Origin of the sequence: Vibrio sp. OPT18, assembly GCF_015163615.1 — a bacterium.
In the GTDB taxonomy this organism is placed as follows: Bacteria; Pseudomonadota; Gammaproteobacteria; order Enterobacterales; family Vibrionaceae; genus Vibrio; species Vibrio coralliirubri.
In genome coordinates, this window is the sequence record NZ_JADDYK010000005.1 from 1 (window position 1) to 53,846 (window position 53,846).

General features: G+C 44.3%; 58 protein-coding genes. 37 read left to right on the forward strand and 21 right to left on the reverse strand.

Annotated elements, in window-relative coordinates; genetic code table 11:
- The first annotated feature begins 277 nt into the window (after positions 1 to 277).
- Positions 278 to 508: a DinI-like family protein gene (locus IQQ51_RS00205; protein ID WP_193840017.1), complete on the forward strand. Its 231-nt coding sequence runs from the start codon at positions 278 to 280 to the stop codon at positions 506 to 508.
- A complete protein-coding gene (locus tag IQQ51_RS00210; RefSeq protein WP_193840018.1) occupies positions 501 to 950 on the forward strand; it encodes a hypothetical protein in 450 nt (149 codons plus the stop codon). Before IQQ51_RS00205 ends, IQQ51_RS00210 begins: the two co-directional genes overlap by 8 nt.
- A gap of 45 nt (positions 951 to 995) precedes the next feature.
- Here IQQ51_RS00210 and IQQ51_RS00215 read toward each other — a convergent pair whose 3' ends face one another.
- Complete coding sequence (locus IQQ51_RS00215) at positions 996 to 1,271, reverse strand: HU family DNA-binding protein (protein ID WP_193840019.1); 276 nt, start codon at positions 1,269 to 1,271, stop codon at positions 996 to 998.
- 377 nt (positions 1,272 to 1,648) lie between these two features.
- Here IQQ51_RS00215 and IQQ51_RS00220 point away from each other — a divergent pair, with 377 nt between their 5' ends.
- Positions 1,649 to 2,599 (forward strand): Rpn family recombination-promoting nuclease/putative transposase, encoded by a 951-nt coding sequence (locus IQQ51_RS00220; protein WP_193840020.1) that lies wholly within the window; start codon positions 1,649 to 1,651, stop codon positions 2,597 to 2,599.
- 851 nt (positions 2,600 to 3,450) lie between these two features.
- Here IQQ51_RS00220 and IQQ51_RS00225 read toward each other — a convergent pair.
- Both IQQ51_RS00225 and IQQ51_RS00230 read right to left on the reverse strand, forming a co-directional pair.
- Complete coding sequence (locus IQQ51_RS00225; protein ID WP_193840021.1) at positions 3,451 to 4,278, reverse strand: hypothetical protein; 828 nt, start codon at positions 4,276 to 4,278, stop codon at positions 3,451 to 3,453.
- 441 nt (positions 4,279 to 4,719) lie between these two features.
- The gene (locus IQQ51_RS00230) at positions 4,720 to 5,337 is read right to left on the reverse strand and encodes a LexA family transcriptional regulator (protein ID WP_193840022.1); all 618 of its coding nucleotides are present in this window, start codon (positions 5,335 to 5,337) and stop codon (positions 4,720 to 4,722) included.
- 541 nt (positions 5,338 to 5,878) lie between these two features.
- Between IQQ51_RS00230 and IQQ51_RS00235 the strand changes: the two genes are divergently transcribed.
- The 7 genes from IQQ51_RS00235 (at position 5,879) to traV (ending at position 10,657) form a co-directional block, all read left to right on the forward strand.
- Entirely contained in the window at positions 5,879 to 6,463 is a 585-nt protein-coding gene (locus IQQ51_RS00235; protein WP_193840023.1) for a hypothetical protein, read from the forward strand.
- Positions 6,464 to 6,693: 230 nt separating this feature from the next.
- Positions 6,694 to 7,014, forward strand: coding sequence for a hypothetical protein (locus tag IQQ51_RS00240; RefSeq protein ID WP_193840024.1), 321 nt, complete (start codon positions 6,694 to 6,696; stop codon positions 7,012 to 7,014).
- Positions 7,014 to 7,322 (forward strand): type IV conjugative transfer system protein TraL, encoded by a 309-nt coding sequence (gene traL / locus IQQ51_RS00245; RefSeq protein WP_193840025.1) that lies wholly within the window; start codon positions 7,014 to 7,016, stop codon positions 7,320 to 7,322. Before IQQ51_RS00240 ends, traL begins: the two co-directional genes overlap by 1 nt.
- 19 nt (positions 7,323 to 7,341) lie before the next feature.
- Entirely contained in the window at positions 7,342 to 7,911 is a 570-nt protein-coding gene (gene traE, locus IQQ51_RS00250; RefSeq protein ID WP_193840026.1) for a type IV conjugative transfer system protein TraE, read from the forward strand.
- Positions 7,908 to 8,645, forward strand: coding sequence for a type-F conjugative transfer system secretin TraK (gene traK, locus IQQ51_RS00255; RefSeq protein ID WP_193840027.1), 738 nt, complete (start codon positions 7,908 to 7,910; stop codon positions 8,643 to 8,645). Before traE ends, traK begins: the two co-directional genes overlap by 4 nt.
- The gene (locus IQQ51_RS00260) at positions 8,642 to 10,198 is read left to right on the forward strand and encodes a TrbI/VirB10 family protein (RefSeq protein WP_193840028.1); all 1,557 of its coding nucleotides are present in this window, start codon (positions 8,642 to 8,644) and stop codon (positions 10,196 to 10,198) included. The genes traK and IQQ51_RS00260 overlap by 4 nt, the downstream gene beginning before the upstream one ends.
- A gap of 9 nt (positions 10,199 to 10,207) precedes the next feature.
- Positions 10,208 to 10,657, forward strand: a complete 450-nt coding sequence (traV, locus tag IQQ51_RS00265) for a type IV conjugative transfer system lipoprotein TraV (RefSeq protein ID WP_193840029.1) — start codon at positions 10,208 to 10,210, stop codon at positions 10,655 to 10,657.
- Positions 10,658 to 10,853: 196 nt separating this feature from the next.
- On the opposite strand, the gene IQQ51_RS00270 is transcribed toward traV, so the two are convergent.
- Positions 10,854 to 11,102, reverse strand: coding sequence for a hypothetical protein (locus IQQ51_RS00270; RefSeq protein WP_193840030.1), 249 nt, complete (start codon positions 11,100 to 11,102; stop codon positions 10,854 to 10,856).
- A gap of 22 nt (positions 11,103 to 11,124) precedes the next feature.
- Between IQQ51_RS00270 and IQQ51_RS00275 the strand changes: the two genes are divergently transcribed.
- The 15 genes from IQQ51_RS00275 to traG all read left to right on the forward strand — a co-directional run bounded on the left by IQQ51_RS00275 (position 11,125) and on the right by traG (position 27,629).
- Positions 11,125 to 11,475, forward strand: a complete 351-nt coding sequence (locus IQQ51_RS00275) for a hypothetical protein (protein WP_193840031.1) — start codon at positions 11,125 to 11,127, stop codon at positions 11,473 to 11,475.
- Between the two features lie 85 nt (positions 11,476 to 11,560).
- The gene (traC, locus tag IQQ51_RS00280) at positions 11,561 to 14,140 is read left to right on the forward strand and encodes a type IV secretion system protein TraC (RefSeq protein ID WP_193840032.1); all 2,580 of its coding nucleotides are present in this window, start codon (positions 11,561 to 11,563) and stop codon (positions 14,138 to 14,140) included.
- On the forward strand, positions 14,133 to 14,507 hold the full coding sequence (locus IQQ51_RS00285) for a TrbI F-type domain-containing protein (RefSeq protein WP_193840033.1): 375 nt from the start codon (positions 14,133 to 14,135) through the stop codon (positions 14,505 to 14,507). The genes traC and IQQ51_RS00285 overlap by 8 nt, the downstream gene beginning before the upstream one ends.
- Positions 14,508 to 14,513: 6 nt before the next feature.
- Positions 14,514 to 15,188 (forward strand): type-F conjugative transfer system protein TraW, encoded by a 675-nt coding sequence (traW, locus tag IQQ51_RS00290; RefSeq protein WP_193840034.1) that lies wholly within the window; start codon positions 14,514 to 14,516, stop codon positions 15,186 to 15,188.
- 18 nt (positions 15,189 to 15,206) lie between these two features.
- Positions 15,207 to 15,569, forward strand: coding sequence for a hypothetical protein (locus IQQ51_RS00295; protein WP_193840035.1), 363 nt, complete (start codon positions 15,207 to 15,209; stop codon positions 15,567 to 15,569).
- 366 nt (positions 15,570 to 15,935) lie between these two features.
- A complete protein-coding gene (locus IQQ51_RS00300; RefSeq protein WP_193840036.1) occupies positions 15,936 to 16,298 on the forward strand; it encodes a hypothetical protein in 363 nt (120 codons plus the stop codon).
- 142 nt (positions 16,299 to 16,440) lie between these two features.
- Positions 16,441 to 17,442, forward strand: coding sequence for a conjugal transfer pilus assembly protein TraU (gene traU, locus IQQ51_RS00305; RefSeq protein WP_228012625.1), 1,002 nt, complete (start codon positions 16,441 to 16,443; stop codon positions 17,440 to 17,442).
- 219 nt (positions 17,443 to 17,661) lie between these two features.
- Positions 17,662 to 17,940, forward strand: coding sequence for a hypothetical protein (locus tag IQQ51_RS00310; RefSeq protein WP_193840038.1), 279 nt, complete (start codon positions 17,662 to 17,664; stop codon positions 17,938 to 17,940).
- A gap of 42 nt (positions 17,941 to 17,982) precedes the next feature.
- A complete protein-coding gene (gene trbC, locus IQQ51_RS00315; RefSeq protein WP_193840039.1) occupies positions 17,983 to 18,609 on the forward strand; it encodes a type-F conjugative transfer system pilin assembly protein TrbC in 627 nt (208 codons plus the stop codon).
- Between the two features lie 197 nt (positions 18,610 to 18,806).
- Positions 18,807 to 20,591 carry a type-F conjugative transfer system mating-pair stabilization protein TraN gene (traN, locus tag IQQ51_RS00320; protein ID WP_193840040.1) on the forward strand — a complete coding sequence of 595 codons (1,785 nt, stop codon included), beginning with the start codon at positions 18,807 to 18,809 and terminating at the stop codon, positions 20,589 to 20,591.
- Positions 20,592 to 20,951: 360 nt separating this feature from the next.
- The gene (traF, locus tag IQQ51_RS00325; protein ID WP_193840041.1) at positions 20,952 to 21,764 is read left to right on the forward strand and encodes a type-F conjugative transfer system pilin assembly protein TraF; all 813 of its coding nucleotides are present in this window, start codon (positions 20,952 to 20,954) and stop codon (positions 21,762 to 21,764) included.
- Between the two features lie 151 nt (positions 21,765 to 21,915).
- On the forward strand, positions 21,916 to 22,464 hold the full coding sequence (locus IQQ51_RS00330; protein WP_193840042.1) for a helix-turn-helix domain-containing protein: 549 nt from the start codon (positions 21,916 to 21,918) through the stop codon (positions 22,462 to 22,464).
- 54 nt (positions 22,465 to 22,518) lie between these two features.
- Entirely contained in the window at positions 22,519 to 23,445 is a 927-nt protein-coding gene (gene traF, locus IQQ51_RS00335; RefSeq protein WP_193840043.1) for a conjugal transfer protein TraF, read from the forward strand.
- Positions 23,438 to 24,829 (forward strand): conjugal transfer protein TraH, encoded by a 1,392-nt coding sequence (locus IQQ51_RS00340; protein ID WP_193840044.1) that lies wholly within the window; start codon positions 23,438 to 23,440, stop codon positions 24,827 to 24,829. Before traF (IQQ51_RS00335) ends, IQQ51_RS00340 begins: the two co-directional genes overlap by 8 nt.
- 13 nt (positions 24,830 to 24,842) lie before the next feature.
- Positions 24,843 to 27,629 carry a conjugal transfer mating-pair stabilization protein TraG gene (traG, locus tag IQQ51_RS00345; RefSeq protein WP_193840045.1) on the forward strand — a complete coding sequence of 929 codons (2,787 nt, stop codon included), beginning with the start codon at positions 24,843 to 24,845 and terminating at the stop codon, positions 27,627 to 27,629.
- A gap of 36 nt (positions 27,630 to 27,665) precedes the next feature.
- Here traG and IQQ51_RS00350 read toward each other — a convergent pair whose 3' ends face one another.
- Positions 27,666 to 28,181 (reverse strand): hypothetical protein, encoded by a 516-nt coding sequence (locus tag IQQ51_RS00350; protein ID WP_193840046.1) that lies wholly within the window; start codon positions 28,179 to 28,181, stop codon positions 27,666 to 27,668.
- A 145-nt stretch (positions 28,182 to 28,326) separates the two neighbouring features.
- Between IQQ51_RS00350 and traD the strand changes: the two genes are divergently transcribed.
- The 11 genes from traD to traI all read left to right on the forward strand — a co-directional run bounded on the left by traD (position 28,327) and on the right by traI (position 41,474).
- Positions 28,327 to 30,399, forward strand: a complete 2,073-nt coding sequence (gene traD / locus IQQ51_RS00355; RefSeq protein WP_193840047.1) for a type IV conjugative transfer system coupling protein TraD — start codon at positions 28,327 to 28,329, stop codon at positions 30,397 to 30,399.
- A gap of 55 nt (positions 30,400 to 30,454) precedes the next feature.
- Positions 30,455 to 30,868 carry a hypothetical protein gene (locus tag IQQ51_RS00360; protein WP_193840048.1) on the forward strand — a complete coding sequence of 138 codons (414 nt, stop codon included), beginning with the start codon at positions 30,455 to 30,457 and terminating at the stop codon, positions 30,866 to 30,868.
- An 85-nt stretch (positions 30,869 to 30,953) separates the two neighbouring features.
- Positions 30,954 to 31,313, forward strand: coding sequence for a hypothetical protein (locus IQQ51_RS00365; protein WP_193840049.1), 360 nt, complete (start codon positions 30,954 to 30,956; stop codon positions 31,311 to 31,313).
- A gap of 264 nt (positions 31,314 to 31,577) precedes the next feature.
- Entirely contained in the window at positions 31,578 to 32,135 is a 558-nt protein-coding gene (locus IQQ51_RS00370) for an XRE family transcriptional regulator (protein WP_193840050.1), read from the forward strand.
- 16 nt (positions 32,136 to 32,151) lie between these two features.
- Positions 32,152 to 32,715 carry a hypothetical protein gene (locus IQQ51_RS00375; RefSeq protein ID WP_193840051.1) on the forward strand — a complete coding sequence of 188 codons (564 nt, stop codon included), beginning with the start codon at positions 32,152 to 32,154 and terminating at the stop codon, positions 32,713 to 32,715.
- Positions 32,716 to 32,726: 11 nt separating this feature from the next.
- Complete coding sequence (locus IQQ51_RS00380) at positions 32,727 to 32,966, forward strand: hypothetical protein (RefSeq protein WP_193840052.1); 240 nt, start codon at positions 32,727 to 32,729, stop codon at positions 32,964 to 32,966.
- A 350-nt stretch (positions 32,967 to 33,316) separates the two neighbouring features.
- Positions 33,317 to 33,469: a Hok/Gef family protein gene (locus IQQ51_RS00385; RefSeq protein ID WP_193840053.1), complete on the forward strand. Its 153-nt coding sequence runs from the start codon at positions 33,317 to 33,319 to the stop codon at positions 33,467 to 33,469.
- Positions 33,470 to 33,562: 93 nt separating this feature from the next.
- Positions 33,563 to 33,748, forward strand: a complete 186-nt coding sequence (locus IQQ51_RS00390) for a hypothetical protein (RefSeq protein ID WP_193840054.1) — start codon at positions 33,563 to 33,565, stop codon at positions 33,746 to 33,748.
- Between the two features lie 108 nt (positions 33,749 to 33,856).
- On the forward strand, positions 33,857 to 34,240 hold the full coding sequence (locus tag IQQ51_RS00395; protein WP_193840055.1) for a hypothetical protein: 384 nt from the start codon (positions 33,857 to 33,859) through the stop codon (positions 34,238 to 34,240).
- A 209-nt stretch (positions 34,241 to 34,449) separates the two neighbouring features.
- Positions 34,450 to 35,001, forward strand: coding sequence for a helix-turn-helix domain-containing protein (locus IQQ51_RS00400; RefSeq protein WP_228012624.1), 552 nt, complete (start codon positions 34,450 to 34,452; stop codon positions 34,999 to 35,001).
- 557 nt (positions 35,002 to 35,558) lie between these two features.
- Entirely contained in the window at positions 35,559 to 41,474 is a 5,916-nt protein-coding gene (gene traI / locus IQQ51_RS00405; RefSeq protein ID WP_193840056.1) for a conjugative transfer relaxase/helicase TraI, read from the forward strand.
- An 83-nt stretch (positions 41,475 to 41,557) separates the two neighbouring features.
- Here traI and IQQ51_RS00410 read toward each other — a convergent pair whose 3' ends face one another.
- From IQQ51_RS00410 to IQQ51_RS00420, 3 genes are all read right to left on the reverse strand, one after another.
- Entirely contained in the window at positions 41,558 to 41,932 is a 375-nt protein-coding gene (locus tag IQQ51_RS00410) for a hypothetical protein (protein ID WP_193840057.1), read from the reverse strand.
- Positions 41,933 to 42,601: 669 nt separating this feature from the next.
- The gene (locus IQQ51_RS00415) at positions 42,602 to 42,943 is read right to left on the reverse strand and encodes a type I restriction endonuclease subunit M (RefSeq protein ID WP_193840058.1); all 342 of its coding nucleotides are present in this window, start codon (positions 42,941 to 42,943) and stop codon (positions 42,602 to 42,604) included.
- A gap of 79 nt (positions 42,944 to 43,022) precedes the next feature.
- Positions 43,023 to 43,409: a hypothetical protein gene (locus IQQ51_RS00420; RefSeq protein ID WP_193840059.1), complete on the reverse strand. Its 387-nt coding sequence runs from the start codon at positions 43,407 to 43,409 to the stop codon at positions 43,023 to 43,025.
- A gap of 1,060 nt (positions 43,410 to 44,469) precedes the next feature.
- Here IQQ51_RS00420 and IQQ51_RS00425 point away from each other — a divergent pair.
- On the forward strand, positions 44,470 to 44,856 hold the full coding sequence (locus IQQ51_RS00425) for an H-NS family nucleoid-associated regulatory protein (RefSeq protein WP_193840060.1): 387 nt from the start codon (positions 44,470 to 44,472) through the stop codon (positions 44,854 to 44,856).
- A gap of 31 nt (positions 44,857 to 44,887) precedes the next feature.
- Here the strand turns inward: IQQ51_RS00425 and IQQ51_RS00430 are convergent, their stop codons facing one another.
- From IQQ51_RS00430 to parA, 13 genes are all read right to left on the reverse strand, one after another.
- Complete coding sequence (locus IQQ51_RS00430; RefSeq protein WP_193840061.1) at positions 44,888 to 45,316, reverse strand: hypothetical protein; 429 nt, start codon at positions 45,314 to 45,316, stop codon at positions 44,888 to 44,890.
- 59 nt (positions 45,317 to 45,375) lie between these two features.
- Complete coding sequence (locus tag IQQ51_RS00435) at positions 45,376 to 45,588, reverse strand: hypothetical protein (RefSeq protein ID WP_193840062.1); 213 nt, start codon at positions 45,586 to 45,588, stop codon at positions 45,376 to 45,378.
- A gap of 537 nt (positions 45,589 to 46,125) precedes the next feature.
- Entirely contained in the window at positions 46,126 to 47,127 is a 1,002-nt protein-coding gene (locus tag IQQ51_RS00440) for an ArdC family protein (protein WP_193840063.1), read from the reverse strand.
- 687 nt (positions 47,128 to 47,814) lie between these two features.
- Positions 47,815 to 48,543, reverse strand: a complete 729-nt coding sequence (locus tag IQQ51_RS00445; protein WP_322632730.1) for an endonuclease — start codon at positions 48,541 to 48,543, stop codon at positions 47,815 to 47,817.
- 227 nt (positions 48,544 to 48,770) lie between these two features.
- Positions 48,771 to 49,091 (reverse strand): hypothetical protein, encoded by a 321-nt coding sequence (locus tag IQQ51_RS00450; protein ID WP_102258074.1) that lies wholly within the window; start codon positions 49,089 to 49,091, stop codon positions 48,771 to 48,773.
- A 14-nt stretch (positions 49,092 to 49,105) separates the two neighbouring features.
- Complete coding sequence (locus tag IQQ51_RS00455) at positions 49,106 to 49,342, reverse strand: hypothetical protein (RefSeq protein ID WP_102258075.1); 237 nt, start codon at positions 49,340 to 49,342, stop codon at positions 49,106 to 49,108.
- A gap of 9 nt (positions 49,343 to 49,351) precedes the next feature.
- On the reverse strand, positions 49,352 to 49,537 hold the full coding sequence (locus tag IQQ51_RS00460; protein WP_017086662.1) for a hypothetical protein: 186 nt from the start codon (positions 49,535 to 49,537) through the stop codon (positions 49,352 to 49,354).
- A gap of 50 nt (positions 49,538 to 49,587) precedes the next feature.
- Positions 49,588 to 50,331: a hypothetical protein gene (locus tag IQQ51_RS00465; RefSeq protein ID WP_102258076.1), complete on the reverse strand. Its 744-nt coding sequence runs from the start codon at positions 50,329 to 50,331 to the stop codon at positions 49,588 to 49,590.
- Between the two features lie 203 nt (positions 50,332 to 50,534).
- Positions 50,535 to 51,164 (reverse strand): site-specific integrase, encoded by a 630-nt coding sequence (locus IQQ51_RS00470; RefSeq protein ID WP_017086664.1) that lies wholly within the window; start codon positions 51,162 to 51,164, stop codon positions 50,535 to 50,537.
- Positions 51,165 to 51,302: 138 nt separating this feature from the next.
- On the reverse strand, positions 51,303 to 51,560 hold the full coding sequence (locus tag IQQ51_RS00475; protein ID WP_122053617.1) for a hypothetical protein: 258 nt from the start codon (positions 51,558 to 51,560) through the stop codon (positions 51,303 to 51,305).
- A 2-nt stretch (positions 51,561 to 51,562) separates the two neighbouring features.
- Entirely contained in the window at positions 51,563 to 52,024 is a 462-nt protein-coding gene (locus IQQ51_RS00480; RefSeq protein WP_193840064.1) for a hypothetical protein, read from the reverse strand.
- Positions 52,025 to 52,896: 872 nt separating this feature from the next.
- Positions 52,897 to 53,106: a hypothetical protein gene (locus IQQ51_RS00485; RefSeq protein WP_193840065.1), complete on the reverse strand. Its 210-nt coding sequence runs from the start codon at positions 53,104 to 53,106 to the stop codon at positions 52,897 to 52,899.
- Between the two features lies 1 nt (position 53,107).
- Positions 53,108 to 53,743: a ParA family partition ATPase gene (gene parA, locus IQQ51_RS00490; protein WP_193840066.1), complete on the reverse strand. Its 636-nt coding sequence runs from the start codon at positions 53,741 to 53,743 to the stop codon at positions 53,108 to 53,110.
- Positions 53,744 to 53,846: the final 103 nt, after the last annotated feature.

A 53,846-nucleotide genomic window follows, 5' to 3' on the forward strand; every position in this document is an offset into this window, starting at 1 on the left:
CTCAATTACTCAATTACTCAATTACTCAATTACTCAATTACTCAATTACTCAATTACTCAATTACTCAATTACTCAATTACTATACTCACTCAAAAATCCAAGTCAAGAGTGAAATTCAGAAACAATAAAAACCACTTTGATTACAAACGCTTAGATAATGAAAAGGTTGATGTGAAACATTAAAAGTGTACTAATAATAGGTAATTAACTGTTTACAAAAGAGGGATATACAACCACAATAGCACTGTATATATAAACAGCTATAAAAGGTGATTTATGCGTATAGAAATGATGGTAACAACAGCTCAACTACCACGAAACGGGTTAACTCTTATCCAACAAGAGATGGAACGTCGAGTATTAAAGGTGTATCCAGATGCGAAGATAAGGATAAGAAAGGGAACAAATAATCAGCTAGAAATTTTTTGCCACAAAGACGATAAAAAACCCGCCAATAGATTAATTGGAGAAATGTTCAATGAAGCAGAGGAGTGGCTTCATGTTTAGTCGTCACTTAAACAATGAAAATGAACCGACTATTTACTACTCGCATGGTAAGCGATGGAATACCTACGAATATAACGGAGTGGTTGGAATACAAGCAATAAGCCACAAATTTAAAATACCAATACCACGCTTGATCGCAAGATTGAAAACAGGATTGTCAATACAACAGGCGATCGCCCATGAATTAGAGAATGAAAAAAAGAGGACTTACCAATATATCAACTTTAGTGAGATTGTCGCTAAGATGGCACCAATAGAATATAAAAAGAACGATGAAAAGGTAGAAAAAATTGATGTATGCACCGAGATAAACATACCAGAGTCGGAGATAGTCTACTCAATGAAGATATACGAAAAGGGGAGTACCATAACAGCGCCGGAAGAGCTAAGTCAGTTATGGCGATTAGCTCTTGGATTGCCATCCCAAGCAAACCAGGTATGATTAGAAAAGCCGTGACATATGAAACACGATCACGGCTTAATTACGTTAAAACTGTAAAGCATCTTTAAGGGCTTTGCCGGCTTTAAATGATGGAATACGGTTTGCAGCGATAGAAATAGGCTCACCCGTTTTTGGATTACGGCCAGTACGAGCAGCACGCTGAGAAACTTTAAAAGAACCAAAACCAATTAAAGTGACGTCATCACCAGATGCAAGCGTATTAGAAATCCCACACAAAATCGCATTAAGCGCCTCTTCTGATTGAGATTTTGAGAGTTCTGCTTGAGTGGAGATATGTTTGATTAAATCAGATTTATTCACATCAATTACCTATCTTATTGAAAGTAAATACATATTACTTAAAATCCTCAAAACAGCAATCAAAAAACACGCACACTAGTGACAGCGTAACAACATAAACAATAATCTATTCGGTTTTTTGCACGAGCAACCGTGTACAAATAAGCCCCCTTAAATGAAAATTAAACCGTACCAGTCTTATGAGACATAAAAACAGCAGCATAAGACAATTTAAACATGCTTGAGACTGTCCTTTTAACGGGCGTCTTACGGACACTTAAACAACGTTCTCAAAATTTTGGCGGCTTCCTGCTTACACCCCCCCGACTAGATGAAACAATAGTCTTGGGCTTAAGAGTTAATAACCTGTGGTATGATTAAGGAAACGCCATCAGATAATGCCAATGAAAACACCGACATCGATACACGATGGATTGTTTAAGTCGTTCTTGACCGTGCCAGACACCGCAAAGGATTTCTTAAATATCCATCTGCCAGCACATATCAAAGAAATCTGTGATCTCGAAACTCTCCAGCTTCAATCCGGTTCATTTTTGGAAGATGAGTTAGTTCCATATTACTCAGACGTACTTTACTCAATGGAGACAAAGAGTGGGGTGGGTTACGTATACGCTTTGATAGAACACCAAAGTAGCCCAGACAAACATATGGGCTTTCGCATGATGAAATATGCCATTGCCGCAATGAAGCAACACCTAGACGCGGGTAATGAAACATTGCCTTTGGTTGTGCCATTGCTGTTCTATCATGGCAAAACCAGTCCTTATCCATACAGTACAAATTGGCTGGATGAATTTGAAAATCCAGAGATAGCAAAATCACTCTATAGCCAGGATTTTCCCTTAGTGGATGTGACCGTGATGCCGGATGATGAAATCATTCAGCATAAACGAGTGGCGCTGTTAGAGCTGGTCCAAAAGCACGTTCGACAAAGAGACTTGTTGGATTTTGCAGACACACTGGTTACACTGTTATTAGAACGTTTAATAACGACGAATCAATTAGACAGTTTAGTAGAGTATTTGATAAGAGTAGGGGAGACATCAAATCTAGAAGATTTGATGCGAACATTAGCTCAGCAAATACCGGAGCATGAGGAGCGCTTCATGACAGTAGCAGAACAATTAGAAGCTCGCGGTCGCGAACAAGGCTTAAAACAAGGTCTAGAGCAAGGTCTAGAGCAAGGTCGCCAAGAAGGTGAAGCATTGGGTCAACAAGCAGCAAAACTAGCCATAGCTAAAAAAATGCTGGCAGCGGGTCTAGACAAATCGTTGATCTCCGAAAGCACAGGCTTGTCAGAGCAAGAATTATTAACCCTTATTAACTGATCGATCTTTAAATAGCGAAATTGCCATTTCGCTATTTTTACAATCCACAAACGTTACACTGTAACTATAGTAATGTAATTCATATCTCCCCCTCCTGGTCACTTTTTCATTCCATGAGTCGCTGTGCGACGAATACCAGAACGCGCTCGCGTAGCGAGTAAGACGCTCTCTAACCACTCAAGATGAAGCCTAATGGATTGATGAAGGTAATGGCACAAAAATTGCCCTTCGCCTTGCTAGAATGCGCGAGCGAAGCGAGTAAGATATGCGCTAAAGTTAAATTTTAACTGGTTATTACAGTGGTCGTTCCACTGAATTATGCGTATATGTACGGAAGTTTCCTGTCGGATGACAAAAGAAAGGATCAGCGCAGCCAGCTAGTGCGAAGTATAAGCAGTGTGTTTATAACTTGATGCTGGCTGTAGGTATCATGGAGCGAAGCGACCGTTTTTAGGGATCGATCAAGTTGGACGTGGGGGATGAGACTTGACAGCGCTATCGCTTGTCGGCTTCACACTGACTCTACATGCAAGCATATAGCAGCCAGTGTGAACCTTAATTATCGTGAACATATTTAATATTTATATATGTATTTATGTATATACGAAGTTTAACTACGTAGTACACATAACCGCTGCCTGTTTTTTAGATACTTTTTTTCACTATTTTCTTAGTCCCTTTACTTGCACTACCTTTTTAAAAAAGACGAAACTATGAGTCTAAAATACTAAAAAATCCACTGAAGGACGTTGTGGCCACGGTACAATAGCCAAAAGAAATGCTCATTTTTTGTTCTTTACGGCATTAGGGCGTGCGAAAGCCTCCGCCGTTAAGCGGATACAAGAAAAAATCTAGTGTGGTGCAGGGGTAAATTGTGAAGGCTCGTAACCACCAAACAGTGACGTCACCTTGTTAGCGTAATCATTTAAACGCGTAGCATTAAAGATGTCTTGTACGCCTGATGCAATCGTACGGAAGCTAAGCCAATCAAAACGTAGCCCTTTCTTTTCCATACGCTTGCGTGATGCGATAATAAGGGCACAAATTTCTTTATAGCGTACGACTTTTAGATCCTGGAAGAAACCTTCTGAGAATTGTTTGTAAGCGGCTGCGCTGCGCACCGTACCTTCGGCATCATCGACACACACGTTAATGCGTTCAGTGCGAAGATAACTCGCGCGTTTTAAGTATTTCATCACCTTAGCGAACGACTTAGGGGAAATGTATTCGCCCCAACGTAGGACGTAATCCTCTTGTAGCTGGTCATAGCTGATGGTTTTGAGTCCAGCAAGCGTTGGTAAACCAATACGGCCACCAATCAAATCCGTGTTTGGTAAGATACAGGCTAAAGTTTTGGAGATCAGCGTTCGACATTGGATGTTATTCACCGCAGCGCCACCCCAGGCAAACAGGCCAGGGAAGCGTTGAGGGTTATCAATAAACTCCTGACAGGCTTTTAAGATAAACGCATACTCATGAGGCAAGTTGACCACTTCACCACTACGTAGCAAACGGCGACAACTAAAACCTATGGTAAAGTTTTGATTGGTTTCTTGCTGTGCAGTGAGTGTTTCCTGAAAAAGTTCAATAAGCTCATGCTTACGCGCTTTGCGTTTAGCTCGATACGCTTTATCGTATTCAGGTTTTGTCAGGGTAGGAGCGGTGTTATCTGCTAACATGTGACTCGCCCTCAAAGATATAACCTAAACGGGTATCTCGGGGATAGCCATTGTCATTGACGGTTATTACTTGAACGCTGAGTCTACACTTGTCTTGCCTTGGGCAAGGAAATTCGATGTTAAACATACTTAGATTCCAGAGAGATTTTGGGGGTTGCTTGGGTTGAGAGTCCAAACAATGAAACTACAATCTACACAAGATCTACTTAAAGATCAAATTCTTAAATTGCAGGCACAAAAAAGCCGTCTACTCTCTGGGTAAGACGGCTTTTTTGCGAATGCTATGTCGTTAAGGTCTCACCCTCAACACACTCTAAAATCTTGAAAAATACACTACATAAAAAACTATGTAGTAGCGTGCTATGTAATGCACTTTTGCTTCAAAATTCTATATATATGATACTCTTTAATAGGAAAACTTCAACTAAACTCTATATAACTTTACATTACTTGTGAGTACCATATAACTTTCCCTATTACGTTAAAAGACGATAATTCTTCATGCGTATACTCTTCATCTTTAAACATTGGGTTATAACTACATAGCCTTATTCCATTCAATGTTTTGAATAAAACTTTTACCCTCAGGCATCCATCATAAGCTACGACGTATAATTCACCATCTTTTATAACCGTTTTACCACTATCTATCGCCAGTTTAGCTCCATCACTAAAAACTGGCACCATACTATCACCATAAGCAGATATGCAAAAAACACTTGACCTACAGGATGATGCAAGAGCTTTTGCTGGAACCATTTCTATTCCGTGTTCGTGCGGTTCTTCATTAAAGCACCCACATCCTGCGGCTGCTTTAACGTCTTCATAGTATGGTATTTCTAAATATTCTGATCTAGCTAACCTTTCTTTACCTGATAAAACTTTTTCGCTTACATTTAAAACTAGTGATAACTTCTTGATGTTTTTAGGTTTTGGCTTTGATAGACCTAACTCCCATTTCGATACCGCAACTGAAGACACACCAACTAAACCCGCCAGCTCTTGTTGTGTTATACCTTGCTCTAATCTTTTGTTTTTCAATATCTTAGAATTAAACATAAAAATCGACACCCTACAAACTCTTTTATAAGGGTACACAAACAAAGGTTTAGTTAGGTTTATTCTGAAGTTTAGTTTAGTTGACTTGACTTATTTGATGATTTATTATCCACCCATGATCATTCATACAGTAACCAACAATGGTTCTGTATGAAGAGTAGTTGTACGTATTTGGTTGCGCTCTTAAAAGCCTAATCAAATGCTTTTTAAAACCCTCATCGTGATTGAGGTCGCCAAGCTAAAGGCGATAAATAAGCACTCTGTGTTCCTTAGAGCGCCATGAAGGGCGCGGGCGAGGATAGCCCAAGAAATGTGTACGCCAAGAAACTACGGGCGTGGACCGGCATGCCGCTAGGCTCGGGAGTACGTAGAAATAAGACTGTTCACCCCACAGAGTCGTTAGCTGCCACTAGTCCGGTCGTGTTGCATTGTGAGCACACACAAGCGTCATCACAACATGGGTATTGGAAGATACCCATCTACTTTCAAATGCGAAGCACCCTGCTTGGCATCTCAAAGTAGATCCTCCCGAGATTTTTCCATGCACAATCCTGATTTTAAATTCGGCAACATGAAAATCCTCTACGGTTTTCTGCCAAACCACTGCTTATCCCTTATTGAGAGCATCAAAGGTTTAGAGAAATTCGCCTATCAAGGCAACGCATTCCTTAAAACCAAGTTTATAGCTCAGATGGAGACTGGCATTGTCTTTAGCGCACTCATCCACGACAACGAACCGTTGCGTTATCCAACCTTCCAAGGCGAGATTTTAAACATCATGATCGATCAGCGAGTCAGTCGTAAAGCATCAACGGCTCCACAATCAAAATCGACGACAGAATGTAAAGAATCGATGAGAGATCACAGCAAAGGAGTAGCTCGCAGAGCCAAAAACCGCGGTCGGATACCGAATGCGGAGCGCAAGCGCTTTAGAAAAGAGAACAACTTAGAGCTCAACGAAAAGAACTGGCGACAATTTGTGGCCAGACGAAACACCATCCTCGCTTTTTATCAATCTTCAACAGGTCGCCCCCATGCCCAATCAACCTCGCGCTGCCCCAAAACGACGCTCCAAAGCGCAACAAAAACGCCTCAAACGAGCCAAAGCCACTCAACAGCGCTTTGAATCCATTGATGCTCTACAAGAAGAAACAGGACTCTCATTGGAAGAGAGTCTTGCCGTGAGCCTTAACCGAAAGCCGCTAAAGCCTCTATAGACACCGACAACAAGGACGTTGTCGCTTGTCACTCTCACTTTGCACTGAAAGTCCATAGCTATACACCTGTATAGCTATGCGCGTTTTCGCGCATAAACCAAAAACAATAACCTTTAATTTTTTCTAAGGAAAATGACCAATGAATACACTAACTATGCCTAACACGGCTTTTATTGAACGCAACGCTTCTTGGGTTAAGCTGGCGCTATTAGTCAGCTTTTTCGGCATCATGCTCTTTTTCACGGGCAATGCTCACGCCGATATCTTTGCAAGTGGTAAAGCGGAAATCACAGCAGCAACCGACAGTAACTCAACCCTCTACATGGTTATCACGGTTATCTCGCTTGCTGTTGCTCTTATCACTGGTATCACCACCAAAAACTGGTTCGGGGCAATTGGTGGTTTCATGGCGTCTATGATTTTCCTTAAAGTGGGCATGGCCATGGTCGGCCTATCGTAATGGACGCCAATGAATACAAGAACTTCTACACCGTTCCACGCTACCTAGACCAAGGAAAAGTCATCATGGGTTTACCCGCTGATGAAGTGTTTCCTGTCATCATCATCTTTGGAATTTTTTCATTGATGAACTACATGCTGACAGGGGCCCTTGTGGGTGGGGTAGTGGGTGTCGGGCTTCATGTATTAAAGCAAGGTCACGGCGATAACTTCCTCTCTTTGATGTTCTACTGGTTCTCACCCGCAGCACTGACAAAGCAGATGTTTAAAAAAACGCCCTCACCTTGCCGTAAATATTGGCTCAATTAAATCGCATAAGGGTTTTCGATTGAAAACATCAAACCGCGACAACGCACTCGAAAGAGTGCGTTTTGTCAATCAATGCTTGATGGGCGCGGTCGCCTTTTTATTCCTGCTTACGCTGTTATTCTCAGGCTCCACCGTCTATCTCGCGCTCACCAAAGAGCGCACCTTAATGCCGCCCACCTTTGACTCCCCTATGACTGTTTCACGAAAATCGGTCAGCGATTCTTACCTAGGGGAAATGGCGGAATACTTCATCAACTTAAAACTCAATGTCACCCGTGAGAATGTCGCCCGCAACTATGGCCACCTTCTCAGCTACGTGGGAAGCAGCAGCTACCACATCATGCAGCCACTTCTGATTGAAGAAGCTACCCAAATCAAAACGCAAAATATCTCCTCAACCCTGTTCATCGGGGGAATTGATATCGCAAGCGACGAACTGGCGGTCAGAATCACCGGCACATTACAAAAGTACGTGGGCTCAAGAGCCTTAGAGCCGGAGCCTGTTAGCTATCTGGTCTCGATGTCCTACCCAAGCGGTGTGCTTGAGCTCGACGCCATCGCCAAAATCACCAAAGGAAAAAACGAATGAAATATTGGCTCTTTCCCCTCTTGATACTGTCCACTCCGTTGATGGCGGCGCAACCCTCCATCATGAGTTTTTCCAACAACGAAACCCTGACCACAAAACTCTCCAGCGTTGACATCAACCGCCTTGTGGTCAGAGACGACAAAATCACCAATGTCGTCTGTCCAAGTGGATTTTGTACCCTGCCGATGGGGAGCGGCGACCAAGGCTCCGCTATCCCACTGGATAAATCAGGGGCCGCGCTTATCTCGCTCAATGTGGAAGAGCCTTTTACCTTTTATATCTCCACTCTAAAGGGGAAAAACTTCGGTGTGTTTGTTACGCCGCTGCGTATCCCTGCCATCACAACAGAATTTGTCTCTTCTGAGCGCGATACCGGCGAGGCGTTTAAGTTTGAAGCCAGCAGCCCCTATCAAGAGATGTTGGTCGAGTTAATGAAAAGCATGATGCGCTTTAATGACACTCAAACGCCGCCAGAGGGGTATGTCTACACCCAAATTGCCGAGAAAAAACGCAAGCCAGCGGCACTTGATGTGATACCGCGCCGCGTATTTTCAGGCCACCTCTTTAGCGGCCTGGTTTATGAGGTAAAAAACAATAGCAGCAGCGAAGTAACGCTCAACAACACCCGTTTTTACGTCAACGGCCTACGCGCCCTTTCGGTGGATAAGAAAGTGCTTCGCGCTGGTGAGTCCACCTTGATGTATCAAATCGTCAGCGGAGAGTGGACGCTATGAAAAAACTGATTGAGCTGTTTACCTCAAAATCCAAGGAGTCACTCGATGACGATGACTTAGTCAGTGATAACCGAACCACCGCCAAACGTAATGGCATCATTGCCATCACCGTCAGCGGCACACTCATTCTTCTGTGGGGGGCGTTCTACCTCATCACCCAAAAGCCAAGTGCGACTGTGACAGAAAAACCACCGGAGTTTGGGGCGGTCGTCACTCCTGACTTTGGGGTGAAAGATACGCAATCGGCCTTTCTTGCTCAGCAGCAAGAGGTGACACGATTAAAATCCAACCTTGATAAAATAACGCGAGAAAACGCCCTGCTTGAAGAGAAGCTAGAGAGTGGCATTCAGCGTATGACTGACCTTGTTAATCGCTCTCAGGTGCGCGCAGACGACCGTTTAAATCAATTCTTAGACTCCGTGGAAGAAACCTTTGACAACAAAAACGCTGAAATGGAAGAGCGTATCGGTCAATTAGCTCAGCAGACTGGCTCGGTTCGCGCGCCCTTCGGCAATCAATGGACAGATGGATCGCAAACAGGCGACGGAAGAACTCAAGCGCAAGGTGGGAATGGTCAGAGCGACATGCAATCACCACAACTTCTTGAGCCGATGGGCATTCAAGCCTTCTCTTACCACTACGCTGATGAAACAAAAGCGTCTTATAAGCGCACCAGTCAAAACTATGTACCGACGGGCAGTTTTGTCACCGCCGTCATGGTGGGCGCGGCTGATGCGAACGCGGGGGTGAATGCACAAGGCGATACCGCGCCGATTGTCTTTAGAACTATCCACGATGGAATTTTACCTAACGGTAAACGCTCACGTCTAAAAGGGTGTACCGTCACGGCCTCGGTCTATGGCGAGATATCATCCAATCGCGGTATTGCACGACTGGATAATCTGAGCTGTATCTTTGATGATAAAGAGAAAGGCGAAGAGATTTTAGATATCCCCGTTCAAGGCACTGCCTTTAACTTTGGACGCAATGGCATTCGCGGCACACCGGTAATGCGCAATGGCAAAATCATCCAAATGGCAGGGGTGTCAGGACTGTTTACTGGACTTGGCCAAACCGCCAAAAATGCCTCATCCACACAAATCACCGGCACGTCGGGTGTCGTGACCTCCATCGACCCAAACCAGGCGTTTTTGAATATGGGTGGATCGGCATTAGAAGAGGTGGGCTCCAAGATGGCGGACTACTACATCAAGCTGGCTGAGCAATACCACCCAATCATTGAGCTCAATCCTGGTTCGGTGGTTAACCTTGTTTTCTTAAAAGGCTTCCCACTCGATGCTGACAAGCTGGCTGAATACGAAGCAAAACTCTATGGCGAAGAGAATCAAGGCATGACGCAAAGCCTGTTAAGCACCTACTTAAACCCAATGAGCATGCTGCCTAACATCCAACCGCAGAATAATGCTCAAGCCAACACTCAAACCGCCGCCCCTGCGCAAGTGGTTAACCCACTGATTAATCAGTTGCCTGCACCACTTCGTGACCAAGCACTGCAACAATTTAATCAACAAGGCCAAATCAACCCATTTTAAGGAGCGATAATGCACTATCGAGCTTTACTGCGTTTTATTCCCGTTCTGCTGCTGACTGGCTGCGCGGCGGGCATGGACGATGAATTTTCCTGCTCAACCATCGACGGGATCGAAGGCTGTGCCACCATGAATGACATCAACACCTTTATTGATGAAGGGCAATACGCCACGGACTCGCAAGGAAATGTCATTGGCCGAAAAACCAACCGAGATATCAATGATGAGAGTGGTAAGGAAGGCGAGCTCACCCTTATCACTACCTTAGAGCAGCATGTCAATCCACCGCTGCATTCTGGTGTGCCAAGTCGCTATCGTGAAGAGGTCAAAGAAATCGTGATTTATCCGTATCAGGATGCAAAAGGAAACTATCACGATACTTCCGTGATTTACACCATCCTTACGCCGTCCCATTGGCTCAAAAAGCCCCCAACGGACATCATTCACAGCCAATATCAGTAAAGACAACCAAGGCCAGCCATCGCTGGCCTTGGTTTAAGGAGTTAAAAGATGAACAACCCACATTTTTTCGCCAGCCAAATCCCACATCCGTTCCACACGGTGCTTATCAGTCGAAAGCGTAGAGGCATGTCATATGCCGTCATGCCGACAGTCAATCAAGACACATCAGATATTGAAAACATGTCAAATGAAGAAGTTAACGCAAATAGGGTTCCATTCTTTCTGTAAATAAGTCTTTTAGACCAATGTGTTTTACAACACCTGAACCAAGCTCCGCAGTAACAAGGTTCAACTCAGACTGCATCGGTCTTAGGATTAAATTAATAAAACCATATAACGCAAGGGGGTTTATAGCGTTAATTTCATGCGCAACCTTTAGCAAGTTTTCAAATTTTATCATCGCATCTGGTTTTAATAGCGATTCTAGCTGCTTGCAAAATTTCATACTTCACCTTCTGGAGCAATTAATGTCGTCATTCAATATCCAACTAAAAATGTTACAGCTTTGTAAGACGCTCAAATTTATCCCTGATGATCTCATTTCACTATCTCAGATTGAACACCATATCCCCATAGAAAAACAACTTGATGAATATCGGGAGCTCATTGAGGAAATTGAAAAACAAACTCATTTTTTCAGCCATGCCATTACACCTTGGTCAAAGAACCATGCTTACACACTTGATGAATACTTACTGACACTATGCCAACGCAAAAAAAACGATGGCAGAAAAAATAGTATTTACCCGATAAGACCGAGAACTACTGCAATAGAACCCTCTATTGTTTCCGTTCCTCACCCAAAAACAGATTGCTGACGAATACGCTCGGTATCAAGCAAAACAAGTGCTATCACAGCAAAAGCCGCATTTAAAACAATACTATAACTCTCAAGGATTTTTAATGGATCGTCTAATCGCCAGAGGTGGACTTGATACCCTCGCCAAACACTCTCGTCCCGATGCAGGGCATTTTCACAATGAACTCCCTTATCGATTCTACGATGAAGAGTCCGGCTTATTTGAAAACGATGGCACGCTCGGCTTTGCGAAAAAACTCCAAATCCTTGGCGGAGCCAACGACGAATTAGTGGATTCTCTCAACAGCCTCGTGTGCCGTTTTCCCGAAGGCGACAAATGGAATTATCAGTTTACCCTCACGGGAAATAACCAAGTCAGCGAATTTATTGATAAGAACTGCCAAGAGCTCTCAAAGCGTGGCGGCATTATGGAAAAAGTTGCCACCAACCAAGCCATTTATGCGCACCACAGCGCCAAAAACGGCTTTGGCTCTCGCCTTGGTAAGCAGTACCGTTTCGATTTAAAAAACTACAATGCCTACCTGTTTTGCACCTCAACCGCCAAAGCGGAGGATATCAAAGATTTTAAATCGTCTTTGGATTACGGATTGGTCCAAAACGGCATTGAACACGCACCGATGGAGCCACATGAGCTGATTGAGCACGTGAGCCAAATTCTTAATTTCAATCGTCAGCAAACGGTACACCAACCAAAAGAGTACATGGAAGAAGAACTGCTGCACCGTCAAATGGTCGAGCTCGATAGCGAATTTCTGGTGCATCGTAAGTATGTCGAATCTCGCTGCACCATTGAGGGACAAAAAGAACCCGCGCATACGCGCATCATCAATTTCTCGCTGCGCAAACTCCCTCGTGAGTTCCGTCTCTACAATTTATCGAGCTGCTTAACGTCACTGAAAAACGCCAGTAACTCGTTACGTTGCCCGTTTCGCATCAGTTGTAATTTTCGTATCGAGCCAACGGGTAAGCAGCGCACCGCCAACGAAACCAAAATCCGCTCATTGAGCAAGTGGGTTAACTCCCCCATGGCCATGTTCATGCCAACCGCGCAAAAAGAGTACGAAGAGCGTCTTGAGCTGCAAGATGGCTTTTTAGCAGAGCAATACAAGATTGCCTCAATGAGCTTAACGCTCACCTTGTTCTCAAACAAAGAGGATATGAAGGCAGACGTGGAATCGGCTATCGGGGTCTTTGGTGAAGCAGGACTCTCGATTGTGGCCACCGATATGCTGCAAGGACAAGCGCTTCTGTCTACCTTGCCCTTTAATATGTTGCCCTTCTTTGATGATGTGAAACGCGCAGGCCGCATGAGACAAATCAAAACCTCCAATCTGGTGAATTTCATTCCCATCGTCGGAGAGTACAAACGACTCACAGGCGGCATGTTGCTCCCAACCATGCGTAATCAAATCGGATTTTTTCACCCCTTCCGCTGTGAAACCGATAACTACAACATGGCCATCACGGGTGCATCCGGCTCAGGCAAATCCTTTTTTACCCAAAACATCGCCTTATCCATCTACGCCGCAGGGGGTAAGTGCTTCATCATGGATAAAGGGGACTCCTACAAGAAGCTCACTCAGACTTTGGGCGGCGTTTACATGACTGCGGGGAATATCTTCTTAAACCCGTTTACCCATATTGCCAGCGCTGAAAAAATGGCGGGCACGTCTTTCTCAGATGCAGAGCTTGCTGAAGAGAAAAAAGACGACCCGATGAGTATTTTGCTTGGGGATATCACCGGCTTGATAGCGGCAATGGCCGCGCCCAACTCCGACTTAGATGATTACATGGAAAGTGCGCTCGGTGACGCCATCTTGCTGGCATGGGGCAATCATCGTAACAACACGCTCATTGACCATGTTCAGCATGAGTTGTTTGAGCTAAGCAAACTGCGTGGGGACGACCGGCGATTAGCCGACCTTGGCTACCAACTAAACAAGTATTGCACAACGGGTATCTATGGTGACGTATTCAATAAGCCGTCACAACTTGACCCCAACGCGCACCTCACCACGCTTGAGCTTGATGGATTTACCGATGCAGTGCTTCGTCCGGTGGTCTTTGCACTGATTGTTTCGATTAACCAAACCATGTATCTCGCAGGCGACCGAAACATTCCCAAGATTTGTATCATTGAGGAAGCCTGGTCATTGATGTCTGGCAGTAACCGTCAATCTCGCGCCTTTATCGATAAAGGGTATCGAACCGCACGTAAGTTTGGCGGTAGCTTTGCCAGTGTAACGCAAAGTATCAGCGACTTCTTTCGCTCCGAAGAGGCGCAAGCGGCGTACAACAACTCCGACATCAAACTTATCCTGCGCCAAGGCGAAAGTTTCAAAAAGTTTGTGAAAGAAAACCCGACCGCTTTCGACCCTTATCATGTCTCACTGATTAACCGCTTCCAAGAAGCCAAACGCACCGGATTTTCCAGTGCCATGATACAAGCGGGCAGTGTCACGACGTTCCATCGACTCTTTGCTGACCCTTGGTCACGGGCGCTCTTCTCAACCGAGCCGCACGAATACCAATATTGTGAGCAATTAGTCGAACAAGGTATGCCACTGCTGGAAGCGGTCGAACAAACCGCATGGCACTTCTACCCGAAAGAAATGCAAGAATTTGAACAAATCAAAGCACAATATGAGGCTGCAAATGAATAAACTCACCTCACACGCGATGACCGCACTACTGGCGGTCTCTTTTAGTGTGCCACTCTCGCTACTGGCAAGTGAAATCCTCAGTCCAACTACTGCCCCTATCGTCACCTTTGACTTAAAAGGCGCGGTAAAAAAATACAGCGGCTCAATGGCCTATTACCTTCCGCAGATTGGCATCACCGAACTGAGCGATGCCCTACTTGATGAGAAAGCCAGAGAGTACGCGTTGGTATTGGAAGATGAATTAGACCACTACGCCAGCGATAACAACGTCGTGATATTGGTCCAATCGGCTGTAGTGGAAGGCGCTATCGATATTACACCCATCATTGAGCAGCGCGCCCTTGAACGCATTCAACAACCTAAGTAGGTAAACATGAAACCTGCGGCACTATTACTGACGGTTACCTTGGGGAGCTTTTTAAGCTCCCCTCTTTATGCCAAGCATCTTGGGGTGATTGGCCAAACCTTTGAGATTGTCGAAATGGATATGCTCGATTGGATACAAGCCAGGCTCGCCCAACTTGAAGCCAATGGGGAAATGGCCAAGATGGAAGACCAATTCAAAGAGCAAGTGAAACGAAGTGTTCAACGTCCGGCCCCCGTCGAAGGGCTCTCCACAACCACCTCGCCCACCACTTATTTTGTAGACCCATCACTGACGCTTGCTGAAGATATTCGTAACGAAAAAGGGGAAGTGTTGTTTGCAAAAGGATTGACCATCAACCCGTTTGATTCATCCACATGGCCAAGCAACGTCCCACTGCCACCCATGGCACTGTCAAAACAACTCGCGTTCTTAGACGGGGATGACGAGAGGCAAATCGCGTGGGCCAAAGCGTATCGAGCGGAGCACCCTGGTGTGACCGTGAAATGGATATTAACCAACGGGGAACCCGAAGCAGTATTTAAAGCATTGGGGGAGCGAATTTACTTTGACCAGCAAGGCAACATTACGCGCAAACTGACCATCAAGCACATTCCAACGCTGGCTAAACAAGAGGGTAAACAGTGGATGATGCAGGAGTTTGATGTATCAGGAATGAATTAAACACAGAAAGGAAAACGTATGCCGAAAGCTCATTCCGTTTTAAAAATCATTGATGGCATCACATCATTTGTGAAAATGCTATTGATCGTACTCTCTGCGCGGATCGCCATTTTTGTTTTTGCTCTATACCAAACTTTTACATCAACCGATGCAAAAACGATGAGCTTTGAACAGTGGCAAACCTACATCGCGGAGCTATGGCCAGATACGATGAATTATGTAGTTCAAATGTACTTGATCGTTCTGGCCTATCTCATCATCACTATCCCATTAGCCATTAAAGCTCATCGAGCAAGCAAATCCTTTTGCTGTCAATGCACATGCAATAGCGAAAGCCGCCCACTCACAACAGCGGCGAGTTCAGGAAAATCAACGTCCTAAAACCAAAGCTCGCTTTTGGCTGCTATCCGCTCGTTGATAACCTTATGCGTTCGCTTCTAGCGGATTTACTTAGGAATTTACTTTGACCAACAAGGCAACATTACGCGCAAACTGACCATCAAGCACATTCCAACGCTGGCTAAGCAAGAGGGCAAACAGTGGGATGATGCAGGAGTTTGATGTATCAGGATTGAATTAAAAAGCCTATTTATTGCGACTCATTAACCAGCGTACCACTAGGTAACTCACCAATCCTAAAACACTTAATTGAATCATCCAACTAGGGATATCCAAATATTCACCTATATACGCAAGAGCATTATCTGCTTTCAGCAATTCTAAAATCATTCGTATTTATGAGGTTGTATGTCAAAAGCTCACTCTACATTAAAAATTCTTAACGGTTTGGCGTTTTTTGTTAAAACAAGCCTGATCATTGCCTCAACCCAAGTTGCGATTTTTGTCTTTACACTCTACACAAAGTTCATTTCCATTGAGGCTGAATCTCTGAGTTTCCAGCAATGGCAGTCCATCATGATGCAAGTTTGGGAAAGCACGACAAATAATAAGGTTCAGATGTTAGTCATCGTACTGGTCTACCTTATCATTACTATCCCATTGGCCATTAAAACTCATCGAGAAAGCAAATCCTTTTGCTGTCAATGCACATGCAATAGCGAAAGCCGCTCACTCACAACAGTGGCGAGTGCAGGGAAATCAACGCCGTAAGAACATCACACCTCTATCTAAAACCAAAGCTCGCTTTTGGCTGCTATAACGCTTGCGTTGTAGAGACAAAAGGAGCACCGCGCAGCGGATTTCTTTTATAGGCATCGCTATGACCAAACGACTTCTCTTGCGGGGGCTACTGATGTGTAGCGTCTCAATAGGGCTTTTTAGCTTTTCTCTTATACCAACCAAAGCCAATGCCAGCGCCGCTTGTACTGGGGATTTTGTGAATCCTATCGACGGCATTTGTTGGGACTGCATGTTTCCGTTAACCCTAGGCAAAGTCCCCTTATGGCCATCAAAGTACCCCGACACTGAAAACCCGACCCTACCTATCTCATTTTGCCCTAAACCCCCACCCATCTTTATGCAGATTGGCTTAAACATCGGCTATTGGGAGCCTTATGCGATGGTTGATGTTACTCGTGTACCTTACTGCATGGTCAACATGGGGATTGATATGGAAATGGGCAACTCGCAACAAATCGGTGGTCAGTCGACCCAAAGACCCACTGCCGCGAACAGTAATGGCGGCTTTTATCACGCGCACTGGTACAAGTATCCGCTCATTTACTGGCTGCAAATTTTGCAAAGCGAGGCGTGTATGTCCATCGATAACTTTGATGTTGCTTACCTCACCGAGCTCGACCCCTTTTGGGATGATGACGAACTCTCGTTTATCTTAAATCCCGAAGCGGCGCTGTTTGGTAATCAAATTGCGCAATTAGCGTGTGTAGCTGAATCGGTAAAAACCTCAATGGGTAACTCATTGCCACTGGATGTGCTGTTTTGGTGTTTGGGCTCACAAGGCAGTGCTTATCCACTAACGGGAACGACCGGTTATCGAGATACACCATTGCAAGCGGCCACGCTTATCTCAGAGCGCATTAACTACAAGCTGCACAGGCAAGGCATTGTGTGGGAGAGTTTAGGAACCGATGGGGCCATTTGTTATCAACACCCCATGCCGATATTGCCAAAGTCTCGCTATCGATACCAACTCTCTAACGTCGAAGCAGACGCTAAGAATTGCTACCCCTACGGTACGACAACGGCCATTTGGGAATCGGGCCATGATAACCCTGTTACGGGCGATAACTTTGGCTTTGTGAAGTTTAGAAAGCGTAACTGCGTTTTTCTTTAAAAAAAACGCGCAACACCCTTGCCATTAAGCGGTGACTGCGCGTAACGCCGACCATTGGCGATGCAACTTTTATTATGTAGGAAAAGATAAATGATGGTCACTACTCTACATCGAGCGTGCCTTCTTACACAGTAAATTAAGTCAAATTCGATATCTTGACAACAAAAAACCACAAAATAATCAGGGAATTATCTTGCCTAACCCAAAAATCACTCATTTATGAAAACACTCTACCTTTGGTTTCAATCGCTTGGTGAGGGGTGGCAGTTTCATCATTACCTCGCATTATGGCTCCATCATGGCGCACTTTGGCTACAGCAACTGAGTGCCAATCAACGCTTAGTGCTCATGATGGGGACTGTCGGTTTGTTCTTCACTTGTCGCAGCATCGCTCACTTTGGTTATCGCCAATGGCGATGCCTTCAACGGTGGCGCAAAAGAAAGGCCATCCCGAAACGCATCAACTTACATCTAGACCGAGATGAACATCGAAAATAAGCCCCCTATTTTTAGGGGGCCCTCCCATAACAGGAACATCACATGATTAAAGCCCTTATCCTTGCGCTGTTAATGACGCCCTTCGCTTTCGCTTGGACTGACGATGAACTGCAAGCCCTTGGTCAAATCGAGGCTGATGCCACACAAGGCATGACCGATACTGAACGCCATCAAATCTTTGAAAAAAGTCGCCAATACCAACAGTGGGCGACCCAACTTCAAGACCAGTCAATGGCGTCACTCAAGCCCAAAAACCCCAAAGCGCAAGCCTCAGGCGTCGTCGTCTTTGCTTCGCTAGGCATGCCGGAAACCTCACTCAAACAACTGCTCACACAAGCCGCGGAGTTGAACGTACCGGTGATTATTCGCGGCATGCTCAACAATGACTTTATGCAGACCGCTCAAACCATTCAGTCGTTAGTCATGACGCCCAATGGTCAATCGATTATGGGTGGTGTGGAAATTAACCCCATCTGGTTTAAGCAATTTAACATCACTCAAGTACCGGCATTCGTCGCCATTAAAGAGGGAGCGTGTCAAGGTGAGCCACCTTGCTTGGCCGGCAATTTCGATATCGTCTATGGCAACGTCTCACTTTATCACGCCCTTGAAACCCTCAGCCATAAGGGCGAGCACGGTTTAGTGGCGCAGCGATACCTCATTGATTAGTGTCGGCGACGAAACAACCGTAGTAGCACATGCCCGCCCCAAATCATTAAATGAGCCATGAACAATAAGACGGGCATAATCAATAACGGCAAAAATAACATCACTTCTGGAGCCATTTTTATCTTTCTTTTCAATCAATCATTACCCTGTTTTTACCCTGTTTTTGACCAATACCGCCACTGCCATGAGTGTTTTTTATGCGAATACTTCCATTTTTAATGATTTTTTTGAGCCCGATAGCGGTCGCTAATCAAGGCAACATTTATAACCAAGAAGTCCGGAACGCCCAAAACGCCGTCTCTCAAAGTCTTAACCAACCTGCTTTTAAGGGCTTTGATGTCAATAGCTACTGCGAGGACATAGCGTGCCAGCAGCAAATCCAAAACCCTGACCAATCCAAATACTTTGGTAATGATGCTGGCATGATTGACGATGGCAACATTGCATTGGCCAATGACCCTAATGCAAAAAACATCGTGGACGCGCAAAAGAAAAGACCGAAATACGATATTGACCCGAATGACCCCGCACTGGTTCGAGCTAAAGGGTTTATGGATGACAGCTATAACATTAGTCATGGCATATCGAGTAAGTACCATGACTGCGAAAACGGTAGCTCATGTCAACTTATCGACACCAAGAGACAGTGCGACGAGCCGACAACAGCGCCACTGAGTTGCACATCAGAGTTAGTCTTAGATGAAGAGTACTTCGTTAATCATAGCGGTCGTTGGAATTACGATCACACCAACAGACCTGTATCTGGTTTAGAGATGCCAATCATCAATCATCATATCAACACCGTCACCGTTAACGGTTTTAAACTCTCCATTAACTCGCGGTCTGAAATGATTGGGATAAGCATTAACGGGAAAATGTTAAAAACCGTTCAAATGCAATCAAGCAATGGATTATTCATCATCTCGAACGTTCAAGTTCCCGTGAATCAGTTGCTGCCTCACAAATCGGTTATGCATTTTCATCGAATGAATACCGGTGGACAACAAATCAATGGTTATGTTCACGACAACGTGTACATCATGGCGCAGTGGAAAGAAAAACGAGTGTCCACTAAATGGTTAAACCAATGCCAAAACCTGCCACCTGAATGCAGCAGCTCCCAATTTACCTGCATTGAAGGACCTGAAACTCGTATTATTAATGGCGTGGAAGTTTACCGAAGTTGCTGGAAAAAAAGAGAAACATACACTTGTCGTTACCCAAACACTTGCAGCAATTTACTGACAAACCCTAATGATACCCTCACCTGCAAGCTCAGCGAGCCTGATAAAAGATACTGTAAAATAGCGATTCAAAATCAATGCCTTGTTTACGATGTCACCCTTAGCTGCGTGGAAAAAAAATGTGAAGACATTAACCTTATCTGTGGTGAGGCTTCTTTCTGCTTAGAGGGGGATTGCTACGCGGGCGAAGGACAAAAGAATGATGATTTTGCTGAGAGTGCAGCAGGGCTCGGAGCCCTTGGCGCCGCCGCCGAAGACTTTAGCGAAGATACGGTCAAAATCTTCACGGGCAAACCGGCTTTTTGTGATAAAAAGCCGGTGGGTTTATCCGATTGCTGCTCTGATGATGGTTGGGGTAACGACATTGGCCTAACCCAGTGCAGTGAAGAAGAAATTGGTCTGGGTCAAGCCAAAGACAAAGGTCTAACCATCAAACTTGGGGAGTATTGTGCTGAAGACGTGCTTGGCGTCTGTATTCGCAAAAAGCAAAGCTACTGCCAGTTTGATAGTAAAATGGCGCGCATAATCCAAGAGCAAGGCAAGGTGCAACTTGGACTCAGTTTTGGTAATAAGAAAAACCCGAACTGTATTGGTATTACCCCTGAGCAAATGCAGCAGCTCGATTTTTCTAAGATTGATTTCAGCGACTTTTACGAAGACATGGAAGAAGGCATGGCGCTTCCCGATATGGAGCACTTGCAAAACACCATTACAGATAAATTCACCGACATAAAATGAGATAATAAGCCCTATGATGAACCGAATTTACCCCCATATTGAAAGGCAGCCGATTTGCGCTCTTTGTGAGCAGCCTATTCCCGAAGGGGCGCTGTTTTATAAACTCGATACCCTAACGCAAACCCCACTCGATGACGGAGCCCTGACCGTGCCTGTCGTGACGCTCTGCCGCTCACTGTGCCATTGCTGCACCATTAGCCGCCTTATCGTCGCAGTAAGCAGTGAGGCTGAGCCCTCTTACGGTCATGAGGTGCACACGGCGTCCCTGCAGAAACACCTCTACCTCAGCAATCAGTGTTTTCACCCACTGCCGTTTGTTGTCTCTACCGCCAACCATCACGCATTTTCAAAGGAGCGCCCATGCGACACCTTAACAACGCCATTGGAGTCATTACCAGAGCCCTCCTCTGTGCTTGCCTGATTTCGCCCGCCATCGCCAGCGAACCCCATCAAGGTTGGCGATGGTACAACGAACCCAAACCCGTCAAACTTAAACCCAAACCACTGCCGCCACCCCCTCAAACTTTCGTCACCACCACCTCCCCAAGCGCAGCCCCAACCAAACGAGTCCGAACCATGAACGCCACTGAGCAAATGCAGTGGTTTCAGGGCTATATGGCGGAAGTGCAAAACGATGCGGTGATTAACTCGACCGACGTGGATAAGGTGATGAAGTTTATGACGCTGAGCCAATACATCGATGGCAAAACCACTGAGTTTGGCATGAGCTGGAAAAAAGCCCTGCTGCTTGACCCAAATCTGGATTACCGCACCAAACACCCAACCGAATCCATTGCAAGGCAAACCCAAAACGCGCAAATCAAACACGCTAAAACCCAATCAGTCACAACACTGGCAGAGCAAGGCTTTGGACTCTTCTTTGCGTATAACGGCGATGCACCACTGGATAAAACCCTCGCCCCTTCGATTCAAGCCTTTGCGGACGAATATGGAATTGGGCTTCTTGGTGTCACGATGGATGGCGTCGAGCTTGAAGCTATCAAGCAAAACCGCCAGAACAACCAAACATTGGAGGTAGAAATGACGCCAGCCTTGGTATTGGTCAACCCAAATACCGGCGAAATGCACCCACTTGCGTTTGGTTTTGTCTCTCAAGAGGAATTATTGGGGCGCTTTCACAATGTGGCCACGCAGTTCGCGCCCGATTTTTAACAAGGGATTATCGGAAATAGCACGTAACGCTCCACACCGCCAACGGCAGAAGAAGCATCCATGAGCCAGTCGAAATAAACGCTGAGAGCAACGCCATAACCATCACCTCTGAAAGAAATAGAGTCTCAACATAGCATGGAATTTAAACACAATGAACCACAAGAGAAGCATAGCACCTTACAACCCATACATAGCCGACGAATTGAGAGCATTAGGAAAACGAATAGAGGAAGTCATACAACCTATGTCTCAGCGTGCCTTCGCTGAGATTTGGGGGATAGCCCCTGTCTCTGTGGGGCGATACATTCACGGAAAACACTCACCGAGAATTGAGGATTTAAACACGTTAGCGCAATTAACCGACGTTGATTTACTTTGGCTTGTGGCAGGAGAGCATTACTCGCAATCACGCTGGCTCCAATCAAACCAGAACATCAAAATCTGCCTTGATGACTGCATGTTTCCCACATTAACAGCGGAGCAAGCCGTCGTTATTTCGCAACGACAAGAGAATGACACCATTGAAGATGGTGTGTATTGCTTGGCGACGAGACAAGGATACACTTTTAGGCGCTTACTTTGGGATGAGGAGAAACAAGGTTTCTGGCTGATATGCGACAACACGAATTTTGAGCCGCACTTTAATCGAAAACCCAACATTATTGGAAAAGTTAGCTCCGCGCTAATGAGTATAAGTTAATCACAATGTGGCCAAGCAGTTCGCGCCCGATTTTTAACATGGAGTTCAGCGTTAATGTATAGAATCTTTAATCCTATTCATTCATTATCATATGAGCTTTTTATTGCTCCGCTCAAAAGGTATCGTCAACCTTATTCTGAGATTGATGATTTTATCAAACCACTTGTTAATGCACTCAATGACATTGATGACGTCATAACCATTGCGTCCTGCCAAGGTCATCTCTACACAAGAGCTCCATACGTTTACTTTCGAGCGCCTATCGCTGTCGTCCAAACCAAGATTGCACCAAAGATACAATACCTCCACGGATGGCAACTCACTGGATGGTTAAATGAAGACTTTGAGCTCTGCTTTTACCTAAGCTCCAACGCTTACGAAAACATGCGACATTCTTCCTTTGGATTGCTGCAATACTGTTGGCATCTAGGTATTCACCCTGTGCGGTTTTTCTTTATAAAGGTAGTCACCATGACATTCAAAAAATGGTGTCAGTTGACCATTTTGGTCCCGTTACTGACGCTCAGCACATTGAGCTTTGCAAGCAACACACTTCAAGATATTATTCAAAACAAGGCGCAACGGACGCTCCAGACACAGAGTATGAGCAACGTAAAAGACAAAGCCAGTTCCAACCTAGGACTGGCTTTTGTTTTTTCATCCACTTGCCCTTATTGCCAAACCTTCGCACCAACCCTTGAAGCCTTCGCGGCTAAAAACAATCTAACCGTCTATCCCTTCTCAGCCGATGGACGGGGTATTCACACCTATCAACAACCGTTAATGGCCAACCAAGATGTCATGACGGAATTTTTTCCAAACCAGCAAAACATTGTTTATCCCTCTTTGTTTTTGGTGAATCTCGATACCAGGGCGCATGTACCGCTGAGTATTGGCAACGTCCCCTTTAATGTGCTGGAAACCACCTATCAAGCGGCGCTTAATTACCCTCATCTGCAAGCAAGGTTAGGATATGAATAACAAATCATTACGCACTCCCTTTTTTACGCTCTCGCTTCTGTCTCTTTCGATAACCTTCTCTGGATTGGCTAACGCCGATGTTAACCAAGACCTGACTAAGTTCTTCGATGGATTGGAGTATTCCACGAACGCCACCTCCGCCAGCGCCTACAAAGGCCAAACCGCAAACCACTACAGCGCGGGGAGTGCTTATATCCGAACGCCCATCACCCAATCACAACTGGTTGGCTTTACACCCCCGACTATCAGTGCTGGGTGTGGCGGCATTGACCTATTTAGCGGCGGATTTTCGCACATCAACAGCGACCAATTGGTTGCGATGGGGAAAAACATTGTTGCTAGTGCCATCCCTTTTGCGGTCGATTTAGCGCTTCAAACTTGGGCACCTCAAATCAAGAACATCAAAGACCGCTTAGAACAAATCGCTAAAGAGATTAATGCCCTATCGGTGAACTCGTGTGAGGCGGCACAAGTCGGCGTTTCGGCCTTAGCGGGCTTTGCTGATGTAGGGAATAAAGACTACATCTGTGCCACGATGGGAACCCAAAACAATGCCTTTGCAGATTGGGCAGGCGCAAAAAATGGCTGCAACAACGAGGCCGAACGCGATAAACAAGTTAGTAACGCTGCCAATAACAGCGAACTCAAAAAAATCATCAAAGCCAACCGCAATATCATTTGGTTCTCGATACTCAATAACGCCTTTTTAAGTGCCGACCCTGAACTGGCTGAGTTCTTCATGTCACTCTCAGGCACGATTATCTATGACCAAGATTTGCAAGCCCATAAAAAGCCATCACTACTGACAGGCAATAACAACATGGTCAAAGCTATGCTCGAAGGGGGCAAAGTCAAAGCGTATCGATGCGATGACCGAGATAAAGAGAAATGCTTAAACCCAACCAAGGTGGACATCACCTTTGATAAGAGCAAAACCTTTAAAACCAGAGTCTCAGAGACACTGACTGGCATCATGAACAACTATCGCAACGATGCGCCGCTCACCGATGAACAAAAGGTGTTCTTAGAATCGGTGTCATTGCCGGTATTAAAGATGATGGCCACCTCCATGGAGTCAGGCACTAATCCTTCAATATCTGCTTACTCCGACATCATTGCCGCTGACCTCATTACCGATTACCTCATGCAATCGCTGACCATCATCAAAGACTCCATTACCACCCAAGGTAATGACCCAAAAGATTTGGACAGCCTGTATGAAGCGATTGATACCGCCAGCCGTGAGCTTTCATCATCGAGAATGCACGCCCTGCAAACCTTAGATGCAGAGCAAGCGCTCATCCAAAGCATGATGAACATTGAAAAACGCATTGAAGGGCACTTCTCGTCTCAAACGCGAGCCAATTTACTCTTTGAACAATAAGGAATCACACCCTATGTGGGAAATGTACGTCTTTAGTGGTGGCGACACCGCTCAAAAGGTGTTTAATGCCATTGCGCTCTTTTTTAACTCCCAAGAGCGCATCACCTTAATCGGCATGCTCGGTATCTTAGCGGTCTTCATTACCGCCCTGCGATTTATCGTCACGCGCGACCCAAATCATATTGGTCATTGGTTTGCCGTCGCCCTACTGGTTCCAACACTCCTAACCACCCCCAAGACCAGTATGATTATCTTGGATTCGAGTCAGTTAGGACGAACCTACATGGTCGATAACATCCCTATCGGCGTGGCCATGCCTGCGCACTACGCTACGCTCTTTATGTTTGGGATGAGCCAAACCATCGATAAGTTCTTCAGGCTGCCTGACAGCCAAGCCTACTCGACATCGGGAATGATATTTGCAGCAAGATTGACCAACTTATCGCAAAGCATTGGTGTACAAGATGCTGAGCTCAAAAATCTTTGGGGGCAGTACCTACAAAACTGTATTCGCAAGGACATTACCATTAACCGTAAATACACGTGGCAGCAGTTTGCAACCGCAGGCGATATTTTCACCTTCCTAAAAAACAACCGCCCGTCACCACTGCGCCGTATTGCGATGAACAATGATTTTGTAACGTGCGCAGAAGCCTTGCCAGAGATTGAAAAAATGTTCAACAAAGAAGCCGAAGATAGTTGGACGCTCATCGGTACACAATCTCAAGGGGCTCGATGGGCGAAAGAGGAAGCGCTGGTCCAAAATGCCCTACAAAACTCGATGAATGACTTCATGGGGATTAACCAATCGGCCTCCGCCACCATGAAGCAAAACATTGCCATTAATGGGATACGAGCGGGTTTATGGGGCAACGCGGCCAGTGCTGATGCGGTGGGCGCAGCCATGAACTACGCCAACGCACAAAACACCACCACCCAAAGCTCAACCATGCTCAGCATGGGGACGTTTGCGAAAGAGTGGCTACCGATAGTGCATAGCGTGTTAACCCTATTGATAGTGTGTACCTCTATCTTTGCGTTCTTAGCCTGTTTCATTCCTGGTCTCACAATGAAAGTGCTCAAAGGCTATGTGTTTGGTTACTTCTACCTTGCGGCGTGGCCGGTCTTTTTCACCTTCATCAACATGATAATGACCTACGCATTGCAATCAGCCAGTACCGACCTTGTGACCGCAACCGGAAACGGCATTAGCCTTTCTAACAGCAATCAAGTAGCGGCCATGCAAACGCAATACGCCGCCGTTGCGGGTTGGTTGATGATGCTTGTGCCGGTGATTTCAAAATACGCCATCAGTGGCGGCGCTGGCATGGCAATGGGACTGGCTCACCAATTCACAAGCCTTGGTAGCGGAACGGTGTCTAAAAACGCAGGGGCGGCGGCTTCGGGTGATTTAGGCTTTGGTAACATGCAGGTGGATAACCAAACGCTGGCCAACATGAACGCGAACAAGCACGACATGGCGTACCTTGATAGAAGCTATGGCGCGAGCGTGCAGCGAAGCGATGGTACTAGCGTCGATAAATACGCGAAAAACGATGTTTACAACGCCAAAGGGGGGATATCGCAATCGGCCTTTGATGTGAACGCCTCAGACGTACAGACTCGCGGATTACAACAAACTGTCAGCGAGGCAGAACGTGCAACGGCGCAAAGTCGAACTGCGTATAACAACAGCCTTGGAACAAGCAGTGACGCGCTAACCAGCTTGATGAACAGCGCCAGCACCAACAAGAGTCACGGCACTGGCACACAAGACAGTCAAAGCGCCAACTTAAACCAAACCCTATCGGAAATGGATTCGTTGGTGAATGAGCATGCGAAGGCGAATGGCCTGACCAAAGCTGAATCCCAAAAAGAAATGCTCGACCTATATGCAGGGGGCGAAATTTTTGCCGAAGTGAGTGGTGGAAAATCATTTTTAAACGATATGGTTAATGTAAAAGGTGGCTTGAGAGGTTCTGCAGGAATTAAAGGTTCTAGCTCAGACTCAACATCTGAAGATAAAAACACTTCTACTACCGACCGCGAAGCTCAAAGCCGTCAGGAGCAGTTCAACGACCTGATGGGTAAAGTAACGCAGTTCAGCAGTAACGCCAACAGCTCAGAGCTCAACTCTGACACCCAACAAGCAGCGATGAACTTCAATGACTCGATTCGTAAGAGTGAGGACTTAGCAGAAAGTGTTGATTTAAGTCATTCGCAAGAGCAGTCATACAGCGCAGCCCTGCAAGCGGCGCAAAATGGCTCACTGGGTATGAATCACGACTTGAAACCTGAGTTCCAAGAATACGTTGAGCGCCTTCGTCCAAACAATGTTGAAACCATTATGAATGGCTATGGCGGTGATGTTCGAGATGAACGAGATGCACTCTTCCAAGGCTTTTTAGAGGAAAAATTCAAGGACTACAACCCTCAACTGGTTAACGCGAGCGAAGCAAGCCAAATCAACCATGAACCTACGGCACTGCAAGGCAAAGACTTGGAGGGCGTCTACCAGTCAGGCTCACAAGGCGTACGCAATATTGTTGAGCCGGAGCTTAGAGGCAAGTTACCTGAAATGGCGGATACGTACGCGACAGAAAAAGTTAGTCATTTTAACGAAGTGGATTACCAATCACAGCGTCAAGGTTCAGAAGCTAGCAGAGAAGAGATCGAGCGTAAAATCACCAATGAATTTGGCCCATTACCTGAAAAAATGGATGACGTCGATAGCAAGGGTGGGAGTAACCCAACAGTCAAGCAAGATAACACCACCGTCTACCAAAACATGGTGAAATAAAAAAAAGGGGCGAATCATCGCCCCTTCTATTCAACATTAACTTAATCGTTTTTTTAGCAAAAACTGAACATGAGGTAGCACATGCTTTTGATTCACATAACTACTCGCCACAACTAAAACCACAAACCACGTGGCAAACCATGTCATTATAAAACCAAATGACGGAACGCTATCTTTGGGTCTAATATCAAAAACAAAACAGCCAATCACTGCCGCAAGGATAGGCCAACCTATCCATAAAATAATCGCAAAACCAATCGCATCCGCTTTCCAACCAAAGAAGAACGACAGCTTATCAATGCGCTTGTTCCACTCTTTGGCGTAAGCGCGATCGCTCTCGGTCATATCGTCGGTTACAGCCATCGAGGATGGGGACGATTTCAAAAACTGGTAAACACCCACGGACTCTGGATTGGCCATATCCGCTTGCGCACTTGGCTGAGCTTGAGGTGCCGAGTTAGATAAGATCGCATTGATTTCAGCATCAGTAAAATCAGCGGCTCGAAGCGCATCTATCTTAGCGGTAACGTCACTTAAATTTTGATTCATCATGGCTCCCTCTTCCCTAAAGGGGACTCATACCCCTGTTTATATGATCAGATCTTAACCCTAGCTGATCGCTAAATCCACTTATTTCATTCAATTTCTGTATGAATTTTATCCATCTTTATTTTCTCTTTTCTAAGGAGCTTTAGGCATGTCGCAAAAAAACAATACGCGGCCAAAAGCGCGCACCAGTAACTTCACGCGCGGCGGTCAAATTCTCTTCCACAACCTACGCATGTATTTCCAAATCATGGGAAAACTCGCGTCATGGGCGTTTATCGCCTCGTTAATTCTCACCGCCTTATACGTCTACCTCGTACTGGATGCCGAAACACTCCAAGCGGTTAAGCACTATTGGACGGTGCGAACGGCAAGCATTGGAAAGCAAGACACGGCCATGATCACCCTTGACTGGAACGGTCAAAAATTTGAAAACACCGTTGCCTACCTCAAAGAGAGTGCGCTCTTAAACGATGCCTACCAAAGTTTTAAACACATGGTGATGCTGAGCTTTGCATTTGCCTTTGTGACCTCAATGATTTTGATGCTCTTTGTTCATCGCTATCTTGAGTCAAAGGGAAAAGAGCAGACTGAGGATTGTCTTATTCGTGGCGTTCGCGTGGATACCCCCGAAAAACTCACCGAAGAGTTAAAGAAAGACAAAAACATCTCGCCGTTTGTGATCGATAAGAAACGCATTTTTGTCAAAGACTTTGAGATCCGCCACATCCAAGTAGGCGGAACCAGTGGCTCTGGAAAATCCGTTGCCATTCGTAAACTTCTCAATGAGATCCGCGCTCGCGGTGATAAGGCGATCATCTACGATAAAGGCTGTACCTTCTTATCGCGTTTCTATGACGAAAGCAGTGACACGATCTTAAATCCATTTGATGAACGCAGTGCGTATTGGGATGTATGGCAAGACGCCAAACACCCAACGGAATTTGAAAACCACTCGATGTCATTGATACCTGAGCATGGCGACGGCGATCCGTTTTGGGTTCAATCCGCCCGTACCATCTTCTCGTCAACGGCTTACAAGATGTACAAGAATGGGGATGACTGCACCACTGAACGACTGCTTGAGCTTATCTTGACCTCGCAGTTAGAAACATTGACCGAATACCTTGATGGCACCGAATCGGCTTCACTGGTTTCTGACAAAATCCAAAAGACCGCCATCTCCATCAAATCGGTACTGGCGGCTTACATCAAGTCACTGCGCTTTTTGGAAGGATTAGACAAGCCCGATAAAGAGGGCAATCCACGTCGAAGATTTTCCATTCAAGATTGGGTACTCGATGACAAAGAAAAAGGCTTCTTGTTTTTAACCTCTAACGCTAAGCAGCACGCTTCATTGAGACCACTTATCTCAATGTGGCTATCGATTGCAACGACCGCTATCTTGAGCTTAGAAGAGAGTCAATCACGCCGTATTTGGGTGATTATGGATGAGGCGCCAAGTCTTCATAAACTGCCTGAGCTACCAAACGTCTTATCTGAGGTGCGCAAACATGGGGGCTGTTTCTTACTCGGTTTTCAGTCTTATGCGCAGTTTGTCAAAATCTATGGCCAACACGCCGCGGATGAAATGATTGACCTGCTGAACACTCGCTTTTATTTCCGCAATCCCTCGTCACCAATGGCGAAAAAGAGCAGTGAGGATTTGGGGGAACAAGAGATTGAACTCTCCAAAGAGCAATACAGCTATGGTGCGGATTCCGTTCGTGATGGTGTCTCTCTTGGCCACACCACGATCACAAGACCTGCCGTGACCTCTTCGGAAATCATGCAGCTTGCCGATTTGGAATGTTGGTTGCGCACGCCTGGTAACTACCCAATCACCAAACTCAATCTTGTCTTTGATGAAATGCCAAAGGTAGCGAATGCCTTTATCTTCCGCGAATACGAATCGAGCGAAAATATGAAACGTATCGATGCACTACTGGCGCATTACCAACTTGGGGCGTTGACTGCCCTTGATGAAACCGATCGCAACAAGCTAATGGCGATTCATAACAGTCAGTTTGATGGTGACGAGGAAGAGAAAGAGCTTGAAGAAGCGCGCATGAAAGAAGCGGTCGATGATCAAAGTAAGAAGAGCGAACACGACGTTGAGAAACAAAAACGTGAAGAAGCAGCGCGCATTCGCGCACAACTCTCCACGCCAGAGCAAGACGCGATCGACGTGGACAATAACCTCGATCACACACCTGAGCTTTAACCTCGAACCCACTTAACATCAAAAACCTACTTTACTCAATAAGGAAAAACCACCTATGGAAATCTCAACCCATTGGATCACGCATAATTTGCTTCAAAAAGCGATTTTAGCTTGCGCGGCAAGTTTAATTTATTTTGGCATCGTCGAATATGACACCACCTTCTCTCTCACTCAGTGGGCGAGTTGGTTATTTTTTACCATCCTCTTCCTTACCACCATGATGTTGATCCCCAAGCTCATTCGCCCCACAAAACGTCGTCCGAAGATAATGAGCCTCTTGTACATGCCAGTGCTGGTCGTTATCACGCTCTTTGCTTGTTGGTGGCTTGAATTGAATCTACTACAAAGCGCCGCGTATGGGATATCCACTGCGATATTGTTACTCGGGATGGGCCTCCACAGCTTCACGAAAGCAACGCAAACTGCCGCAGATACCGCTGTTCATAACGCGCAAACAGAGCAGGGTTAACTTGACGTGACACCATGATCGAAAAGCGCACTATTAACGGTGCGTTTTTCTTAAATTGAGATTAGCATCCAAAAAGGAAATACCAATGAAATTAGCAACATTAAAACTAACCCACCTACCAGAAAAATGGCTTCGTCGCGCAGTCACCACCTCTGACCTACTCATTCAGTTGGTACATTATATTGTGGCGTTTTTCGGCATCATCTCTACGTTTTTCGCTCTGTCTATCCTCTCGGCAGCAAAAGCACTACTGGACAAGCCTGATACGCTATTGTCCCCTTCTCAATACTACGAATTAGTGATTCAAGCATGGGAGAACGGCAGCAACATCGCATTCAATATTGCTCTGATTTATATCGCCTTTTGTTTTGTCGATTTAGGGCTTAAATACTGCTTGAATAAGCAAAAGCACCTCAACACGACAAGTAATGAGGTAAGTGGTTAAGCTTTAGAAACAAAAACGCCGTCGCTTTGATTTGAAAGCAACGGCGTTAATTACTTTGGTTGTGTAACTCTTAATAGCACATACCATGCTTTTTAAGCCATAGCACTGCAAACATAAGTAGTACCAAAGGATAATATTCAAACAGCGCCGCCCAAAAACTCGGCTCTGCACTTGCAAAGATATCCACTGACTAATTTTCCTTTTGTGTATTTAAAGATGGTGTCGAACAAATAATACACTTATTGACTAAAAGAACAACAAAACATGACAACGAATAAGCACAAAGCGATGAAATTTCAAGCAGATCAATCTCTAACTGCATTCCAATACCGTCTTGCAAAAATTATTAATCAACAAAACATCACACACTTATACAAAAAAACAGGGCTATCGCGAGCAACGCTGTATCTCTACATTAATGGGAAAAGCATTCCAACACTCCCAAAACTCGCCCTAATAGCTCAAGAGTGTGGCGTATCACTTTCTTGGCTATTTAGCGGTGAGGAAGGTGATTCAACACCACCAATAACCACTCAAAGCAATCCGTTACGACTGACCGTGATTGATGATGCCATGGCTCCAACAATCCTTCTGCATGTTGATATCGAGTACCTACCCATAAAGCCAGTACAAAAGAAAAGACGATTTATTGATGGCATCTATGTACTGACCAACGCGCAAGGGCTCATCGTTAGACGCGTACAATGGATAGAAGCCGAAGATGCCTATCGCGTGTTTGGTGATAACCCACACTACCCACCTCAAACTATGAAAGAGATAGCACCGATTGGGAAGGTCACCGCTATTGTTCAACCTCTTTAACAGGAGTAATAACACTTTGAAATTTATCTTTATTGACGCCGAAAACATTGGCTTAAAAGAGATGCAAACAATCAAGACCTCCATTATTGATAAAGTCTTTGTTTTTTCACTGAACTCAGCAATCAAAGAATTTTGTGAACAAAAATGGTATGCCTGTTTCTCTGATTATCAAATAGGCGCAAATCAAGCCGACTTTCGCATTATCTCAGTTCTGTCCCACGCGCTGATGATGATTGAAAGACCTAATCCAGCGATCACTTTTGTTCTCTACTCTAGTGATAAAGCCCTTGGTTTAGCCTTTAAAAACGAATGTGACATACGCTCAGCCGATTGTGAGATTGCATTAAGAGAGCCGCTTCCCGCCATCTCAAAAGCACCACAGACAGCCGTAACACCATCAAAGACCGACGCTGAAATTCTATTTGCGGCATTAAGAAAGGCATCTCCTTTGGATGACGGATTACGACTAAGCCTTAGCCTCTCGAAACAACGATTTTCTCAGGCGCAAAATGAACTCATCAAACATGAGTTAATCATTCGGTGCAAATCCAACAAGAAAAATTGGAGACAAAATAAGTAGGAACAAACCTCATGCTGACATTCGTCACTGACCGTACCAAAAACAAACCGGACATTCTTACTCCGGTCAAAAATCGCCCACTCTTTCTACTCAGCCTCGAAGGGCAATTTCTTGCTCGATACGAAGCCCCAAACGGTGGCTGGACACATCAAGCTCTATCCCAAATGAATACGCTCTTTGAACCTGCATGGCACTACTGCGGGGTCGATGCGTTCATTGGCGAACAGTGGGTTGGCGGTTTAGCCCTATAACACAATTAATCCAAACACTAACAAAACAAGAGGATTCAACGATGAATCGACTAAAAACACAAAAGCCGCTAGATTTTTAGCGGCTTTTTCTCAATATACTTGCTCACTTTTTATCCCAACGTTACGCACCGATTTTGTGGATAAGTCGATTTTGTTTAACGATTACACAAATTTGACAATCCACTCGCAACCTTTGGTGATAGAATCGCCGCGGGTGCTCTTGGACTATCTCCATGAGCAAATGCAAGTGGCAGATAGAACAAAGCCCCGAATGAACTATAAATTCAAACGAGGCCTGGTCATGATTCGCAACCTGATTATAAGCCTCTTCAACTTTGGAGGCAAACAAAATGCCTAAAAAACACGCGGCACTAGCGAATACCCTAGTGCTTTGTATGACACTGATAGTGGGACTATGGATGGTACGAGAATCGCTTTGCGAACTCAGGTACAAGGACACTAAACGTGAATTTTCGGCTAGCTTTGTCTACGAAATGAAGTAGCTGAACAGGAGAGGGTTTTCCCTCTCCTGATTCAGTTGTGATACATGAATCCAAGACGCACCCACACTTCTTTCCCTATAAAAAAACAATACAATGAATAATTCCAAACCTGAACTCAACGTCGATCTCGCCATTGAGCAAATGCTCACTGGCATCGCCCAAAGCAACAAAACCAAAAAGAAAGAAACCTCAACCGAGCATATGCGTTCAATCAAGAGACGCGCCGACGATTGGCACTTTCAAAAAGAATTAGAGCGAATAGACCAAGAGCTGAGCTGAGCTTTAACGTCAAAAACACCTAGTTCACTCACCTTTACTTCTCACTATCTCAAGCCCCAAATCTCGCAAGGTTTTGGGGCTTTTTGCTATCCAAAAGGAAAAACAATCATGAAAAAACCTTCACTTATCCAACGACTAGTCGCTCATCCGTGGAACATCAGAACCATCATAGCCAAGAGCACCATTGCCTTTGCTGCAATTCTACTCTATACGCAGAAGCTCGACGCATTTTCCATCAGTGGATGGCTAGCCTTTGCGACCCTATTTTCCATCTTAGTGAACTTAATGCCGATCATTATCACTCCAGCACCACGACAAGCTCCATTAATACGAAGCTGTATCTTTTGGGTCGTAGCACTATTTTTGTTCGCTTGGGGATCCGACTACCACCTACTAAACACCGTAACGACGTATTTAGCTTTTGGTCTTTTGGCTATCGGACTCAATATTGATTCGCCTCGATCACCAGCAAATCAATCCGAAGCCGCATAGTAATAACCTTGAATGTACCGATAAAAATAAAGGCGCAGTTTTCACTGCGCCTCTTCAAATCACAACCAACCTCGGCCCTTGAGAAAAGCTAATACAAACATCAAAAGCAACATCATCCAAAGGCCAGCATCCATTACTGAAAATAAATCAACCATCACGAATACCTTACTGATTAAAAAGTAACTAACAATGTAACAAGAGATTAAATCATGAGCAATTCATTATCACAAAACTACCGTTTTAACACTGCAATCAAACACCAAATACATGACCTCGCCAAACGGTTAAAAACCGCAATATCTCCCACATCGCAACGTTCATTTGCAAAAATTTGGGGGGGATCATTTGTCACAATTAACAACTACACAAACGGTAAAAGCACACCAAGCCTCCAAGAGCTCATTAATATTGCAGAGTTAACTGACACGAATTTACTTTGGCTTATTACTGGACAGAATTATACGCAAACACCATGGCTTCAGGCTGAACACTCAATCGTAACCTGTCTTGACGATACCATGTATCCAACTCTGCTCAAGCAAACCCCTGTCATCATTGAATTACACAACTCTGACCATTCGATAACAGATGGGCTCTACTGCTTAGAAAACTCTCTGGGCCAATTTTTCAGGCGCATTCAATGGGATGAAGAAAAACAAGGATTTTGGCTTATTTGCGATAATGCCAAATTTGAAAAACAATTCTGCAATACCCCTATTGTTATAGGAAAAGTTATTAGCACCTTAAAGCCTGTCAGTTAACAACTCATAACATTGTAACGTCCATTAGACATTGCCTGATTGGCATCATTTTTATCTATGAATAAACACGTCACCGTCAACTTGATCTGGGTTGTTTTTTTATATTTCAGCCCCTTGATATTATCCAGCCTCAACGCAAATCCCTATCATCTTACGGCTTCGGTGATCTTAATCGGAGCTTATTGTGTATTTTTGTCATACCGCTTAGAGGCAAAATCAAAAACCAACCAACAGGCCAATAGATTGCGGTTGTGGCTTACAAATGACCACAACGTTAAACAATTAATGACAGGGTGCATCGAAAAACTAAAAAATCGTCTTTACACCATTAGTCCGTTCATTGTGCTCACAGCACTGATCATGACGCTATCCGACCTATTGACCGTCATTGAACTCAGCCACGCCATAAAAACTATCTTCACTTTGACTTGGGGGTTCGTCTTGATTGAAACGTCCATTAATACCTATCGAGCATCATGTAAAAAATAATCTCACCACTCACCACAAAAAAGCCCAAAGGTTTAAACCTCTGGGCTTCTTTTTTATGGAAAAAATCTATGTTATCACTTAGCCCAATTCGCGGCGGCGCATCTGGCGCTAGCAGCTATTACCTCGCAGAAGAGAAAAAACTCAACCTTCCTCATAACCAATTTACTCAATCGCCAGCAGGCGGTTATTACCTCGCTCAATCCAAAGAGCCCGATGCAGGGACGCAATGGTTTGGCAAAATCGCTGAAAAAGAAGGGATCGCCGGAAAACCGATTGATGAATCCAAACTTGAGCGCGTTCTTGCCGGTTACTTAGAAGACGGTAACGTGAAAGCCGCTGGCACCGAACAGCGCCGCATTGGTAACGACCTCACTTTTTCCGCCCCTAAAGGCGCAAGTATTCTAGGTCTGGTATACGGTGACACTCGTATTCTTGAGGCGCACGATCGCGCCGTTAAAACCGTACTTTCAGAAATTGAAAAAGACACGGCGCAATATCGACAAATAGATCCCGCCGATCGCACCGCAACATACCATAACAGCGCTCAACTGCTTTTTGGGGTCGTTCCACACAAAACCAGTCGTGAAGAAGATCCTCAGATCCACTCTCACGCACTGATGGCCAACATGACCTACGACAAGGAGGGCAACCTAAAAAATCTGGCCACATGCACAAAGCAGAACGAGTTTGAAATGAATGGCACCTATGAGCGCATTCTGGCCAACCAAAAATATTATGGCATGCTCTATCACAGCGAAATTGGCCGTGATTATGAAAAAATGGGTTATGCCATCAAATCACTTGGTAATGGCATGATCGATATCGATGGCATTCCTGACGAGGTTATCGAAGGAAACTCCACCCGTCGTCAGCAAATTTTAGAGCACATTGATGATCTTGGTATCGACAGTGCAAAAGCCAAATCCATTGCCGCGCAAGAGACTCGCAAGGCAAAGCAGTATACGCCTGAATCCACGCTGCTCGATGAATGGCAACGTAAAAATGCAGCACTTGACTTTGACGGCCTCGCCTTTGTTGCCGCCTCCATGCAAAACCAGCCAAGTAAAACTTTTGAGCGTGACATCCCTAATAGTGCCGTTACTGCCATTGATAAAGCCCTTTCGCACCTTGGCCGCCACTCAAGCCAGCTCTCTTACGAAAACTTGCTGACCATGGCCGCGCACGAGTTTTCCTATGGAAAACACCACGATATCCGTGATTTGAAATCCCTACTCGATAACAAAATTGAGCAAGGCGACCTAATCCCACTGGGGAAAGAAAGTGATAAGTACCAGGGCGTGATGTACACCACCCAAAGCGCCATTGATAAAGAAAAAGCACTGATAGATAGCACCGATTTTCGTCTACATGGTATTGGGGTTAAGGCCAATGACGAAGCGGTGAACGCCCTTGGTCTTTCATCTCGTCACCAATCAAACGTGCGTGATGTTCTTTCAAGCACCAAACCCATTAACGTTGTGTCATTAACAGGTTCAAGCCAAACCCTCAGTGAAGCCCTTTTGCATGTAGGAACCGAATCAGGTAGACACGTTCGCTTTATCACACCAAATAATCTGGTTAAGCAACAAACCCAAGAGAGTGTTAAGCGCCAGTCGTTTAGCGTGGCGCAATGGGTAAAAAATCAGTTTCGACGTGACCATGTTGAATCACTGCATGGCTTTTTAGCCGGTGAACCCGATAAGCATGGCAAGCAACAACTGCTTGTTGTCGAGCAAGCCCACAAACTCGGTGTCGATGAGGTGCAGTCCTTGGTTGACAGGGCCAAGTCGCAGCAATCCAAATTGGTGTTTTTAACTAATCCGTCCTCACGCCAAGGCTTCAAAGCGGGTCATGCGATGGAGACTCTGCAAAAAGGTGACGTTGGCCAATTTAAGTGGCAAGGCCAAAAAGCCAATGACACTCACGTATTGCTTCATCAAGGATCCAGCAAAGCACAGCGACAGAGCAAAATAGCGGAGCACTATTCAGATCTCTCTCACGCGCAGCGCCGTAATGTGGCGGTACTGACCAGCAACGCTCTCGATACCAAGCAACTCAATCACGCCATTCGAGATTCCCTCGATAAAAGCGGTCAACTCAGTGAAGAGCGCATTGTCATTGAGACGATGAATCCGGTCTTTTTATCCAAAGAGCAGCAAAGTGTGGCCAAGTCCTACCAAAGAGGGATGCGCCTCACCGAGTTCTCAAACAAAAAGCCGGTGCATTATGAAGTGACTCGCGTGAACGCCAATGCCAATACGCTCACCTTAAAAGATGAACGTGGCACCGAAACAAGCATGAACGTGGAGGACAGAGCCTTTAGCGGGCACGGTTTTATGGTCGCTAAACCTGAAAAACTCGAAATCGCCGCAGGGGATAGCTTGATGGTGAATGGATTTATTCCACGTAGCGACTTAAAAAGTGCAGAGCGTATTCAGGTTGAAAAGATGAACTGGCAGGGTGTGCATGTTATCGGCAGTAATGGCAAAAAGCAGGTGCTTAATCATCAAGACTTGCAGGACGCCCCACTCTCTTACGGTTACGCGCAAGCAAGCTCTCGTCATACTGGTAAGGAGTCCTCATTGTGGGTCGATATCCCAAGCTATAGCGGCTCAAAAGAGGTGTTATCAGATTTAGTCGGCAAAGGTTCAACCTCTTTGCATCTCTTTACCGATAATAAAGACAAACTGGAAAACGCACTCTCTAAGTCAGCGCACCAACCCTCAGCCATATCGAGCGTGATGCAAAGCGGTGGCGAGATTGAAAAGTACGTGAATGCACAAACCAGTGACGCACTCTATCACGACGTTCATGTTGCGGTCGGCGCACTGCGTCAATCACTCAATAAAAGCGACATCGATAAGGCGGTGGAGTTCTCTATCGGTCACGTTAGCGAACAAAAAGCAGGGTTTAAGCACAGCGAACTGGTCATGGCGGCCATTCGTTACAGCTTTGAAGAGCAAGGTCAATCCATTACCAAAGAGGAGATACAGGCCAAACTTGACGAGCTAAGCGAGAAAGGAACACTGCTTTCAGCGCAATACAGTGATGGTGTTCGCTGGACGACCAAAGAAGCGATAGAGACAGAGCGCGATATCTTAGCTCGCTTTGAAAACGGCAAAGGCGCAAGAGAAGCCCTAGCGACGCCTAAAGAAGCGGCAACCTATCTTACGCAGCAATCTTGGCTCAGTGACGGTCAAAAGCAAGGGGTGACACTGATTGCCACCACAAACGATACCTTTGTGGGCGTACAAGGTTTTGCAGGGGTAGGTAAATCCACCATGCTAGAGCAAGGCGTCTCGCTTATCCATCATGTACAAAACCTCAAGGGCGATAAACCACTGGATGTGGTGGGCCTAGCCCCAACGCACGCGGCGGTTAATGAGCTCAAGGAAAAAGGGATTGCCGCGCAAACCTCCCAATCGCTATTGCGCGACTTTTTAACCGGTGCTACCGCACCAGAGAAATACCGCAATACCCTTTTCTTACTCGATGAAAGCTCAATGACCTCCAATGCTCAGCTTAAACAGTTTGGCACACTGGTTGAACAAGCTGGCGCACGTGCTGTTCTACTTGGTGATATCTATCAGCTTCAATCCAAAGAGGCTGGAAAACCGTTTGAGCTTGCTTTTAAACGTAAAGCGCTGGATTCGGTTGTGATGAAGGACATCAAACGTCAACAAGACCCAACACTGCTCAGTGCGGTTCACCATGTTATCAACAAATCCGCACACTCCGTGATGTCCAGCTTAAAAGCACAATCTGAACTACCAAGGGAGCAATATCGTAAGGACGCAAAAGAGGAGAACATCAGCAAAACCAACGTGATATCGACGTACAAAGCTGAGCATGGTAATCCAGCATTAGACCGAGAAGCGGCAAAAGCCAGGCTCTACGCACAAGCGGCGGCGGAGTACCTATCACGGACACCAGAGAGTCAAGAGAACACCTTGATGATTGCCTATTCGCACCGTGAACGAGATATGTTGGCCAACGTCATACGCCACGGCTTACAAAAAACAGGGCAACTGAGCAAGCAAGAGCTTCAAGTGACACGACTACGTGGCGTTGGAGCCAGTGCCGAAGAGCTAAAAACCATGCTGCCCTATAAGGCTGGATTAATCGTCCATACTCAAAAGAACGAGTATTTACTGATTAATCAGGTCGATAAAGCCCACGACATGCTCAACGTGACCGACATCGAAACCGGAGAGCAAAAGCAGTTTTTACCCAAACACCATAACCACCAAATGACCACACTTTGGAAGAAGGAGCAAATGCCCCTTGCCAGTGGGGACAAAATCACATGGCGTAAAACCGATGTCGATTTTGGACTCAAAGGCAATACGGATTTAACGGTCGAGCGATTTGAAAACTTTCATATGGTGATGAAAAACGAAGTGGGTAAAGAGGTCAAGGTTGACCTTGCTGACATGAAAAGTACGCACTGGGATTATCGCTACACCCGTACCGCAGACATGGCGCAAGGCTCGACCATGAAGAACGTGATTAACGTCATTAGCTCGGATGCAAAACTGACCAACATCCGACGTGCTTACATCGATATCACCCGCGCCGCCAAACACGCCATGCTCTTTACAGACCATGAAGCGAAAACCATTCACACCTGGGAGAATAACCACGACAACAATGCCTCAGCACTGGAAACCATCGAGAAAACCAAACCCACTCATGAGCGCTACTTCGATGTACAAGGTAGCCCACGTGATAACCCTCAATATCAAGTTGGAGGTATATTCCACTACCCAACCTACGCCAAGGACGTATCACAGCAGCTCACACCCTACACTGAATCACTGGCGACAAAGTTGCTTGGGAAGCCCAATGCCAGCAAATCAGACCGTGATTATTTGGTGTTTGGACAAGGCAAATCCAACCTCAAAGTATCACTGACCGGAGAGCATCGTGGTTACTTTAAAGATTGGACTACGGGCGAAAAAGGCTCACTGCTTAACCTCATTATGGTGACAGAAGGGGTGAGTTACAAAGAAGCAGTGACACTCGCTGATGGGTATTTAAAAGCCCCTGAGAAGGCCGATATCACCCTCAACGAGAAGCACGACACGCTACTTGAAACACTGCCTAAACAGGTCAGTGAACTCAAAGCCAGAGCATTAGAATATTGGGAAACAGGCAAACCAATAGAGGGAACCGCAGCGCAACACTATCTTGAAACGCAAACCAAAGAGCACGTTTCAAATAACAGCAGCCTACGTTTTCATCCAAAGGTTTATTCATCGGAAAGCAAGCAAACTCACCCTGCTTTAATTGCGAAACTGAGCAATCAAAATCAGCAATTGGAAGCCATTGAAATCACCTACTTAAATAACGAAGGAGGCAAAGCCGAACTAGACGTTGATAAGCGTTTAATGGGGAACAAATCCAAACATTACGTTGAGATTAATCAAGGACAAAATACCGATATCAGCGTCATTGCAGTAGGAACTGAAAACGCCGTGAGCTTTTCTAATAACAACCTACATGATGTCGATATCATTGCGGTTAATAACATCCACGACGTGCGAACGCTCGATGCCAGCGCACTGCGCGAGCATATTATCGTTCTTGCTGGTAATAGCACTCAGCATACAAAGAGCTCGTTAATGGATGAAATCAGCAAATATTTATCAGAGCAAGGTCATAGCGTTGAAATAATCAAACAAAACATCATTCAAATTTATGACGACGCCAACAAATCCATTCACCAATATAACCACCAAGAGGGAACAGAAAGTGAACTCATTCAAAACCTTGTCAGTGACATCAATAAAGAGTCAACTGAGCACAGCATTAAGAATGAGCAATCCATTGAGCACGACAAAGACATTAAGGCTGGCAATGACATTTCAGAGAAACACTACATGGACACCATTGCAGAATATGAGCGCACCATTACTCACGCACATCAACCTTCTATTGAGCCGTCACACAGTGACCGTGAAATAGGTGGATTTGAGCGATAATCTAACTACATCAAATAACTCAGCATTGAGCTACAAACCAAAGGGAAGCATTTGCTTCCCTTTTTTTTCGCCTGTCGTTTAGGTTATTTATCCGAACCCTCTTCTTTATTCATAAAGGATTCAAACTTGACTAATCCTTTATGGTTAGCACGCGACACATCTTCCTTCATCATATCAACCATGGTTGAGTTCCACGATTTTCCGTCCTGCCATACATGCGTGTAATTATTCTTCGCCAACTCTTCATTCACACACAACTTTAATAATATCTCTTCCATCAATTCACGATTGGTTCGTGAATCCGCCTCTTCCGATCTTTCCTTGATTAATAAAGCGAACTCTAACAACTCACGTCCAACCTCGGCCATGGTCGATGCCTCGATTTTATTTTTATAGTTTTCCATTCGTTGATGTACCGACTTAGAAATAGGAATGTGAACAACAGGATTACGAGCCATAAAGACCTCAAATTTGGTAAAAACAGGAAAACAACAAGTAGAATAATACTACACACCTCCTCCACACATGTATATTGAAATCTACATAATTCCACTCAACCGACACATGTGTAGAACAAAAATATCAAATCATTGTTTTTGCTTGTCTAATTATGTTACACAAACATGAGACAAAAAACACAAATCGTGTCACGAAATCACCAAGCTACTGATAAATAACACTTATCACGAATTTATACATACTATACACTCGTGTCACACGATTTTTCTCATATTGATTTGGAAATTTTTCAAACTTTCAAAATCCGAATTTCCCTTTACAGACAACCACTTAGTGCTCAACGAAGTTGTGCGTAATGTGTGGTCTTTTCAGAAAGCTATAAATCACGTGATCACTTACGTTTCTTTGTGTCCTGACTTTTCGCCATGATCGGCTTCCTGTCGTGCGACTGCAAAATAAAAAAGGGGATTCACTCGGTTAATTATCGAAATAAAGGCTAGGATTCGCGCTGTATTTCACGCTGAAAGGTTTTATTGTTGAATGAATAGCGAGGACGCATAAGACAATCAAATCGGTCACAATGCGAATTAAGCGCATTATATTTGAAGTTTGCGAGATACAAAAAAAGCCAGCTTTATGCTGACTTTTGATTGACAATTAACAAATCATTAGTATTCAATTGGAAATAATACTGTGGTCACACTACGATCCCACTCGGTGATGATCCAAATCTTTTCGCCGCAAAGTTTATAACTCGACATTACGCGCCCTTCTTCCCGTGTGGCTTCATCATTCGATATTTTATCTTCGATTAGCACTGTTCCCCAATCACCGTTTTGGTGTCTCTGTAACAAGATCAATAAACTCAAATTAGCCCCTCGATTTTCGTCGATCAAACTAGAAACACTTTGCGTCATTACCGTTTGACCTAGTGAAAATGGAATAGCGGTGCAAATGTAATTTTCCTCTGTTATTTGCTCATTGTTTAGGGTAGCATTTGAATCGTTCATTTTATTTCCTTTCTGGTTAATAATTTGGCACTGCCTAGATATTTGCTGGATACAAATATCTAGGCGTTTTTATTGGTGATTAATAAACATCTTCGGCCTTGCAAATATGGCTATACACAGGATAAACATCATCGTATGTGTAGCCGTACTTACTGAGCTTTTCGACACAATCCATAATGTCGTTCGTGTAAAAACATTCATGGTTGAATAGTTCACGCCTAATAATGGCTTCCTTGCCGTTCTCTTCGATATCTTGCGTTATTGCCTCCTTTGTAATTGCGTCTAATTTTTCAACAATCATTTTTGCGTTCTCTTCTGGTGCAATAAACCCAAAACCAAGCGATACATAATTAACGCCCTCTTTTTTCTGCTGATCAAATTGCTCATTAGAAAAGGCAAAAAATGCGCCCATTTCATTAAACAGTGCCGTTTGTTTTTCTTGGGTGTAATCGTTTAGATATTTCATTGTTATTTTCCTTCGGTATAAATTAATTAACGGCGATGTAAATTAATACAATCGTGTTCAGTGCAAACGTAATTCAAAGGATCGAACATAATATGGCGAACAGGGTTAGATTTTCTCTGCAACCCGTGAATTTCTCTTAATCGGTCTAGAATTTTCAGATCACGTTGACGCTTGCGCTGAACCAAAGAGGAATCATTTTTTGGTGAGCTTTCGAGGTCCAGCGTCGAGACGCTGGTTACTGAATTCAAATTAGTGCGAGTTAAGGTTGAGGTTTGTTGCGCCATTTGGGGTTTTCCTTTCTGTTTGAGTATCACTTTTCGGAGCCGCTTAGCTGTCCGAGCTCGCAACACAACTGGCTTTGACAAGGGGCTAGCAGCCCTTAGCAACTTGTTGCTTTAGGGATGCAGCGTGTACTTCCCTTGCAAAGCTGGTTTTGTTGAGAGACGGTTAAACAGCTTGCGAGCCCGAAAATTGATACGAGTGGAAAGGAAAATCCGGCGCATAAAAACCGCAGCCTTTAGTCGCACTTAATTGAAGGCAGTAAGGGTTTTGTGAGCGCTTCGCAGAAGAGCGAATGCTCTAACGTAGCGCGCCGCTTCAGGCGCATAGCGAAGTGCGTTAAGGATTGCAGCGATATCCTTTCAGATAGGGGCTTTAGAGCGTCACGCCCAGGGAAGGCACGAACGTGACTTAATTGGGCAATGACACTCTTAGCCCATAGCTGGAAGATACAAGCGAAAAGCCCTGCCCGTAGGGTAACGCCCAAAGCAAAAAGCCCTTCATGTGGAAAGATTGGGGGAAATTCAGCGAGAAACTACGACCACCTGAGAGCAGCAGTGGATCACTTTTAAATGAACGAATTTAGAGAAAATGATAAAAAAAGAGATCGACAGAGCATCCAACACTGGTGCAAAGTGCATTTCTAGAACAGTGAAAAAGCCATCGAATCAAACCAGGTTAATTAGGCGAAATCATTTCGATAACTATTATTATCTATAACATTGACATTTCATTTACTACCCCCATATCGGTAATTCATCCGAAATAAGGAAAAACAACTGTGTCAGATTTAGCAAGCACCCTTTTAAATCTCCGCTCTCTTCGCGCCTTTTCTCGTGACCTAACTCTTGAACAACTTCAAGACGCTTTAGCAAAATTAACCAAAGTGATTGATGAGCGCCAAACCGAAGAAATCGAGCTTATGGCCGAACGTGAAGAAAAAGAAGCCAAGCTCAAAGAAATTACCGATACATTGAAGCGAGATGGAATTGATATAAACGACTTAATGACAGCTCTTTCTAATCAACCAGCAAAAAAAGCCAAACGCGCCCCACGTCCTGCAAAATACCGTTACACTGACGAGAACGGCAAAGAGAAAACGTGGACAGGCCAAGGCCGTACCCCGTCAGCTCTCGCAGACAAAAATCTTGACGACTTCTTGATCTAAAAAAAGAATCCAGCGCTAAGCTGGATTCTTTTTATCCAAAAAACTTAGCCCATGCCTTCTGCCCATCAGCATCAGGGATTCTATTCACTTCTACGACGCGACCATCTAAAACCAACAACAACCGCCACGCTGGATAAGGAATTTCATTCTCTCCAGACTTCCAACGATTTAATGTTCGTGTCGGGTTAGATTTACTTCTTAACCCCAACTGCTTTGACACGACCCCTAAGGAATGAATATCAGCCAAGTGATCAATCACTTCTGTGATCTCTTCTGGGGTTGGATCTCGATATAAGGGATCATCAATTGAACGATAGCTATCAGGGCGATCAATGTGGTGATTCATAAAATGAACTAACGCACAATGCCTCGACGCCAAATCCAACTCATAATCAAAATGCTCTCGGATTTTTTCTTGCTTTTCTTTTGGCAAATCAAAAAGCGTTGGGTTAATTCTCATTATTTATCACCTTATCAAAGTTAATCTAAAACGGGGCATCCTTGCCCCTCTTTGATTGGTTATCCAATGCTATTAAGCCAATCAACCGTAAATTTCCCTGCGGCTGGCCTTGTCATTAAAATCATCCTAATAAGTAATTCAGGATCACAGTTAGGGTCGATAACAACACAACCAATTAATTCAGGGTGATACTTTCGAGATACTGAACCATTTTCAGTTAACCAGAAAGCCGCATTAGGGCAATTGCCTTCAACAAAAAGAAAACCTTTCATTGAACTTCTCCATATATGATCAAACCCACTGTCTGACCTTACCGTTATTATACCTTAATCACCCCCAAAGAAACACCAAAAAGGCAGTAAATAACCGCAATTACTGCCATAAAAACCAGTAGGTACATTTATCGCTACGCGATAAATACTAGAACGCGCTCACGCAGTGAGTAAGAAGCTGACAACCAACAAATACAAATTCAAACCAATATCACGGTAATACCAGCATCAAAAAACACACTTCATCCTGCTAAGATATGATTACGCTTAACATTCAACGATACTCGATGCAATTTGCATCATTCCACTTTATGGCCAGCGATTACTAATGGTTATAGTCGGATGACAAGGAAAGAATCAGCGCACAACTCGAACTTATCCATCATATCAACATGAGGACAACTGGAAACCTTTAGGGCTATTTCCAGCCGATTGTTGGTATGTGGGTTAGTTCGATTGAGCCTTTAGGTTCATTTGGGGGCGAGGCGAAGAATGAGCCTCGCTCGCAAAAAAACCAGCCCGTAGGCTGGTATCAAATTAACCGATAAGATATTGATGGGCTTTACTTGCAAGGCTTGCAGCCTTAAAAATAAATTTCTTGTCACTATTGAGCTTTTCTAACCACCCTGCAATATAACTTTCATGCTGAACATCACCCACTATCCCCAAATCCGCACAACAAAACGCCGCGCCTAACTCGGCGACTAATTCCTCGAACGCATAATCTTTTGAACCGAAACTATTTTTCAAATCACGATCTAAACGGCTCTTGTGGCCTGTTGCGTGTACCAGTTCATGCCATGCCGTTGCATAGTAATCCGTCGATGTTTTAAAGCGATCAACCAAAGGAAGCGTAACTTGATCATGAGTCGGTGAGTAGAAAGCACGAACGCCGCAATGGTTAATCGTGATATTCGTTTTAGCGATAGCTGCTTCTACGTGGTCTAGCGCTATAAATTCATTTTTTACGCGCTTTTCACTTACGCTAACGGCTGGCTTTTCGATATTCTCAATTTGATCTAGGTTAAACACCACAAACGTTTTTAACATCGGGATAAATTCTTTTTCGCCGTTCTCGTCCTCTTTTTCCCAAGTTTTATAGTAAATAATTGCCGTCCCCTTCTGCCCTTTGATCACGTTACCGCCTAATTCTGCCGCTTGTTTGAAAGTCAACCAGTAAGGACTTGAAAAACCTTTCTCGACCGTTTCAGACCAAAGCAAAAGGATGTTAACGCCAGAATATGCTGCTTTAGATTTAAAGTTCATAGGAAGCATTGAGCATTCGTTTGTTCTATCCCAAGGACACGCCCACGGTTTAACGCCATTTTTAAGGGCTGCAATCACGCGATCTGTCACGATTTGGTACATATCTTTTGCCACTTTCATCACTGGGCGTTTTTTTGCGTTCTTACCTGTTTTGGCAATTTTGCGTTTTTTTTCCATTTCATTTTTGGAGGAGTCCTTCGACTCCAAGTTCGAGAACTTGGTCGCTTGCTGCTGATTAGTGATTGTTGAGTGGATTGCAGTTGAGTGAGTCATGGCAGTGTTTCCTATTTAGTGTGTTTTCATCTTCGGTATCGCCTGACTGTCCGGCCTCCTGTCATGGTTCTATCTTGCAAGGGCGCGAAGCGTTCATTTACCCTTGCGAGATAGGTTCTGATAGGAGACGGTTAACAGGAAGACGCGAGAACGGTGATGAATAACGCACATAGGAAACACAATGACTCACGAGACAGCGAGCCGCGATTACAAGCACTTATCAGGAGAAAGTGAAATTCTTTGTTGATGTTCCGCAGGAACGGAAATGCTTTAGCGAAGCGCGCCGCTTCAGGCGCATAGCGTAGTTGCGTTTGCGTTTGCGTTGGGTGATTGTTCGCAGGAAGTTAACGTCACATCGAGTTTACTCGATACAGTGACGTAACTTATCGCGGGAGGAGCGAAGCGACGGAATGAACCGAGCGTAGCGAGAACGTCAAAAAAAGAGGAGAAAGCCCAAACAAAAAGGTCGCTTAAACGTATATATACGAATAAGGTTTAATTATATTTAACCTTTCCAATAGAGTGTGCAGTAATAGCAAGAGAGAGGTACATAATGATGATAGAAGCCGCGCCCCAAGTAGTAGAATAACGACCAATCGCTAACCCAACCATGATCGAGACAAGTACCATGATTAAAACTGTCAATTTGGAGCGCTGAGAAAAAAGCATATAGCATCCACCGTTAGCTCAAGATTGTTTACATCGAGTATTTAGAATGTGGTTCACGTTACCCTGTATCTTCTGGATACGCTGAGCGGCTTTGCATTCCCACGCACTAACAGGAAATTGTTTGTCCCATGCGTTCATAAGTTGGCGCTGCTGGTTACTGATTTTGTAGCGACTATACGTATGATCCATATAAAGGTAGGTACGAGCGATACGACCGCGCGAACTGATAGGCGGCTCTACTTTACGATTATCGATTTTCACCGCACAAGAACCAAAGTCAGAGCGTTCGTTAGGAAGCATCGCAAAGTTATAGTTACTGCGCATCGCATTAACTGAGCCAATCGCAGGGAACAAGTTATAGAGGTCAGATTGCATCAATCGGTACTCTCTATTGGCTTTACTGGCGCAGTTGCGGCCTTTAAAGGCTTTGCCTTTACTGTTGACGCACTGGCTATCACCCTCGCGCCATTCAGAGAAGGTACGACCAAAGTTTTCAGCGGGTACGACATGTTCCCACTCGACACGTTTTGAACGTTTCACGTGCTTATCGGTTTTAAACCCAACGGGTAGAGTTATGTTTTTCTTGGCATCGAAACGGGCGGCACAATACAAGGTTTCACGGTTATCGAAATAGACTTTTTGCTCAAGCAGTCGCTTGGCCTTGCTGAAAGATTCGATCGATTCATTACCACCGGCAACGGCATAAAGAGGCAACAATAAAACGGTAATAGCAAAAGCTCTTTTCACAAAAATTCCCCTCTTATTCGCCGCATGAGTCTACAGACGCACACAGCTTAATTAGTAACACTTGCATATTGTTTTGACTGCTTACGTCCTTGTCTTTAAACACTCTATCTAGACGCTCTGATGACGAAACTAAACTAGTCATATCTTGATTAGGTAAAAGCGACCATACCAACCCAACGCCTAACATGAGTAAAATGAGAGCTGTTTTCATAGATCGTCTATTCCCCTTAATTAAAAACTGGATCAGAAATTTGAATAAGGACTTTTCCTTCGCTTTCAAACACACTTTGCACTTCTTGGAAATTCCAATCATCACCAGAAGTTAAATCCGCATCAAAAGGAACAGTGGCATCAATACTTTCAAGACGCTCTAATAGCCCTTTAACATTAGAGTATACCCCTTCCTCTTTTGCTTCTTGCAGGAAGGTTCTTGGCGGTTCATGGTAGACATTACCAACAGGTAGTACACCATATTCTTTATGTTGAATCTTGACTTGTAATGTTGGTGATGCCTTTCTTAGCAATTCCAAAATCTGACTTGTTTTCATGCGAAAATTTTCCCTTAGCAACGTGTTAGTGTTCTATCGTGATACTTCATTGTTGCCGCACCAATAGACAATGTGCTGACAGCAAAGAAAGCAAACCAACGATAATTTAGATATTTGGTTACGGCTGATAATGCATCGGTTGGTACTGGTGCTGTCCACGCAACAATGAAGCTGATTACGCTACCCAACATAAGAGCAACGGTAATAATTATTCCTGCTTTAATTTTCCAATCAAAGAACTCAAAAAACATGATGTCTTTTTATCCCTTTTGTTCGTTGTCTTTGTTTGGTAGGCCATTCACAGCGTCTAAGTCACGCTGTTCACCCGCCTTTGCTATCCGTGATAACTGGCGTTCGGACTTACCCCAACGTTTTGCGATTTCTTCAAACTTCCAACCTTTAGCGTTTGCTATAAGCTGAAACTCTGTAATATTTCTACCTGTCATATGTGTCTAGTATATTCCAATTTAATTACCTGTCAAATATGTCTAGCTCACTAATCGCCAGTATTTCGACTCTCAGGAGCTAACAACGATTCAAAACGTTCTAAGTTTTTGATATTACACTCTTGATTGAATTTTTCTTCAAACCCTAACACTGTAATAAGCTCTCGTTTAGAAGTAGATAGTAAGTAAATAGCGTCCGTGTGCTCATTGAACATTTTTAGAAGAAACTCAATAGCATCAACTCGGTTTCGAGTGGATCTACCTTTCCATGCTGGCTCATGATGGAATAAACGATTCCTGAACTTATTTAATGCTCCCATTTTCTGAAATAATGTATTGAGTTTAACTCTCTTCTCTCTAGCGTTCGGGAAACACTTATCCAACTGTGTTTGCCATAGGTTATGATCTCTGTTGCGAGGGTTGTTGTAGTCTCGGTGTAACATGTGAACCCAAAATCCAAACGGTAATCGAGAAACAAGATCGTTACTGGTATATCGAGCGCCTACATCCTTTAAACACTGCTGTTCTGCAAAATCGACTTGTTTTCGAGACTCTTGACTTAGAGGAATTCGCTTATACCATTCATCATCTTCAAAGCATTCTGTTGCTGATTTATGGATTGAATTTCTCAACGTCACTTCAAGTAGCTGAACTACTGAGAAAAACTGAGACATTATACTTTGCATCGCCATATAAACGGCTATCAACTCACTATCAGATTTACAGTCGAGCACCTGACGATAGGTCTCTAGTTTTTCTGTAGAAAGTCCTTGCTTGATCTCTTCCAAATCCAAATTATTTGCCCTCTGTATCAAGGTTGTGTATTATTATAAACAACTGAGGTTAATCCTCTTGTTGTGATAGCCCTGTCCTCTTCCGCTGGAAACAGTATTGACAACAGGTAGCGAGTTTAAGAGCCACCCTTTCGAGGGTGGCTCACTTGTTTGTAGCTAATAAAAGCACACTACATACACCCGTCATATATGTCTAGCATATTTTAAAAAGCCATATCTGCAATTGCTAGCATACTCACAGTATCTGTCTCTATAAGTCTTAACGTGGTTTCAAGGCTCTTATTTCCAAGCATCAAATGGATAGTCGGAACGTCTACTCCATGACGTTTAAGCCTTACAGCAAACGTGCGTCTACCGCTTAGAATACTAGGCTGATCAATACCAGAATCAGCCAACAATCGTTTGATGTGATTATTTAAAGCATTACAGTGGTAAGTCGTATTACCTTTCTCTGTGGTTCTATGCTTGATTTTAAAATGGTCGCCATTCCTACGCTTAAAGAATGGTTCATCAGCATCAAAAGCATTGTATTGATCGGGGTGATCACCATCTTTTAGCCGTTGCTCAATGTAGTTCTTGATAAGATTCTGTAGCTTAATGTTGGACAGATAAAAATCTCGATTCACATCGCCTTTAATCGCAAAGCATTTTGTTAGGTGTCCGTTCTTCTTAACAATGTCTCGAACTTGGATGCGACATACCTCTAGTGTTGTCATTCCACTACCCAAGAAAAATCCCATTAGACACGCATTAAGCTCTGGCTCTGGTGTCTGTGTAATGACTTTAAAGATCCAAGTTTTGTCTTTGTCCTCGATGAGCGTTGGTAGTGCCATGTGTGCATTTTCCTGTTTTGCATGAATAAACACACACGCTAACAGTGACAAGTTTAGAAATCAGTGATCTAAGGATTGGAATTACTGGCTTTAGGGGAAAACGAGCGCACCAAGGCGGTGCGCTAGAGAGGAAGGGCGTTAGAGTTCAAAGGTCACTTGTGATAACCCCAATTTCTTTGCTTCTTTAAGTAGTGCGTCAGAGCGTTTATACAGCTTGGGTTTGTCGCTCAGGTAAGTCGAAACTACCCATTGAGTCTGATCATCTGATACATGCAACAAGTGACCTTGTAGTAAATCCCCATTAAAAGGTTTAGCTACTGCCGTTAACGATTTAGCTTTGTCTTGCGTAAGTTCAGTTAAGCTCGATACATTGATCAGTTCGATTGCATTACTCATGGTTACAGCTCCTTTTTGTTGATCAGGCCGTGACGATGAAGAACTTCTTCAATGAGTTCAATTTGGCGAGTGCTCTCTTTGTGATAAGCGTTTACTTGTCTTTGATAATCAACTTCGGAACTCTTATGTAAATCTAACTTACGAGCAACAGCGTAGAGCATAAACATCACGAGAAAGAAGACCGAAAAGAAAGAAAGGAAGTCATTTTTTGCAGCTACCACCTCATTAACAGGGGCATCTATCATCGCTTGCAATGTTGGCGCATCTAACACCATCAATAACAAACCTAAAAGAGCCACAAAGCAAAGACAAAACCCGCTCACAAACTGAGGGATTAACCCTACAAGACCTTTTACTGCATTTGAAAGGTCAGACAAGATGAATTGATTTTTGCGATCTTCTAAATCAGCTTTTTGTTCTGATGCCAGCTCATCGAGAATTTGCGTTCCTTTTTTTGTCAGCATATAACTCTCCAAAATAGTAATTGTGTGAAAATGCATTTTTGCATAAGTGCAAATATACACAAAGCCAATTTTTAAGCAAGATATTTAAGCTTATGAGAAAAAGAGGGAAAAACGGATAAAGCACAAGATGTGGTTAACCGGTTCGTGCAAAAGCCACTAGATGTAGTGGTGGTAAATTTTTGCTTAACCGTTGGTAAGTTTTGCCAAAAGTTTACCAATGCTCAACACAACAACCACCTTCATGAATAGTTTAATGAGTCCTTGTTTACGTATGGTTCATGCTGGCTGCTATATGCTTGCATGTAGGGTCAGTATGAAGCCGACAGAGCGAAGCGGCGTCAGTATCACTAATATAGAGAAAACTGATCATTTTGAGGATTAAGATAAAAAAACTAGGCGAAACAAAATCGACTTACAAATCATTAACATTTGGTGAAATTATGTAATTAACTTTCAGAATGCTTTTAGGGGGTAAAGTGAAAGAAGAGGGTAGGTTTTTATCTCTTTTCTCGATTTTGCAAGTGAAGCTTGCAAAAGTTGTACTAAAGTAGCCTATTTAACATATTGTACATAATCATCACCCAAGAAATTTCGCACGGTAAAATATTATTACTCACATCCCTCCAGGAAATTCTTGATCGCATTGCGGCTTATGAAGGCGGCAATAATTGGTTGCTGACTGGGCGTGAACCATTTTTGTTCTATCATGCTAGCCAGCTTCTCTAACTCTGCGTTAGTAGGGCTTTGGTTAAGGGTGTGAGTGATGCTACAATTCATTTGCATCTTGATTCTCCAATGGGTTGATTTGCCCCTCTCGATAGGTTTGGCGATCGCATCGAGAGGGTTACTCAATTACTCAATTACTCAATTACTCAATTACTCTTCATATAATCTGCCAACGCTAGCTTAACTATATCTGTTATTGATTTATCTTTTTCATTTGCAAAATTCTTAACTTGCAGATAAAAACTTTTAGGTAAATCAGCATTCAATCTCTTTACCGATTCTTTTTCTAAAACTTTTTTTACGTCATCAATTTTAGGATGTTGATGCCCTTCTCCTATTTTTTTTACTTTTAGCATTTTATTCAAAACCTCTGATAATCTGTTTTGCCATATGCTTGATTTCAAATGAAGCTGCACTATCTGGTTCCACATCCAAAGCAGTGATACCGTCAGACAATGCTCTAGCAAATATTGTTCTATCGTAAATATTGCCATCTAATAAAGGCAAATCATAATCAGCCACAACTTTACGCACTTCTCTTGCCAAGTTTGTTCCTTTCTTAGCTCTTGATATTTGAAAAGCAGCAGTAGGTATACCATCGGTTATAATCTGTCGTTGCTTAATCTGACTTACCAAGCTTTCACACGCCCACAAGTCTAAAGGCGAAGGTTGTATAGGAATAATAACTAAATCAGATGCACTGACTGCATGGGCTGCCATTTCTTCTAATTTTGCAGCACCATCGATAACAATCCATTCGTACCCATTAGCCAATTGATTTATTGTACTTTTTAAAGCTCCAGCCCTATCTACCCCAACAATAGGGAATGAATTGCCGCCACCTTGCTCAGCCCAATCTCTTGCAGACCCTTGAGGATCTGAATCAACTAATAGAACACTTCCGTACTCTTTTAAAGCTCTTGCTAAATGTAATGCTATAGTGGTCTTACCCGCTCCACCCTTCGGATTTAAAATCGCAATAATATTTGCCATACGCCCTCAATTACTCAATTACTCAATTACTCAATTACTCAATTACTCAATTACTCAATTACTCAATTACTCAATTACTCAATTACTATACTCACTCAAAAAT

What these genes read in the sequence shown, in the direction of transcription:
- IQQ51_RS00415 (WP_193840058.1), bottom strand. Translation starts at nt 42,943, where the DNA reads ATGAACGATTCAAATGCTACCCTAAACAATGAGCAAATAACAGAGGAA.
- IQQ51_RS00410 (WP_193840057.1), bottom strand. Translation starts at nt 41,932, where the DNA reads ATGGCTCGTAATCCTGTTGTTCACATTCCTATTTCTAAGTCGGTACAT.
- IQQ51_RS00300 (WP_193840036.1), top strand. Translation starts at nt 15,936, where the DNA reads ATGTCAAAAGCTCACTCTACATTAAAAATTCTTAACGGTTTGGCGTTT.
- IQQ51_RS00225 (WP_193840021.1), bottom strand. Translation starts at nt 4,278, where the DNA reads ATGTTAGCAGATAACACCGCTCCTACCCTGACAAAACCTGAATACGAT.
- traF (WP_193840043.1), top strand. Translation starts at nt 22,519, where the DNA reads ATGTATAGAATCTTTAATCCTATTCATTCATTATCATATGAGCTTTTT.
- IQQ51_RS00390 (WP_193840054.1), top strand. Translation starts at nt 33,563, where the DNA reads ATGAATAATTCCAAACCTGAACTCAACGTCGATCTCGCCATTGAGCAA.
- IQQ51_RS00435 (WP_193840062.1), bottom strand. Translation starts at nt 45,588, where the DNA reads ATGAAAGGTTTTCTTTTTGTTGAAGGCAATTGCCCTAATGCGGCTTTC.
- traI (WP_193840056.1), top strand. Translation starts at nt 35,559, where the DNA reads ATGTTATCACTTAGCCCAATTCGCGGCGGCGCATCTGGCGCTAGCAGC.
- IQQ51_RS00385 (WP_193840053.1), top strand. Translation starts at nt 33,317, where the DNA reads ATGCCTAAAAAACACGCGGCACTAGCGAATACCCTAGTGCTTTGTATG.
- IQQ51_RS00360 (WP_193840048.1), top strand. Translation starts at nt 30,455, where the DNA reads ATGGAAATCTCAACCCATTGGATCACGCATAATTTGCTTCAAAAAGCG.
- traV (WP_193840029.1), top strand. Translation starts at nt 10,208, where the DNA reads ATGCACTATCGAGCTTTACTGCGTTTTATTCCCGTTCTGCTGCTGACT.
- IQQ51_RS00340 (WP_193840044.1), top strand. Translation starts at nt 23,438, where the DNA reads ATGAATAACAAATCATTACGCACTCCCTTTTTTACGCTCTCGCTTCTG.
- IQQ51_RS00205 (WP_193840017.1), top strand. Translation starts at nt 278, where the DNA reads ATGCGTATAGAAATGATGGTAACAACAGCTCAACTACCACGAAACGGG.
- IQQ51_RS00240 (WP_193840024.1), top strand. Translation starts at nt 6,694, where the DNA reads ATGAATACACTAACTATGCCTAACACGGCTTTTATTGAACGCAACGCT.
- trbC (WP_193840039.1), top strand. Translation starts at nt 17,983, where the DNA reads ATGATTAAAGCCCTTATCCTTGCGCTGTTAATGACGCCCTTCGCTTTC.
- IQQ51_RS00230 (WP_193840022.1), bottom strand. Translation starts at nt 5,337, where the DNA reads ATGTTTAATTCTAAGATATTGAAAAACAAAAGATTAGAGCAAGGTATA.
- IQQ51_RS00365 (WP_193840049.1), top strand. Translation starts at nt 30,954, where the DNA reads ATGAAATTAGCAACATTAAAACTAACCCACCTACCAGAAAAATGGCTT.
- IQQ51_RS00440 (WP_193840063.1), bottom strand. Translation starts at nt 47,127, where the DNA reads ATGACTCACTCAACTGCAATCCACTCAACAATCACTAATCAGCAGCAA.
- traW (WP_193840034.1), top strand. Translation starts at nt 14,514, where the DNA reads ATGAAACCTGCGGCACTATTACTGACGGTTACCTTGGGGAGCTTTTTA.
- IQQ51_RS00260 (WP_193840028.1), top strand. Translation starts at nt 8,642, where the DNA reads ATGAAAAAACTGATTGAGCTGTTTACCTCAAAATCCAAGGAGTCACTC.
- IQQ51_RS00310 (WP_193840038.1), top strand. Translation starts at nt 17,662, where the DNA reads ATGAAAACACTCTACCTTTGGTTTCAATCGCTTGGTGAGGGGTGGCAG.
- IQQ51_RS00395 (WP_193840055.1), top strand. Translation starts at nt 33,857, where the DNA reads ATGAAAAAACCTTCACTTATCCAACGACTAGTCGCTCATCCGTGGAAC.
- IQQ51_RS00480 (WP_193840064.1), bottom strand. Translation starts at nt 52,024, where the DNA reads ATGCTGACAAAAAAAGGAACGCAAATTCTCGATGAGCTGGCATCAGAA.
- traU (WP_228012625.1), top strand. Translation starts at nt 16,441, where the DNA reads ATGTGTAGCGTCTCAATAGGGCTTTTTAGCTTTTCTCTTATACCAACC.
- IQQ51_RS00430 (WP_193840061.1), bottom strand. Translation starts at nt 45,316, where the DNA reads ATGAGAATTAACCCAACGCTTTTTGATTTGCCAAAAGAAAAGCAAGAA.
- traL (WP_193840025.1), top strand. Translation starts at nt 7,014, where the DNA reads ATGGACGCCAATGAATACAAGAACTTCTACACCGTTCCACGCTACCTA.
- IQQ51_RS00350 (WP_193840046.1), bottom strand. Translation starts at nt 28,181, where the DNA reads ATGATGAATCAAAATTTAAGTGACGTTACCGCTAAGATAGATGCGCTT.
- IQQ51_RS00475 (WP_122053617.1), bottom strand. Translation starts at nt 51,560, where the DNA reads ATGAGTAATGCAATCGAACTGATCAATGTATCGAGCTTAACTGAACTT.
- traC (WP_193840032.1), top strand. Translation starts at nt 11,561, where the DNA reads ATGGATCGTCTAATCGCCAGAGGTGGACTTGATACCCTCGCCAAACAC.
- parA (WP_193840066.1), bottom strand. Translation starts at nt 53,743, where the DNA reads ATGGCAAATATTATTGCGATTTTAAATCCGAAGGGTGGAGCGGGTAAG.
- IQQ51_RS00380 (WP_193840052.1), top strand. Translation starts at nt 32,727, where the DNA reads ATGCTGACATTCGTCACTGACCGTACCAAAAACAAACCGGACATTCTT.
- IQQ51_RS00275 (WP_193840031.1), top strand. Translation starts at nt 11,125, where the DNA reads ATGTCGTCATTCAATATCCAACTAAAAATGTTACAGCTTTGTAAGACG.
- IQQ51_RS00270 (WP_193840030.1), bottom strand. Translation starts at nt 11,102, where the DNA reads ATGAAATTTTGCAAGCAGCTAGAATCGCTATTAAAACCAGATGCGATG.
- IQQ51_RS00460 (WP_017086662.1), bottom strand. Translation starts at nt 49,537, where the DNA reads ATGACAGGTAGAAATATTACAGAGTTTCAGCTTATAGCAAACGCTAAA.
- IQQ51_RS00295 (WP_193840035.1), top strand. Translation starts at nt 15,207, where the DNA reads ATGCCGAAAGCTCATTCCGTTTTAAAAATCATTGATGGCATCACATCA.
- IQQ51_RS00455 (WP_102258075.1), bottom strand. Translation starts at nt 49,342, where the DNA reads ATGTTTTTTGAGTTCTTTGATTGGAAAATTAAAGCAGGAATAATTATT.
- IQQ51_RS00450 (WP_102258074.1), bottom strand. Translation starts at nt 49,091, where the DNA reads ATGAAAACAAGTCAGATTTTGGAATTGCTAAGAAAGGCATCACCAACA.
- IQQ51_RS00400 (WP_228012624.1), top strand. Translation starts at nt 34,450, where the DNA reads ATGAGCAATTCATTATCACAAAACTACCGTTTTAACACTGCAATCAAA.
- IQQ51_RS00220 (WP_193840020.1), top strand. Translation starts at nt 1,649, where the DNA reads ATGCCAATGAAAACACCGACATCGATACACGATGGATTGTTTAAGTCG.
- IQQ51_RS00470 (WP_017086664.1), bottom strand. Translation starts at nt 51,164, where the DNA reads ATGGCACTACCAACGCTCATCGAGGACAAAGACAAAACTTGGATCTTT.
- IQQ51_RS00330 (WP_193840042.1), top strand. Translation starts at nt 21,916, where the DNA reads ATGAACCACAAGAGAAGCATAGCACCTTACAACCCATACATAGCCGAC.
- traK (WP_193840027.1), top strand. Translation starts at nt 7,908, where the DNA reads ATGAAATATTGGCTCTTTCCCCTCTTGATACTGTCCACTCCGTTGATG.
- IQQ51_RS00235 (WP_193840023.1), top strand. Translation starts at nt 5,879, where the DNA reads ATGCACAATCCTGATTTTAAATTCGGCAACATGAAAATCCTCTACGGT.
- traG (WP_193840045.1), top strand. Translation starts at nt 24,843, where the DNA reads ATGTGGGAAATGTACGTCTTTAGTGGTGGCGACACCGCTCAAAAGGTG.
- traD (WP_193840047.1), top strand. Translation starts at nt 28,327, where the DNA reads ATGTCGCAAAAAAACAATACGCGGCCAAAAGCGCGCACCAGTAACTTC.
- IQQ51_RS00285 (WP_193840033.1), top strand. Translation starts at nt 14,133, where the DNA reads ATGAATAAACTCACCTCACACGCGATGACCGCACTACTGGCGGTCTCT.
- traN (WP_193840040.1), top strand. Translation starts at nt 18,807, where the DNA reads ATGCGAATACTTCCATTTTTAATGATTTTTTTGAGCCCGATAGCGGTC.
- IQQ51_RS00210 (WP_193840018.1), top strand. Translation starts at nt 501, where the DNA reads ATGTTTAGTCGTCACTTAAACAATGAAAATGAACCGACTATTTACTAC.
- IQQ51_RS00420 (WP_193840059.1), bottom strand. Translation starts at nt 43,409, where the DNA reads ATGAAATATCTAAACGATTACACCCAAGAAAAACAAACGGCACTGTTT.
- IQQ51_RS00485 (WP_193840065.1), bottom strand. Translation starts at nt 53,106, where the DNA reads ATGCTAAAAGTAAAAAAAATAGGAGAAGGGCATCAACATCCTAAAATT.
- traF (WP_193840041.1), top strand. Translation starts at nt 20,952, where the DNA reads ATGCGACACCTTAACAACGCCATTGGAGTCATTACCAGAGCCCTCCTC.
- IQQ51_RS00370 (WP_193840050.1), top strand. Translation starts at nt 31,578, where the DNA reads ATGACAACGAATAAGCACAAAGCGATGAAATTTCAAGCAGATCAATCT.